The organism is Pedobacter humicola, assembly GCF_056490705.1.
Genome location: NZ_JBWJIG010000023.1, coordinates 1 through 57,671, shown reverse-complemented (window position 1 = coordinate 57,671; position 57,671 = coordinate 1). Strand labels below are relative to the sequence as shown.

Below are 57,671 nucleotides of genomic sequence, written 5' to 3'. Positions count from 1 at the left end.
TGAACGTGGTCCTATTGTCTATGCACTCGAAATTAAAGCAGCAAATAAAATCACCAAAACACATCCGGTTGCTGGTTTTACAGATTACGAAATCCGTCCTGAATCGGCCTGGAATTATGGTTTATCCTTGGGTAAAGGAAATCTAAATAATGTGGTTAAAGTGGTGAAATCGGCAATGCCCGAAAATCCTTACATTGCAGCAAATTCACCCGTTAAATTAAAAATACAAGGCAGGAAAATCCCATCGTGGGGTTTGGGCTACAATAAAGTTTCGGCTTTTGATGTCCCTTTCAGTCCGGTTGCTTCAACAGAAAAAGAAGAGGAGATTACCTTGGTGCCTTATGGGTCAGAAAATATCCGTTTAAGTTTATTCCCGGTAATCGGTCAGCCTAAAAAAGCAAATCAGCATCTGGTAGAAAATTTCGATACAGGAATGGCAGCTAACTGGGTGTTCTATGGCGGAGGCTGGTTCTGGAAAGATGGTCAGGTAAATTCGGCATCAAATGCGGGTTCAGGAGGTTATGGCATCAACGGTTCTAAATATGTGGCTAACGGAACAGATTTTAAAGACTTTACTTATCAGGCAGATGTAAAAATCAATACCGCCGGCGATGCGGGGCTAATGTTCCGGGTTTCCAATCCTGCTATTGGTCCTGATGCGTATGAAGGGTATTACGTAGGATTAAATCAACTTACAGGAACTGTACAATTGGGAAAAGCGAGTGATCAAAAATGGACCGTTTTACGATCGGAAAAATACCCTGTTGAAATGAACCAAATGTATACCTTGAAAATAGTAGCCAAAGGAGATAAATTTGATATTTTTATCAACGGATCAGCGAAAGCTGTTCTCTCGGCAACAGATAGTCAATATCAATCCGGTAGTATAGGATTAAGAGCATACAAGGCTTTGGCCAGCTTCGATTCCGTAAAGATTAACGCTTTTTAACAATAGCCAGGTACGATAGTAAACTTTGCGGCAAGGAATTTGTTAACGTATTAGCAATAAATAAAAATAAGATTATGAAATTATACAAATCAATACCCATAATGCTCTTTGGTCTTGCACTTGCAGCAGGTTGCGTAAGCAATAAAAAATATGCTGAACTTCAGGATACCTATTCAAAACTGAGAGAAAGAAATCAGGAGCTGAGCAATAAATATCAGGATAGCCAACGCGAACTGAGCGGCAGCACCAGCAGGGTAAAAAGTTTAGAAGAGCAAATTGCTTCAGAAAAAGCCAATGTTACCGCTTTACAAGATGCTTTGAACAAATGTTTAAATTCGAGTAATCAGGGCAATGTTAACATTTCAAAATTAGTAGATGAGATCAATAGCTCTAATAAATACATCAAACAATTGGTAAATGCCAAAAATAAAAGTGATTCACTTAATATGGTGTTAACCAATAATTTAACCCGCTCGTTAAGCAGGGAAGAACTCGGTGATGTTGATGTTCAGGTACTTAAAGGTGTGGTTTACATCTCTTTAGCTGATAATATGTTGTACAAATCGGGTAGTTACGAGGTTTCTGATAAAGCTGGAGAAACCTTAAGCAAAATTGCTAAAATCATTAAAGACTACGATACCTACGATGTATTGATAGAAGGTAATACCGATAATGTGCCAATCACACAAACCAATATCCGCAATAACTGGGATTTAAGTGCCTTACGCGCTTCATCAGTAGTACAGGTATTGCAGACCAAATATGCAGTTGATCCTAAACGTTTAACAGCAGGTGGCCGTGGTGAGTTTAACCCGATTGCAGACAATACTACAGTAGGAGGGAAAGCGAAAAACAGACGTACACAGATCATCATTACGCCTAAGTTAGATCAGTTTATGGATCTGATCGGGAAAGCGCCAGAGCAGTCACAAAAATAAAATTAAAATAATAGTCATTTAAAGGGTTGGAATTAATTTCTAACCCTTTTTTGTTTATCAGAGTTTTCCTTTCCCTAATTAACATCTTATTTTTTATAAGGCAGTCGATAAAATTTTATCCCTGATACGATATTTCTATGACGCCTTTAGCCTTTTGTAAATGTATATTTATTATATCGGTAATTCATCCAATTACAATTCTTCTCGCAGATGTACCATTGCGGTATTCTCTAATCTTGAATTTAAGATGGTTATTTCTTATTCCAGTTGCCGTATTGTCTGTGCAATGTGTTTTGATCTTATCAAACTATAGTCGTTTAATAAAATGAGCAGAGATAAAAAAAAGGAGTGAGCGTAAGTAAAAAGGCGCCTTCAGATTATCAATCAGGAAAAGGTAAATCGGCTAAAGAGCAAGATTAAAGTACTGTTGGCTATAAATAAAGCTCATTTATACAAAAAAGTTCCTAACCTTGATTAGAAACTTTTTTGTATGTATTCTTTGCCTTTTTATTCAGCAGCTGCCTCTTGATTGACGAAACTTTCTGCTATCTCTGTCAAAGTAACATCTGTAGCTTTTTCATTTTCTAAAGTTTGTGCCAGTAAGTTAGCCACTTCGGTATGCCCCATATTTTCAGCAAAAACTTTTAGGGTGCCATATGTGGCAATCTCATAATGCTCTACTTTTTGTGCAGCTAAAATTAACCCCGCATCGCGAATCATTGTACCCTTATCTGTTTCTTCAATAATTCCGTTTGCTTCTTCTAATAACCCAGCCATCGCATCGCATTTCTTAGCGGTAGCTTTTTCATCCAATAGTGAAAATATTTGCACTAATGTTTCAATGTGGGTTTCGGTTTCTGCTGTATGTTTGTCGAATGCAGCGGCCAGCTCGCTACTGGTTGCTGCTTTTTTCATTTTAGGCAACGCCTTTGCCAGATGCTGCTCTGCCCAGTAAATGTCTTTTAATTCGTCAACAAAAAACTTATGGAATTCAGAGTCTTCCATTTTGCCTGTTTTGTTTTGAGGTTTTGCCGATGATTTCAAATTTACTGAAGATGATTTTGTACTTGCGCTAGCGGTTTTTTTCGCGGCGGTGCTTGCTTTTGTAGCAGGAGATTTTGTACTTGTTTTTGTTGTAGTTGCCATAGTTGTATTTTTATAGGTGCTGTATGAACAACCATGCCCGCAGTTAAAAGGTTTGGAGAATCTCATATAAATAAAAAAGCATCAGTCAGTGACTAATGCTTTTATAATTGGATTAATTTCTCCAATCATATGGTTTATGCTTTAAAATAATCAAGAGATACGGATTGTTTTTTTTGCTGGTTTAAATAAGCGGTAATCTGATTTAATGTAATGCACCGGGTGGCTCTTACTGCCGATTTCAGTGCTTCAGAAGTAACGCCTAGCCGGTTTGCCCAATAGTTTCTATCTGTTTCCTCAGATAGTAGGATGATTTCTTCTTGAAGGCCTGATGTTTGGTTGAGATTTTTCATGATTGGAGTGATTTAATTAGATAAATAACAATACAAGCTCGTTTTCGTAGTATAAAAGTAGTCTTTTTTATTTTAAATAACAATATGTGAATCAGTTTGTTATGAAAATATGTTTTTGTAAGTGTATTTTTATTTTATAAGTGGTAATTGAGCAAACTTGCTAAATAATGATGCCTGGTAATGTTAAAAATAGGGTAAATGAGTTTTTGTTATAGCAAATTCTTAATAAAATATTTCCGAAAGCATGATTAATAAATAAATCAGATTTAAATTTATCTGTAAAAGATGATAACCAGTAAAAAAAAAGATTAGTATAGCTTTAAGTTGTGCAAATATTTGTGTTTATGTATTTTTAATTATACGTTATTTTGCTATAATTGTATGTTTTTTTAAAGAATATATGAACGACAAAAGGAAGGGAGAAGTTATTCTGATTGATATTGAACAAGGTTATGGAATCATTGTTGATGAAAATGGACAGGATATTCTTTTCCTTTTAAGTCATACATCCCGCCACATGAATATAAATTCAAAAGTAATTTTTGAAATAGTATTAAGCAGTAAAGGTTTAACCGCCGTTGATGTTGAGCTTGAAATAGAGATGGCTCGGGGTTAATTTAATGGTTTTTGTACAAAAGAATATCTGTTTTGGCATCTGCTGCTGGAATTATTCTATCATGGGTAAACTAAAATAAAATGTAGAGCCTTTTCCAAATTTACTTTCCACCCAAATTTTTCCGTTATGCCTTTCCATTACTTCCAGGCAGATATATAAACCAACGCCAAAGCCAGCAATCGTTCGTGTATCCAGACTTTCTACACGGAAAAAGCGATCAAAAAGCTTTGGTATGTTATCCTCCTTAATCCCAATACCTTCGTCTTCCACGCTAACAATTACTTCACCTTTTTTTCTTTCGCATTTTATAGCGATTAAAGATTCTTTTTTAGAATACTTGGCTGCATTGCTGATCAGGTTATTGATTACATTGCCAATTTTCTCACGATCTGCATTCACCCGGATTTCATCTAAACCAATAACCTGTATAAAATGACTTGGCAAAATAACCCGATTTTCATCCGCAATGGTTTTAATCAGTTCAACCAGATCAAAATCAGTTTTATTTAATAAGATTTTGCCAGACTCCAGAAGCGATACATTTAGAAAACCATCGATCATTATCGACATTCTTTTCAGCTGGACATTTATTTTATCAAGTGTTTCAGTGGTAAAGTGGTTATCGGTTTCCTTAAGCTTAAATTGTAAAAGCTGCACATAAGCACTTAATGCCGTTAAAGGTGTTTTAAGCTCGTGACTTACCATGCCTATGAAATCGTTTTTTCTAATCTCATCTTGTTTATGCTCTGTAATGTCTAAAACAGCCCCGGCAATATAAACAGCCTTTCCCTCCTCATTATAATAGGCTTTACCTGCTGTTCGTAACCATTTTGTTTTTGTATTTATGCCATTGAGGTTAATTTGATATTCGATGTTGAAAGCCTGTCGGTTATGCAGCGCTTTTCTGATACTGCTGGTCAGAAAAGCAATATCATCCTGGCTGATCAGCGATTTTGCTTCTTCAATTCCTAAGGTGTTGTTTTCCAGTTCGTAAATCTGCTGTGCCCTTACTGATAAAAGTACCTTTTTGCTTTCAATGTCAATATTCCAGGAACCCATTTCGGAGGCATCCATGGCAATTTTGAGGATGTCTTTAGCTTTAAGTAATTCCTTTTTAAAGTTGACCTGTTCTGTAATATCTTTAATGATCGATAAAATTCGGGTTACTTCGTTTTTGTCATTTTTTAAAGGCTGGTACATCGCAATAAAGTAACCATCGCTTATCGGCGTCGAAATTCTTAATTCATTTAAGACTAAAGGCTCGCCTGTTTTAAAAATCTCTTTAATCCGGTTTATTATGGGTTTTTGCAAACCAAGCTCGGGCCTTGCTTCTTCCTGCGGAATGCCGATCACTTCTTTCCTGGTTTTATCCCATAGTTTTAAAATGTTATCATTTGCATATTCTGTAATCAATTCAACTCCTCGCAGTACACACATGCCCAATGGGGCCTGTTCGAAAAGACCTCTAAACCTTGTTTCACTTTCCGAGAGTTCGAATAAAATGTTTTCCAGGTTATTTTCATTGGCGGCGATCTCTTTCAGTGAACAAATAATGTATTCCACTGAGCGACCGCTCTGCAGTACCGGCGAAAATTCCAATTCCCATTTTACATTTGGGGAATTGGAATAAATAGGGTGAATAATGAGATGGTTTTTCTCTTTACGCTCGCTTACTTTACGAACTGTTTTAATCAACAGCTCTTTTTCATTGTCAGAAAGTAGGTTTGGGATGATATCAATGTCATAAAACTTTGGTTTTCCTCCAATTTGTTCTATTAATGCTAGATAGGCATCGTTATATTCTACAACCACTAAAACTGGTTTTATTTTGAAAATGATTAAAGGAGTTTTAGAATGTCTTAATAGTGCTTTTAGAAATGATGATGCTAAATCTATCATAAGTTTGAGTTAACGCTTTCTCAAATATACTCTTTACGGCTTTAATTGCCAACAGATTTGTGATGATGAAATGATAGTTATACTACAATAATGTATTAATTATAAGTCTATTTAAGCTCATGCTTTTTAAAAGGCTAAAAATCAGCCGTTACGTGTATATATAATTATTGATTCTTTAAACATTTTTTAAGGTATAGCTGTTAGGTAAAAAGGTAGATGATATTCGTTTTGTCCTCTTTGGAGGTTTATTAGCAGTTACACAATAGATAAGAACATGAATCACGAAAGCATTTATTCATCCGATAAGTGGAGATCATTTAATGGATTTTCTCCGTTAATTAAAGTTTACAGATCTTTTCACAATTTAACATCTGACATAGAATTTATTATCAATCAACAAACTTTTCCAATCACCTTTAAAAAGAATAAGTTTATTTCCTCCCCATTACATCGTGATAATTGCTCGTACCTGATTTTTAAGGGGATAGTAAGAGGTTATATGAAAGATGATAATACAGAAATCACGACCTGGCTTGCAAAAGAAAATGAGTTTGTTGGGGGTGTAAGTAATTTTTTGGATGAGCGCGCAACAAATGAAGAGTACATACAGGCCCTTGAAGATGTAATAGCAATTGTCGTTCCACACAGTATGACAAAACTATTGCATCTAAATTACCATATTTTAAATGATGTTGATCGAAAAATGAGCCAGTTATATTATCGGCAAGCTTGTGAAAGGGCGCTTATTTCGAGGCTACATTCTGCAGAAAAAAGATATACCCGCTTTGTGAAATCATACCCGGAATTGGTAAATCGGGTTCCACAAAAACATATTGCTTCATTTCTCTGTATGCGATTGGAAACCTTAAGCCGCATGAGAGCAAAATTAGCTTCACACGCCATCAATACATCTTCACTGTAAAACATTTTTTTAAGTCTATCTGAAATATTTTAGGCAGACTAATTTTAGATCAACTGTTATTTTAATATCAAAAAATTGTAAAGCTAAATGTTCAAAATAAAGTCACAGAATTACAGATGTATTGCCCTACTTAGTAAAAGTGACTGATTTCTAATACATTTTATTTAATAGTGTTATGTAAAATGCCTTGTTTTTATGCCTGAAATTGATTTTTTGATATTTTTTTTGAAAATTATTTATTTGATAATCAGTGTGTTGTATTTTGTTTTCGATTTATATCCGTCATTTGTACGATTTAACATTTCTCACTTACATTTTTTTAAAAATTTATATATATTTGTTCTTACCCTTTCGAGGGTATGTTTTTCATAGGTAGATGTAGGGTCAGAACATTGTTCTGGCCCTTTTTTATTTTAGTATCTTTTGAGAAAACCTATTTTTGTATGATGATAAAAAAGAAAGTGATTGTTGCGGTTACTGGTGCGAGCGGCTCTATATATGCGAAGGTTTTATTTGATCAGTTATTGAAATTGAAAGAACAGATTGATGCCGTTGGTATAGTAATGAGCGATAATGCAAAGGAGGTTTGGCAGTTCGAACTGGGTAACCAGGAATATAATCAATTTAAAGATTTTACCTTTTACAGCAAAAACGATTTTAATGCTCCTTTTGCCTCAGGATCTGCAAAATACGACACCATGATCATTGTGCCCTGCTCAATGGGGACCTTAGGACGGATCGCGCACGGAATATCCAACGATTTAATTTCAAGAGCTGCTGATGTTGTATTGAAAGAGCGCAGAAAATTAATTGCCGTAGTAAGAGATACTCCTTTTAGTTTAATCCACATTAACAACATGAAAACCGTTACCGAAGCTGGCGGAATTATTTGTCCGGCAAATCCATCTTTTTATAGTTTACCTAAAAGTATAGAAGAAGTTGCAGGAACAGTAATTAGCAGGGTATTGGATTTAGCTGGTTTTGAACAGGAGAGCTACCGTTGGCAGGAAGACTAGTTTGCAGTTTTCAATTAACAGTTTGTGATCAACTGAAAACCGGAAATCGTAAACTGTATTGTTAATACACTGTAATTTGTACGTTAACACCGCTTCAGGCACCTAACTCCGAACAAATTTCTTATCTTTGCAAGCTCAATGAAAAAGGTCGCATTTTATACATTAGGTTGTAAACTCAATTTCTCTGAAACCTCAACCATCGGTCGTTTATTTACCGATGCCGGTTATGCTGTGGTAGAATTTCAGGATCAGGCCGATGTTTATGTGATCAATACCTGCTCTGTTACGGAGCATGCTGATAAAAAATGCCGTAAAGTTGTTAAAGAAGCTTTAAAATATTCGCCAAATGCCTTTGTAACCATTGTTGGTTGTTATGCACAATTAAAACCACAGGAAATTGCCGAAATAGAAGGTGTTGACATGGTTTTAGGTGCTGCAGAAAAATTCAGGATTGTAGAATACATCACCGATTTAACCAAACAGCCAAAAGCGGTTGTTCATCAGCAAAACATAGAGAAAGTAAACCATCATTTTATTGCTTCCTATTCTATTGGTGACAGAACACGTACTTTTTTGAAAGTACAGGATGGTTGCGATTATCCTTGTACCTATTGTACTATTCCTTTAGCACGTGGCGCAAGCCGTAGCGATACCATCGAAAATGTGGTGAACCGTGCAAAAATGATTGCCGCAAGCGGTGTAAAAGAAATTGTATTAACAGGGGTAAACCTTGGCGACTTTGGGATCCGTAACGGCCAGCGCGAAGATAAATTTTTTGATTTGGTTAAGGCTTTGGATGAGGTAGAGGGAATCGAAAGGATCCGTATTTCGTCAATCGAACCGAATCTTTTGAGCAATGAGATTATTCAGTTTGTTTCCACTTCAAAAAGATTTGTTCCACATTTTCATATTCCTTTACAATCGGGTTCTGATAAGATTTTAGGTTTAATGCGCCGTCGTTACCGCACTGATTTATATGTAGAGCGTGTGGCTAAAATTAAGGAAGTAATGCCGCACTGCTGTATCGGCGTAGATGTAATTGTTGGTTTTCCGGGCGAAACAAAAGAAGATTTCTTAGATACTTATCAGTTTTTAAACCAACTTGATATTTCATACCTACACGTATTTACCTATTCTGAGCGCGAATTAACTGCTGCAGCCGAAATGAAAGGTGTGGTAGCTGGAAGCGAACGTAACGAGCGCAGTAAAATGCTTCATATTTTATCGGATAAAAAACGCAGGGCCTTTTACGAATCGCAGATTGGTACTGAAGGTGAAGTGCTTTTCGAAGCTGATCAAAAATCAGGTTATATGCATGGTTTTACCAAGAATTATGTAAAGGTTCGCGCCAAATATGATCCTGTGATGGTTAATGAATTAAAGGCCGTTAAACTCTTGGAAATTACTGCCGATGGTGAAGTTGAGGTGGCCGAATTGGAAACGGCTTATGCACATCATTAGTTTAGTCTTTAGTCAGATGTTCTCAGTCTGAAGTCTTCAGTCAAAATTTTTACTCTTTCAGCCCGTCGATTTGTCCTTCTTGAGGGTTAACTTATTTTATAAATCAATACAATTGGTATTGGTGTTGTGAATTGATTTTTTAGCTTTTTTTAACAAAACGTCAAGTCGAAGGATTTTAATAATGGAAGATGTGATGATGGAATTGATATTCAGATAATCCATGAATTGTTTTTACTTGTCTCAAGAACTTTTGAAGGCAGTTAATTAAACATGATCGAAGTGGGCACGAAGCCGATTTTTTCTATCAGGCGAGTAAAGCGGAGCGCAGGACTGTACCAACCGATGAAATACTGAACCTTTTTTTTCCTAATAGAGAAGATAGATTTTTATCTGTATCTTCTTATTTAACCGCTGGTTTTTAGCCTTTCAGCTTAGGACTTTGGTCTTTCTGCTTAAATCTTTCAGCTTTGGTCTTTCTTTCCTATCTTCGCAACAAATAATTTGTATGTTTCCTACCGTTTCACATTTCTTGCAATACTTATTTGGCATTAATTTGCCACTTCCATTTAATACATTCGGTGTTTTTGTAGCACTTGCTTTTGTTGCTGGTTATTGGGCTTTTACCAAGGAATTAAAGCGTAAAGAAGCACTTGGTATACTCCATCCATTTAAAAAAACAGTAATAATCGGAAAACCTGCCACTACCTCTGAGCTGATTATGAACGGGCTTTTTGGCTTTGTTATTGGTTATAAACTGGTTTACGCATTATTAAACTATAGTCTCTTTGTGAGCGATGCACAGGGCATATTGATGTCCACAAAAGGAAATATCATTGGCGGCTTATTTTTTGCAGGTTTGTTTGCCTATTGGGATTATACCGAAAAGAATAAACATAAACTCGATAAACCAAAAGAAACGCAGGTTACCGTACATCCATACCAAACCATGAGCAATTTGATTGTTTGGGCTGCTATCTGGGGTTTCTTAGGTGCAAAATTTTTTGATAATTTAGAATATTGGGATGATTTTGTTCAGCATCCTATAGAAAGGTTGTTGTCTTTTAGTGGTTTAACCTTTTATGGAGGCCTAATATGCGGTGGTGCAGCGGTACTGATTATTGCAAAAAGAAACGGTATTAAACCTTTGCACATGCTCGATGTAGGTGGGCCAGGAATGATGCTGGCTTATGCAGTAGGCCGTATCGGTTGCCATCTGGCTGGAGATGGCGATTGGGGTATCGTAAATAATAATCCTAAACCATTTTCGGGGTTGCCAGATTGGTTATGGTCTTACAAATACCCAAATAACGTGGTAGGAGAAGGCATTCCGATCCCGGGCTGTAGCGGTAAATTCTGCAACGAACTGGCACAGGGTGTGTATCCAACGCCGATTTATGAAGTGATTATCTGTTTGATCCTTTTTGCCTTCCTATGGCAGATTAGAGATAAAATAAAAGCACCAGGGCTGATGTTTGGTATTTATATGATCTTAAATGGTGTCGAACGTTTCTGCATCGAATTGATCCGTGTAAATTCAAAATACCATGTTTTTGGCTTACACTTTACTCAGGCCGAAATGATTTCTACTTTCCTTGTAGTTGGCGGTATCGCATTAAGTGCCTATGCTTTAAGGAACAAGAATAAACTGGCTTAAAAATCCTAATTAGTTCATTTTAAAATCCAACAACAAGACTATTTTGTTGTTAAATAGCTATGAATTACGAATTATTATGCACTAAGGTTATCTCTATTGTAAAGCTTACCGGAAACTTTATCCGTAAAGAAGCAATGCAATTTGATGCCCAAAAAATCGAATACAAGGGCTTGAACGATATGGTTTCGTACGTTGATAAAACAGCAGAACAGAAGCTGGTTCAAAACCTCGAAAAACTTATTCCTGACGCCGGTTTTATTACTGAAGAAAAGACCATTAATCGAACAGGCAAAACGTATACCTGGATAATCGATCCTTTAGATGGTACAACCAATTTTATCCATGGTATTCCGACATACGGCATTAGCGTAGCGCTTTATGAAGAAGGATTACCTGTTATTGGGGTGGTTTACGAATTAAATCGGGGAGAGATGTTTTATTCGTATAATGGCGGGCCTGCCTTTATGAATAAGAAAGAAATCAGGGTTTCTATCAATCCTGATCTGGGTTCAAGTTTATTGGCTACTGGTTTCCCTTATTACCAGTTTGATAAGCAACCTCAGTATTTGAAGTTATTGACTGAGATGATGCAGAAAAGTCATGGGGTGCGTAGAATTGGGGCAGCAGCAATAGATCTGGTATACACCGCCTGTGGACGTTTCGACGCCTTTTTTGAATACAATCTACAACAATGGGATTTTGCCGCTGGCTGTTTTATTGTTCAACAGGCAGGAGGAGAGGTTTACGATTTCTCTGGTGGTAACGATTATTTTGAGAAAAGGGAGATCTTAGCTACCAATGGAAAACTTACTGCTGAAATGTTGCAGGCGATTAAAAGATATTTTTAATTCTTATTGTAACCCTGAATTTATTTCAGGGGCTTTTTATTGAAGATGCTGAAATGAAATCAGCATGACGAGTTTATTCACAAAAAAGGTCCCGATTCTCATCGGGACCTTTTCACTATATGTACTATGAAAAATGCACAGTTTTAAAGCGCTTCAGAAACAACTTCTGTAACTTCTGGTACCATTCGCTGTAATAAGTTTTGGATGCCAGATTTAAGCGTAATGGTGGAAGATGGACAACCACTGCAAGAACCACGTAGTTCAACAGTAACCACACCTTCGTCGAATGATTTATAGGTAATTGCACCACCATCCTGCTCTACAGCCGGACGAACGTAATCGTGCAGAATCTGCTGGATCTTAATTTCAGTTTCCGAACCTTCAAAAGCTGGAGCCTCTTCGGCTGTTGCTTCTTTAATTTTTAATTCAGATTCTACCGCACCTTTAACAAATTCTTTTAAAATGGCTTCGATATCAGCCCATTCAGCATCCTCAGTTTTGGTAATGGTAACGAAGTTACTGGCGAAAAAAACACCAGAAACAAAGTTGAACTTGAATAACTCTTTGGCAAATGGAGAATGTTCTGCACTTTCTTTAGTCGCAAAGTCTTCACTGCCATTAATTAACAGCTTGTTCACCATGAATTTCATGGTGGCTGGATTCGGAGTCTGTTCTGTATATACGTTAATCGTCATGTCTTGATCAATTTGAATAAACAAAATTAACAATTACTCACTAATAAAACCCTGTAATGCTGTCTGCTTAACGTCAATTTAATTTGACTAGAAAACGCCAGTGTAATTAAATGGTGTAATGGTTCTCAATTGTACTTTTACAGCTTCTGAAACATCCAAACCTTCAATAAATTCTGCAATACTTGTTGCATTGATTTTTGAGTTGGTCCGGGTCAGTTCTTTCAAGGCTTCGTATGGATTCGGATAATTTTCCCTTCTCAATACCGTTTGGATGGCTTCAGCAACAACTGCCCAGTTATCATCTAAATCGGCATGTAGTGCAGCTTCATTTAGTAAAATTTTATTCAATCCACGTAAAGTAGAATTAATGGCAATCAAAGTATGACCAAATGGAACACCCACATTTCTTAAAACAGTAGAATCAGTCAAATCCCTTTGTAAGCGTGAAATCGGCAATTTGGCGGCGAAAAATTCGAATAGCGCATTGGCAATTCCTGCATTTCCTTCTGCGTTTTCAAAATCGATCGGGTTAACCTTATGGGGCATCGCCGATGAACCGATCTCACCAGCCTTGATTTTCTGCTTAAAATAATTTTTGGAAATATACGTCCAGATGTCTCTGTCTAAATCGATAATAATATTGTTGATGCGTTTTAAAGCATCACATTGGGATGCAAACTGGTCGTAGTGTTCAATCTGAGTAGTGTGCTGCGCTCGGGTTAAACCCAAAGTTTCGTTTACAAACTGATTAGAAAAATCAACCCAGTTTACTTCGGGATAAGCAATGTGGTGTGCATTGAAGTTTCCGGTTGCGCCACCAAATTTTGCACTGTTAGGAATCGTTTTTAAACTTTCCAACTGAATGCTTAAGCGTTCGGCGAAAACCAGAAACTCCTTACCTAATTTAGTGGGAGAGGCAGGTTGGCCGTGCGTATGTGCCAACATTGGGATATCTTTCCACTCTGTGGCCAGGGCGTTTATTTTTTCAATCAGCGTATTAATTGCCGGATAATAACTTTCGTTTAAGGCCAGTTTAATTGAATAAGGGATGGCAGTATTATTAATGTCCTGCGAGGTTAAACCAAAATGAATAAATTCTTTATAATTTTGAAGGGATAAAGCATCGAACTTGCTTTTGATAAAATATTCAACCGCTTTCACATCATGGTTGGTTACTTTTTCAGTTTCCTTAATTTCTAAAGCATCTGCCTCTGAGAAATTTTCGTGGATTTCGCGCAATTTGGCATAAAGATCTCTATCAAAATTTTCCAAGCCAGGCAAGTTGATTTCGCAAAGTGCGATAAAATATTCGATTTCTACAAAAACACGGTATTTGATTAAAGCTTCTTCAGAAAAGTAAGCGGCTAAACTTTCGGTTGTTTTTCTATAACGGCCATCAACAGGTGAAATAGCTTGTAGTGATGTTAAATTCATTATGCGGATTATATTTTTGCCGCAAATTTACTACAATTGATGGATTTTAAGGCCTTGATCTTTAGAAATTAGTATAAATAAAAAAGGCCTTGGAAATTCCAAGGCCCTTTGCAGTAATCGCTAAAACTATTTTTTAGTCGTATCTAATACTGTAGTGTCTTTAACGGTTGTATCTTTTACAGTAGTATCTTTAACTGTAGTATCTACAACTGTAGTGTCAACTTTAGATGAATCTGTTGTACCATCTTTTTTTTCTGATTTACATGCAATAACAGATAGAGATAAAGCAAGAGCTAAAAAGCCCAATTTAAATGCATTTTTCATTGTTTTTTTAATTTGTTTGGTTCTAAAAATTAATTACTTACTAATTTATACAAAAAACTTAAAAAAGTAACCCGATTTGATGAAATAAAAAAGGTCACAATGTTAAATTGTGACCTTTCTTTCTGAAATATTATAAAAAACTAGTGTTTTACTTCAGTTTTTTCAGTAGTAGCTTTAACGGAAGTATCTTTTACGGTAGAATCTTTAACTACAGTATCAACTTTAGTTGTATCCGTAACAATTGTTGAAGAATCTGTAACTGTAGTATCAGCGCCATCAGCTTTTTTAGTAGAATCACAAGCAACAACAGTTAAAGATAAAGAAAGGGCTAAAAAGCCTAATTTGAATGCATTTTTCATTTTGATATATGTTTTAGGGTTAATATATAACATTAATACTCAAAATGTGAAAAGGTAACCCGTTTTTAGGTTAAAATGAAAAAGCCTCCCGATTTTATATCGGGAGGCTTTTCTATAAGTTAGTTAGACTAGTGTTTAACTTCAGTTTTTTCTGTAGTAGTTTTTACAGTAGTATCTTTTACTGTAGAATCTTTAACTGTAGTATCTTTTGCAGTAGTGTCAGTTACGATAGCTGAAGAATCAGTTAAAGTAGTATCAGCACCTTCTGCTTTTTTTTCTGAATTACAAGCAACAACTGATAAAGATAGAGCTAAAGCTAAAAAGCCTAATTTGAATGCATTTTTCATGTTTGAGTATTTTTTAAGTAATTAATTAATTTACCTCTTAATACCTGTTGTTAAAAAAGGTAACCCAAAAAAATAAAAAAAAAGCAAAAAAAATAAAAAAGGCCCAGAATTTGAATTCAGGGCCTTTTTTATATGGTAAGTTAGACTAGTGTTTAACTTCTTCTGTAGTAGTTGTAGTAGCTTTTACAGTAGTATCTTTTACTGTAGAATCTTTAACTGTAGTATCTTTTGCAGTAGTATCAGTAACGATAGTAGAAGAATCAGTTAAAGTAGTATCAGCACCTTCAGCTTTTTTTTCTGAGTTACAAGCAACAACTGATAAAGATAAAGCTAAAGCTAAAAAGCCTAATTTGAATGCATTTTTCATTTTTGAATTTTTTTAAGTAATTAATTTCTTGTTAATGCCGCAAAGGTAAAAAGGTAACCCGATAATTTGAAAAAAAGTTAAAATATTTTTTTATGTCCGTTGGGTTACCGTTCAGGTTAAGTTTGTATTAAGCAATTATAGCTGCTATAAATATTTTTTTGTCTAATATTGGGTTACTATTTATCGAAAAATGTATTAACTAGTGAATAACAGTTTAAAGAGTTCAGTTCCAACAGATAGAGAGGTTATTTTAGGTATCCTAAATAACTCCGAAGATGCACTTAACAAGTTATACAAGGCTTATTATGCAATGGTTTTGCAATTTATCCTCAATAATAATGGTGATGAAGATGATGCAAAAGACGTTTATCAGGAAGCCATTATTATTTTATATAACAAAATTAAGGAAGGTAATTTTGAGCTCAGCAGCAAACTGAAAACCTATATTTATTCGGTTTGCCGGCGGATCTGGTTAAAGAAACTTAACCAAAACAGTAAAAAGGCTGGCAACATTACCGATTATGAAGATGTATTTGCTGTTGAAGAGGACGTAGAGGAACATGAGGAAAAAGATGCTGCTTTTGTAAAAATGCAGTCGGCACTCGATCATCTGGGCGAACCTTGCAAAACTATTATTCAGGATTTTTATATCCACAATTTATCCATGCAGGATATCTGCGAAAAGTTTGGTTACACCAATACCGATAACGCAAAAACACAGAAATACAAATGCCTGCAGCGGTTAAAGAAAATATTTTTTCAACCCTAATAATTGAAATGAGAAACGATTTGGAGTTAGATGCAATTATTGAAGATTATCTTTTAGGTAAACTTAATGCACAGGAAACTGAAGCCTTTGAACAGTTACGTCGTAATGATGCCACGGTAGATCATAAGGTAGTTTCGCATAAGTTCTTTTTAGAGTCTATGGGCACATTTGCCGGACAATTACGCTTAAAGGAGCAATTGAAACAAATTCATTCAGAAATTGATGTGGAGGCTTTGGCTTCAACTTTAAGGCCGCATCCATCACGTGTGGTTCAATTATGGCGTAAGCATAAATCTGCAATTGCAGTTGCGGCCTCTTTTTTAGTGTTGTCGTTGGTTTCTGTATATTCTATTCAGCATAATACCAGGCAAAAAGAGCAACTTGTGTTACTCAGTAGCCAGGTAAATAAAGCGATAAAAACGCAAAATAGCCTAATTAGAAAAATAAACAGTACATCGGCTGTTGTTGGAAAGCCTGCTGTTCAAAATAGTGTTGGCGGTACTGGTTTTGCCATTTCTTCTAATGGATATATCTTAACCAATCTTCATGTCATTAATGGGGCGGATTCACTTTACGTTCAAAATAGTAAAGGAGAGTCTTTTAAAGTTAAGTCGGTATATACCGATCCTCAGAATGATATTGCTATTTTAAAAATAAGCGATAAAAATTTCGCCAATCTATCGTCATTACCTTATACCATAAAAAGAAGTACTAGCAGCATTGGCGAAATGGTTTATACTTTAGGTTATCCAAAAGATGATGCCGTTTTAGGTGAAGGTTATGTGAGTTCTAAAAATGGGTTTGTAGGTGATACCACTCAATACCAGGTTGCCATTGCTGTAAACCCTGGCAATAGTGGTGGCCCGGTTTTAGATAATAATGGTAATTTGGTTGGAATTATTAGCAGTAAGCCAGATCAAACTGAAGGGGCGGCTTTTGCTGTTAAATCTAAATATATCTTAGAAGCGATGAGGGCTATCCCACAAGATTCTTTAGGGAAAAACAAACTTTCTGCCAATAAGAAAAGTACCCTATCAGGCTTGAAGCGTACAAAACAAATTGAAAAACTACAGGATTATGTATTCATGATCAAAGCCTATAATTAAACACCCCAAACAAATTAATATTCTTAAGCCCTGTAGATTAGATTCTTCAGGGTTTTTTATTTGAATTGTAATTTGGAGGTCTTAAAATAATATTATGTCTATGTATTTACTATACTATTGTTTAAATTTGTTTGAATCAACTTAAAATTAAGAATATTATGAGCATAAGATTAGGCGATACCGCACCGAATTTCAAAGCCAACACATCCATCGGCGAAATAGATTTTTACGATTATTTAGGCGATAGCTGGGGGGTACTGTTTTCTCATCCTGCCGATTATACCCCTGTTTGTACCACAGAACTGGGTAGAACTGCAGCATTAAAAGGTGAGTTTGAAAAAAGAAATGTTAAGGTTTTAGCTTTAAGCGTAGATACGGCAGAGTCGCATAAAGGCTGGATCAATGATATTAACGAAACGCAGCATACTTCTGTTGAATTTCCGATTATTGCCGACCCGGATAAAACGGTTGCCAATCTTTATGATATGATCCATCCAAATGCTTCAGAAACATTAACGGTTAGATCGCTGTTCGTGATCAGTCCTGATAAAAAGGTGAAGTTGACCATTACCTATCCGGCATCAACAGGAAGAAATTTTAACGAAGTATTGCGTGTAATCGATTCTCTACAGCTTACCGCAAATTATAGTGTGGCTACTCCGGCCGATTGGAAAGATGGCGAAGATGTAATTGTTGTAAACAGCATCAAAACGGAAGATATTCCGGCAAAATTTCCTAAAGGACATAAAGTAATCAAACCTTATTTACGTACTACGCCACAACCAAATAAATAATTAACCGTAATTCCCTTTATGTATACGCAACATTCTTGTTGAATGCTTAAAAAGGAGTGGTATTACATCTGTAAATTATTATATTTGATAGTTTTGTTTCAATATTAACGCTTAAACTGGTTGTTTTATTTATTTTGATGATCAATTAGTTGGATGAAATGCTGATCAAAGCTTAAAAGGTTTATTATTTTATATATTTTTTTTATTTTTTTATGGCAACCGGAAAAGTTAAGTGGTTTAATACTCAAAAAGGCTTTGGATTTATTGTACAAGAAGACAATAAAGACTTATTTGTGCATTTTAAAGATGTTTTAGGTGGAATCGAAAGCTTGAAAGAAAACGACACAGTAGAATTTGAAGTAGCTGAAGGCAGAAAAGGTTTACAGGCCGTAAACGTTAAAAAAGTTTAAGCGATAATATACTTATTTCCTATTCCCTTAAAAAAGCCTTTCAACAGAAAGGCTTTTTAACGTTTATGCCGTTGTCATTACTCAAAGTAACAATTAATAATACTGGATGATTGACGCTCTAATGATAATATTCTCTCCATTAGCGATTTTAGTAAAAATCAAAAACTGATTTTGATCTGCTTTAATTTTATATTTTTTGACCAGGTCTTCGGGTTTTGCAGGGTAATTCCGAACAATTACATTGCCTTTTAAATTCCCTAGTTTTTTGAGATCGCCGGTTGTTAATATCGCTTCAATTTTAAATATCCTACCAGGAAAATCCTTATTTACCGCATCTGAAATAAATAACTGCGTTTGCGTGTGCAATTTTAAAAGATTGTATGTTGAGCCGATTAAATTGAAAGCTCCTGACTTTAACAAAGCTGCATCTGGTTCGTATAAATAATCGCCAATAGATAAGTCAGCTGCAAAATGTACCGGTGAATCAGCCGATGATCTGTAGAAGGTGAAATTTTTCTCGATTCCGTTATTTAAAGTTACGGCAATAATCTTAGTATCCTGATCAAAGCCTTTATCAATTACCCATAAAAGTTCTTTACACTCATTTTTCAGGCTTACAATATGGATTTCGCTAACATGTTTCAGTTCTGATAAGCCGGCTGAAATATCGAGTAAAGGTGCTGTTTTGACGATTATCCTGTCTGATTTCCCCAGCAATGTATCTAAATTGCCCACGATATCAGGCGTACAATCTTTCAGCATAAAAACCTTACCTTTTTCGGCCCTTCGGGCAGGATCTACATAAATGGTGTGAAAACGTTCACTGGCAGTACTAAGGTAAGCAATGCCATCTTCGGCGCTAAATTCAATATTATTTGCCTGCAATGCCTGGGCATTATATTTGGCTATTGCTGAAAGTTCGGGATTAATTTCGCAATGGGTAACCGCTTTTATCTTTTCGGAGAAGTAGTAGCTATCAACTCCAAATCCACCGGTGATATCAATTAAGGCATCGCCTTTGGCCAATTTCGATTTATATTGTGCCGTAATTTCGGAGGAAGTTTGTTCTATGGATAATACGGGAGGATAATAAATGTTTTCGGATTTAAACCAGGTTGGTAATTTCTTTTCCGATTTCTTTTTCGCGGTAATCTGGGTAGCTAATTCTGCAGAAGTAATACCTTCAAATGGACTTTTAGCTAAAGCAATCTGATTTACATCGGCATTTAAGTTTGCGTTAATGTAATCTTGGACTGATTTCGCTAAAAGTTTATTGTTCATTTCTTAGTGTCGGGTATCAAGTTGCGGGTATTAGGTATAGGGTATCAAGTAGCAGGTATCAATGGTAAGATGGACTCATTTCTTTCAACTCGGGCTTCCGCATCCAGCTATTTATTTTTCATTACCATTTGGCAGGTATGGCGACTTTTCACTTCCAGTAAAATATCTTTTTCGACCGTTACGCGATCAATGGTTTGTTGATTGTAATAACGGATGGTTACCAATTCCAATCCCTTGTTGTACTTTACGGTAAACTCACCAGATAGATCATTGATTAATTTTTCAATCTGAATAGGATGGTCATCAATACTTACCGAAAAGCTGATCGCGGAATTGAGCATTGTATTGATTTTGATCTTATGTTTATGAAAAAGCTCGAAAATATTGCTCAGGTTTTCCTCAATAATAAAAGAATAATCTTTCGGGAAAATAGAAATCAACGCCTGGTTAACCTTAAATATAAAAGAGGGGATAGGCAATGGATTATTATCTTTTGTAATGGCTGTTCCCGAACCTTCCGGCTGGATAAATGAGCGTACAAATAGCGGAATGCCTTTATTTTGTAGCGGCTTTATGGTTTTTGGATGGATTACGGTTGCGCCATAATACGTAAGCTCTATGGCATCATGGTAAGAGAGTTGGGCAATTTTTTCTGTCTCATCGAACCACTTCGGATCTGCGTTTAACACTCCCGGAACATCTTTCCAGATGGTTAAAGCTGCTGCATCCAAACATGATGCAAATATGGCAGCTGAATAATCAGAACCTTCACGGCCCAAAGTTGTAGTATAATTTTCACTTGTTCCACCGATAAATCCCTGTGTTACTATGATGTTGTCGGTTAAGAGTGGCAACAAATCTTTTTGAATGCTCTGATTGGTTTTGATCCAGTCTACCTTTCCTTCGCGATAAGTATTATCGGTTTGGATATAATTTCGTGCATCTGCCCAAAGCGCTTTATTACCGGTTTCATTTAGCCAGGCGGCAACAATTTTGGTGGAAACCACTTCACCTATGGATACAATCTGATCGTAAATATAATCGGGATTGTTGTCAGGTTCATCCTCAATCAGCCAGTCAATTTCTACAAAGGTATTGGCCACATCATCGTATACAGGATGGTGTTTGCCTTGAAACAGTTGATCTATAATATTAAAATGGAAATGTTTAACTTCCTCAAAAATGGTATGTGCTTCATCATTTTGAGCTAAAAAAGCATGCGTGAGCTTTTCCAATTTATCGGTGATTTTGCCCATTGCTGAAATCACGATCAGTAAGTTTCCTTTTTTATAATCGCGGACAATATTCGCCAGATTTTTTACCCCATCTGCATCTTTTACCGAGGCACCACCAAACTTAAAAATATCCATATTAAAATGCCTTGATTTGTTCTTTAGAGAAAGCTGCGTTTAGCCATCCACTTTCTAAATGAGCTTTATATTTATTGTAGAAGTTAATTGCAGGTTCATTCCAGTCTAATACCTGCCAAACCATGCCGCTATAATTGCCGTTTTTGGCCTCTTCAATTACTTTTTCGAACAATACTTTGCCAACCCCTTTTCCTCTAAATTCTTCAGTTACAATAAAGTCCTCAAGGTATAACCTGCAGCCTTTCCAGGTAGAGTAGCGGGTATAATACAGGGCAAACCCTACAATTGTATTGTTTACCTCTGCAACGTAGGCTTTCCAAACCGGGTTTTTACCAAAGCCAGCATCGATAAAATGATCTAAACTAACCGTTACTTCTTCTGGAGCGCGCTCATAAACGGCCAGCTCATTAATCAGTTCCAATATTCTTGCACAATCTTCTGCAGTTGCAAATCTGATGTTAAAATCCATATTAGTTCGCCGAAATATCGTTTTTAAAATGTTTAATTACCCTTTTTCCAAAAATACTACTGCCAATGCGCACCATTGTACTTCCTTCTTCAATCGCAATTTTATAATCGGCACTCATTCCGGTCGATATTTCCTTAAAAGTATCATCTTTGCGGAAAAAGCTCACTTTTATGCCATCAAAGAATACTTTCAGCTCATGAAATTCAATAGTAATCTGCTTTTCGTTTTTGGTATTAGTGGCAATGCCCATTAAACCTACAATACGGATATTTTTTAACTCTGCATATGCTTCGTCGCGAAGCAGTTCAATCACTTCGTCAAAGCCAAGCCCGAATTTAGTATCTTCATCAGCAATGTAAACCTGTAATAAACAGTCGATTATCCGTTTGTTTTTTGCTGCCTGTTTGTTGATTTCCTGAAGTAACTTCAGGCTGTCTACTCCGTGAATAAGTTTAACAAAAGGGGCAATATATTTTACCTTATTGCTTTGTAAATGACCAATTAAATGCCATTCGATATCATTTGGAAGTTGTGCTTGTTTATCAACCATTTCCTGCACATGGTTTTCACCAAAAATGCGTTGTCCGGCGTTGTATGCTTCTAAAATTGATTCTATTGGTTGTGTTTTTGAAACTGCGATTAGTTTAACCCCGTCTGATTCAACTTCGTTTTTATATTGTTTAAGATTATCAGCTATGCTCATTTATAACTATTTTTGGTAAAATTAATAACCTTGCCGCAATTTGGGCAAAAAATAATATTTTAATTGAGCATGAAGAGATTAATATGGGTTATAATGACAGCTATATTATGGTTTGGTTGCAAACCGGGTATACCTGATGGCATTATTAAACCTGATAAAATGGAGAAGATTTTATATGATATGCACCTGGTTGACGGTTACATTTCTACCATCTACGTGGTCGATTCGGCAAAGAAGGTAGCAGCAGCTTATTATAAGGGTATTTATAAAAAATTCGGAACAGATTCTGCCGAATACAATAAAAGTTTGATCTGGTACAATACCAACCCAAAAGAGTTGGAAACGATGTATAAGAACATACAAAAATCTTTGACCCAGCAGAAAAAAGCAATTGGGATAGCCGACAAAATGATCCAGAAAAAGAAATTCAAGGCGGATTCATTGGTGATCGCAAAGAAATTCAAGGCCGATTCTCTTGCAATCAGAAAAAAAATGAAACCAGATTCCTTGTCGAAGGTAAAGGCCGCGGCGGCAATTGCCAAAAAGAAAAAAGAGGCCGATTCACTCATCAATATAAAAAAAACTGGAGCACTTGAACTTGTTTCAACTCCGTCGCTCGTACAATAATATGTTATATCCCGAAAATTGTTTAGAACGTTTAGGTTTTATCGAAATCAGGCAGCTTATCAGTAAACATTGTTTGAGTCCGATGGGGCAAACTATGGTAGAAAAGATGCAGGTGATGAACCGTTTTGATCAAATTGATAAATTTTTACGCCAAACAAACGAATTCAAGAGTATCCTGCAAAATCAGGAGCCTTTACAAATCAATACCTTTTTTGATATTAAATCACTGGTTGAAAAAATCAGGGTTGAGGGCACTTATCTGTTGGAAGATGAGTGGTTTCAGGTATACACTTCCTTACATACTGTTTTTTCGGTGCTCCGTTTTTTTGAGGAACGAGCAGAAGTTTATCCTACACTGGAAGCTTTATTTGAGCATTTGCCGATCGAAAAAAGCATCCTTCGTAAAATAGAAACCGTAATAGATCCCAAAGGAAAGATCAAACCAAACGCATCAAAAGAACTGCAGGAGATCACTTCTGCGATTTCGAAAGCCGAGCAGGATGTGCGTAAACGCATGGATTCTATTTATAAACAGGCTATTGCCAACAATTGGGTTGCCGACGGGAGTTTAACCATCCGTGATGGCAGGATGTGTATTCCGGTTTTAGCAGAAAATAAGCGAAAACTTAAAGGTTTTGTGCATGATGAATCTGCTACCGGACAAACCGTTTATATCGAACCTGAGGAGGTTTTTACCCTAAATAACAAGCTGCGTGATTTAGAATTTGATAAACGTAGAGAAATCATTAAGATTTTGATTGCTTTGACAGACGATCTGCGGCCGTACTCGCCATTATTGCTTTCTTACCACGGTTTCCTGACCAAACTGGATTTTGTTCGTGCGAAGGCTTTGTTTGCATTAGATATCGAGGCAGAAATGCCAGGTTTGTTAAAAGAGCCTAAAACCAAATTAATTAACGCAAGGCACCCACTTTTATCGATCTCCTTTGCGGCTGAAAAGAAAAGTGTTACCCCATTAAACATCCACATCGATGCCGAAACACGTGTGGTATTGGTGTCTGGACCAAATGCTGGTGGTAAATCGGTTTGTATGAAAACCGTAGGTTTATTACAGCTAATGTTGCAAACAGGCTTGCTGATCCCGGTTGATGCCAATAGTGAAGTTGGAATTTTTGAAAATATATTCGCCGATATAGGTGATGATCAATCGATAGAAAGTGATTTGAGTACTTATAGTGCACACCTGAAAAAGATGCGCTATTTTGTAGAACATGCCTCGCCAAAAACGATGGTGCTGATTGATGAATTTGGTACCGGCACCGATCCGCAATTTGGCGGACCAATGGCGGAGGCTGTTTTAGAAGTATTGAATAATAAAAAAGTTAGGGGGGTAATTACTACCCACTATTCTAATCTGAAGCTTTTTGCTGGCAATACGGCAGGACTCGAAAATGCATCGATGCTTTTTGATAACGCGAAGATGAAACCGCTTTACATCCTGGAAATGGGTAAACCTGGTAGTTCTTATGCATTTGAAATCGCCCAGAATATTGGTCTTCCAAAAGAGGTGATCCAGTTGGCCAGAGAAAAAACAGGCTCGAACCAAAATCGGGTGGATACGATGTTGGTTGATCTGGAACGGGAGAAGAAAAACGTGTACGATGCCAAGGTGAGTTTAGCCAATCAACAGAATAAAGCAAAGAACCTGGTTGCCGAAAACGAAAAGTTAAAAAGCTTTTTAGAGGAGAACAGGAAGGTCCTCATTAAGGAGGCAAAGCAAGAAGCGCAGAATATCATTAAAAATGCCAATAAACTGGTCGAAAATACCATTGCCGAAATTAAAGAAAAGCAGGCCAATAAAGAGGTAACCAAAGAGCTCCGCCAAAATTTGCAAAAGGAGCTGGTTAAAAATACCATACCAAAAGAACGCCCGAAGCCTGTGCAAATAGTGATTGGAGGTGAAATTGAGATTGGTGATCTGGTTAAATTTACCGATAGTGAAACCATTGGTCAGGTTTTAGAAATGAACCGCAATGAACTGGTTTTGGCGATTGGCGATTTAAGATCAACGGTGAAAAAAAACCGCGTTCAAAAAGTAAGCAATAAGGAAGCGAAAAAAGTGATCCAAAGTAGTGCAAATTCTTTTGCCGGGCGGATGAATGATGCCGTTTCGGGCTTTAGAGCCGAACTGGATCTCCGTGGTAAACGCACAGAAGATGCGCTGTTCGAAGTGGAAAAATACCTGGATAAGGCCATTATGCTGGGGTTTCCATCCATTAAGCTCATTCATGGTAAAGGTGATGGTATTTTGAGAAAAATGATCCGGGAATATTTACGAAAGTATAGTCAGGTAAATAGGATGGAAGATGAACACGCTGATCGAGGTGGTGATGGGATTACATATGTATATTTGAATTGAGGCGAGATGTGAGATGTGAGATGTGAGATGTGAGATGTGAGATGTGAGATGTGAGATGTGAGATGTGAGATGTGAGATGTGAGAATGGAAAATCGATTTACTGTTCAGGGTAGATTCGTCGTTACTCCTTGCGAAGATGATCTATCTTTAAACTGTCAGGTGTTACCGTCTGACAGGACTTTAAAATAAAACTTTTATATCCGTAACTGTGTTATTTAGAAAACGTTACGGTTATGAGGAAAATATTACTCTGCCTTTTTGTGGTAATAGTTGCTACAACTTGCAAGAAGAATAATGATAGTAATGAAGATCCAGATACCTTGCCTGATGTAGAACTAAAATCAAAAGTTGTTGCTTCAGGATTAAGTTTACCATGGGAAATGGTGTATGGGCCGGACAACTTTATCTGGTTTACCGAAAAGGCAGGCAAAATCAGCCGTTTAAATCCATCTACTGGGCAAATTACGCCATTATTAACCATTACCGAAGTGCGTACGAATGGCGAAGGTGGCCTATTAGGGATGTCTTTACATCCTGATTTCACCACCAACCCCTATGTTTATGTGGTGTATGGTTATGGAAGCACTTATAAAGCTAAGGTTGTACGTTATACCTATGCTGGAGGGAAGTTAACGGGTCCATTGGTTTTATTAGACCAGATTCCTGCAGCTTCTATTCATAATGGATCACGTCTGTTAATCAGTGGGGGTAAACTTTTTATCAGTACTGGCGATGCCTCTGATACGGCAAACCCACAAAATATAAACTCTTTAGCGGGTAAGATTTTAAGAATAAATTTAGATGGCTCTATTCCAGCTGATAACCCTTATCCCAATAACCCGGTTTGGTCTTTAGGGCATCGGAATGCTCAGGGCCTGGTTCAGGTGGGCAGTAAAATTTTCTCATCTGAACACGGACCCGATTCTGATGATGAAATTAATATCATTGAAAAAGGAAAAAACTACGGATGGCCGAACATCAAAGGCTTTTGTAACGAAAGTAGTGAGCAATCGTTCTGCAGTTTGAACAATGTAGTAGAACCTTTGATCAATTGGACACCAACTATTGCCCCAAGCGGTTTAGCCTATTACCATTCAGATTATATTCCACAGTTTAAAAACTCGTTGTTGTTGGCTGTATTAAAAGGCACCAAATTGATGCAGCTAAAATTAGATAATGCACAAACCAAAATTACTGCGACAAAAGATTTTTACATAAATACTTATGGTAGAATACGGGCCGTTTGCCAATCGCCGGAAGGGAAAATTTATATCTGTACCAGTAATGGGACTGACGATAAAATTGTAGAGATTACGAAATAAGTTACTTCTTCTTATTACCGGGGCATTTTTTACAACGTTTACCCTTTTTAAATTTCTCACAACATTTTTTGTGCTCAGCCGTACAGCTGAAAATAAAACCCATTCCTTTTTGAAACTCAGGATCGGTAGGTAATATGAATAGACTTTCTTCTCTCTCGTAAATCATTGTTATACAAAGGTAAGGGTTATTTAGATTAATTCCAATCAATTAATATTCCTAAGAGATTTAAAAATTATAAATGCCACATATTTGATGGCAATTTGTAATTTAGCAAACTAACCAAAAATTCATAAAATGATAAATAAAGTGGTATCTGGAGCTGAAGAAGCGATCAGGGATATATCAGATGGTGCTACCCTGATGCTGGGTGGTTTCGGGCTTTGTGGGATTCCGGAAAATTGTATCAATGCTTTGGTAAGCAAACAGGTAAAAAAATTAACCTGCATTTCGAATAACGCTGGCGTGGATGATTTTGGCATTGGTTTAATGCTGAAACAGCATCAGGTTAAGAAAATGATATCTTCATACGTAGGCGAAAATGCAGAATTTGAAAGGCAGTTGCTTAGTGGTGAACTTGAAGTAGATCTTATTCCACAGGGAACTTTAGCTACGCGATGTCTTGCCGCAGGATATGGCATGCCGGCAATTTTTACACCTGCAGGTGTTGGTACCGAAGTGGCAGAGGGCAAAGAAGTACGAAATTTTGATGGTAAAGATTATTTGATGGAATATGCATTTGATGCTGATTTTGCAATTGTTAAGGCCTGGAAGGGCGACACGGCGGGAAATTTAATCTTCAGATCAACCAGCCGGAACTTTAATCCGGTAATGGCTATGGCAGGTAAAATTACCATTGCCGAGGTAGAAGAATTGGTAGAAGCTGGCGAACTGGATCCTGATTATATCCATACACCTGGTATTTATGTACACCGGATTTTTCAGGGTAAGGATTATGAGAAAAGAATTGAGCAAAGAACGGTTAGAAAAAGTTTGGAGTTGTGAGTTTGGAATGTTGAGTCATTCAGATAGCTACTATTAAAAATTCAATTATTCAAATTCATTTATTCAAAGTTTATGTTTTCAAAAGAAGAGATCGCACAGCGTATCGCTAAAGAAATAAAAGACGGCTACTATGTTAATTTAGGGATCGGTATTCCAACATTGGTGGCCAATTATATTCCAAAGGGAATTAATGTAGTGTTACAATCAGAAAACGGCTTATTGGGCATGGGGCCATTCCCTTTTGAAGGAGAGGAAGATGCCGATTTAATAAACGCAGGAAAACAGACCATTACCACATTACCCGGATCATCAATTTTTGATTCGGCAATGAGTTTTGGGATGATCAGGGCGCAAAAAGTAGACCTGACCATTTTGGGTGCCATGGAAGTATCGGAAAATGGAGATATTGCCAACTGGAAAATCCCTGGTAAAATGGTAAAAGGAATGGGCGGGGCAATGGATCTGGTAGCATCAGCCAAAAATATTATTGTAGCCATGCAGCACATCAATAAAGCTGGCGAAAGTAAATTGTTGCCGAAATGTACACTGCCTTTAACTGGGGTAAAATGCATCAAAAAAATTGTAACTGAACTGGCTGTTTTAGATATTTTGCCTGAAGGTGGTTTTAAACTTTTGGAACGCGCTCCAGGGGTAAGTATTGAGTTTATACAACAATCTACAGCGGGGAGATTGGTTGTAGAGGGGGAGATCCCAGAGATGAGGTTGGATTAAATGGTGGTTTGTGGTGACACAAACCACAGCGATCAAAAAGGGAGGGACGACAGCCTGTCCCGACTTTTCGGTAAAGCAATCACTCATATTATAATGATTGCTTCACCAAATAAAAAAACTGGCTCGAAATGACGATTTATGATGGACTATTCTATATCCACCAAAATACTATTCCTCAAATCGTTCGAAATATCTTCTGTAATGGCAATAATTTCATCCGGTTCGTTAGTATTGTTCATCACTACCTTATTGCATTGTCCGCGGTAGGGTAGCAAATATTCTTTATAGGCAGGCACCACATGGTTGTGCCATTTGTATAACACGTCATCTTCCGGGTAACCCCGTTCCAGACCATCGCGTTTGATACGGCGGTCTAAGGCCACCTGTTCATCCGCGTCAACAAAAATGGTATGATCCAGCAGTGCAGCAATTTCCTTAAAGTGAAGGATGAAAAGTCCTTCTACAATAATGATCGGAGCAGATTTAATCTCCAGAATTTTCACCACAGCCAAGGGATTATTAAAGTTGTATTCCTTTTTATAAACCACTTCACCACTCATCAACTGTTTAATGTCTCTCAAAAACTGTTCACTATCAATGGTGGATGGTAAATCGAAATTGTATAATTTATTTTCTTCCTGAGTCATGTCGCCGGCCGGGATGTAATAATCATCCTGCGATACAAGTGTTACTTCATCTTGTTTGAAATGATGAAGAAAACAGTTTAAGAAAAATGTTTTACCCGATCCGCTGCCCCCGGCAATGCCGATTATGAAAGGTTTTTTGTTCGAACTCATTGAGCACTATAAGTTAAATTGCAGAAAAAACGTTTGTCTAAAGCACCCAACGAATCAGCTACAGCTTTAGTCATTACAATGATAACATCTTTTGTAGAATCGTTCTCTGTAAATTTACCAACAACTTTGGCGAAAGTAGTGCGGTTGGTCATTGGGTTGGTAATTTTGATTACCCTGCCCACAGGGGCCGTGCGGTGTAAAACCAACATTTTTGTGCCGTCCAGATCCTGATCTGCAATCCAAATTGCGGTACCTTTTTCTTCGATCTGGCTTAAACCATAAACGCTTGGATCGCGACGGAGTTTAGGGTCTTTCACCATAGTACTATCCGGTTCACTTTCCTGATCTTCTTTCGAAGCGTCATTAACCGATTTTGGTTGTGGCGGTTTAGGGATAATCAGTTTTTGATCTACCTTAATATTATTGTCATCCAGTTTATTCGCCGTTCTGATCTGATAAGCCGTTAAATTATATTTTTTGGCAATTGAAAAAATGTTTTCACCGGTAGCTACCGTATGGATAAAACTTTCTTCTTTTACTACTGGCGTATCTTTAACTTTTGCTTCTGCCTGTTTTTCTTTTGGCACCTGCACATCAGCGATTATTCCCCCAGGAACTTTTAAAACCTGACCGATGGTAATTGCATTATCGGGTAGGTCATTCAGTTTCCTGATCTGATAAGCGGTAATGCCATATTGTTTGGCAATGGTAAAAATGGTTTCGTTCCGTAAAACAGTATGTGTTCCTGCTGCATCTGTAGACTTATTTTCCTGAACTGTTTTTTCTTCAACTGCTGCCGCTACAACCTTATTCTCGTCGATATTTTTCGTTGCCGGGATTTTAAGTTTCTGCCCAATGCGCAGGTTGTTTCCCGAAAGGTTATTGGCTTTTTTTACTTCTTCAACGGTAGTACCATACTTCTCGGCTATTTTACCTAAAAACTCTTTTGGCGCAACAGTATGTTCGATCATGGTTTGATCTGCAGATGGATTATCCGTTGGGGCCGTTTCGGTATTGTTTTTAGCAGGTGGAGGTGTTACCTGAACCGGTGCAGCAGCTTGTTCGGCATTTTTAGCCGGTATTTTTAAAACCTGACCGATACTTAAATTATTTCCGGTTAAGTTGTTTAATGTTTTAATTTCATTTATCGTAGTGCCGTATTTTTCGGCCAGCATGTTTAAGTTTTCTTTTGGCTTGATGGTATGCTCGATCACCGTAGCCGTTGAAGCACCTTGCGTTGGTGCAGGGTTAGCTGATCCCGTTGCCGCAAAAGGAACATTGGTAGGTACCTTAATAATTACGCCAACCTGAAGGAATTTATTGTCGTTAAAGGCCATAATATCCTTAGGCGCAACATTATACCTTCTGCCGATCGAATAATAAGTGTCTTTTGCTACGGTTTGGTGAACGATCAGTTTTTTGCCTTTATTATTTTCTACACCGATAGAGTCTCTTGCTGTGTTGGCTTTGGCATTTGCAATGTTTAAAGCAAATAACACAACAGCAGATAAATATATTTTATGCATTTATTTATATGTAAATTTTTAAGTCAAAGGGAGCAATTATACGAATAATATTGTTAACCATCTTAAGTTGTGCTGTTCGTTTTTAAGTAAAAATAAGATGACGCTAACTTTGTAAATTCGGTATGCTATTCATTAACAAATGTTTATAATATGGTTGTTTCGTTTAATGTTGAATATTAAACGGTTTAATAAATAACGTATTGTTCAAAAGACAAAATTGGAGAAAACTTTTATAAATTTGGGTTGTTACGTTGACATTAAAATACATCATAAATAATAAACAAATGGACGCTAAAGAAATAAGCTTAAACGAAAAAGAAGTAAAACCAGTTGTAGATCTCTTAAACGATTACCTGGCTAATTACCACATCCATTATCAAAAATTAAGGGGTTGCCACTGGAATATCAAAGGGCAGAACTTTTTTACCCTTCATGTGAAATTTGAAGAATTATATACGAATGCACAATTAACCATCGATGAAATTGCAGAGCGTGTATTAACATTGGGTAAACCACCACACAGCCGTTTTGCCGATTACATCAAAGAATCTAAAATAAAAGAAATTGATACCATTGGTTTGAAAGACCTTGATATGGTAGACGCGATTTTAGATGATATGGCTGCCTTGATCGAATTAGAAAGAGAACTATTAGAAGCTTCTGATGCCGCTGGCGATGATGGAACAAACGATATGGTAAACCGCTTTATGCAGTTTAAAGAAAAAAACACCTGGATGTTACGTTCTTTCGCTGGAAAGAAATAATATTATTTAGATCGGTTAATGGCCTCATATAAGTAGCTTTTGTGTAAAATCTGCTTATATGGGGCTTTTTTTTTTATAGAAAGTCTATTTATTTATCTTTGGGGATGGCATACAAAAGTTTAGCAGAATGTGTATCAGATCTTGAAAAACACGGTCATTTAATCAGAATAAAAGAAGAAGTAGATCCTTATCTAGAAATGGCAGCCATCCATTTAAGGGTTTATGAAAATAAAGGACCGGCCATTTTATTCGAAAAAGTTAAGGGAAGCCCTTTTCCTGCGGTTTCTAATTTATTTGGAACCTTAGAGAGATCGAAATTTATTTTCAGGGATACCTTGCCAAAAGTACAGCAATTGGTGTCGTTAAGGAACGATCCGGTGAAGGCTTTGAAAAATCCCTTTAAATATGCAGGTTCGGCAATGTCGGCTTTATCAGCTTTGCCATTAAAAACACCTTCTGCAAAAAGCAGATTCTTAAAAACCAGTATCAGTCAGTTGCCGCAGATCGTAAACTGGCCAATGGATGGTGGGCCTTTCGTAACCATGCCGCAGGTGTATACCGAAGATGTAGATAAACCGGGCGTTTTAAACGCAAACCTGGGGATGTACCGCATCCAGTTGGGTGGAAACGATTATATACAGGATAAAGAGATTGGATTGCACTACCAGATCCATAGGGGCATTGGCGTGCATCAATCGAAAGCCAATGCTTTAGGTGAGCCCTTAAAAGTAAGCATTTTTGTTGGCGGCCCACCCTCACATCCATTAGCGGCGGTGATGCCGCTGCCCGAAGGTTTGTCGGAAATGACTTTTGCTGGTGCACTGGGCGATAGAAGATTCCGCTATTTTTATGATGATGAAGGTTTTTGCATCTCTGCAGATGCTGATTTTATTATTACAGGTACGGTTTATCCAAACGAAAATAAGCCTGAAGGACCCTTTGGTGATCACCTAGGCTATTATAGCCTGACCCATCCATTTCCTTTAATGAAAGTACACCATGTGTACCATAAAAAAGATGCCATCTGGTCGTTTACTGTTGTGGGGCGCCCTCCGCAGGAGGATACCAGCTTTGGTGCGCTAATCCATGAAATTACGGGCTCGGCTATTCCTCAAGAGATCCATGGTTTAAAAGAAGTGCATGCTGTTGATGCAGCTGGTGTTCACCCTTTGCTTTTTGCCATTGGCAGCGAACGCTATACACCATACTTAAAAGAACGGAGACCACAGGAAATTTTAACCATTGCCAACCATATCCTGGGTAAAAACCAGTTGAGTTTGGCCAAATATCTGTTTATTGCGGCTAAAGAAGATGATCAGCATTTAAGCACCCACCATATTGAAGATTTTATCAAACATATATTGGAGCGGGTTGATTTATCCAGGGATGTTCATTTTTATACCAACACCACAATTGATACGCTTGATTATAGCGGAGATGGACTGAACAGTGGCTCAAAGGTGGTCATTGCGGCGGCTGGAGATCAAAAACGTGTGTTGTGGAATGAAATCCCTGAAGGGATAAAATTAAGCGATAGTTTTTATCAGCCAAAAATTGCAATGCCCGGTGTATTGGTTTTAGAAAGCAATAAATATCTGAATCCGGAGAAAACGGCTGCAGAAATCGCATTGTTGAATATCGCATTAATCGACCAGGATTTATCTGGTTTGCCCTTAATTATATTGGCAGACGATTCAGCATTTACTGCTGAAACGATTGATAACCTGGTATGGGTAGCTTTTACAAGGAGTAACCCGGCAGCAGATATCTATGGTATTAATGATTTTACAATCAACAAGCACTGGGGATGTAAAGGTTCGTTGATTATTGATGCAAGGAAAAAGCCCCACCACGCACCAGAATTGATTAAAGATCCAGAAATTGAAAAAAAACTGGATGTTTTGGCACAAAAGGGTGGAAGCCTGCATGGAATAATTTAATTGAAAATCTGAATTAAATTTTTGATTTTTAGGCATATCATTCCAAATATGCTTTCAAAATTCCATCTCATCCTGCTGTGTACTTTACTTTTTTGGGTTAATGTAAAAGCGCAGGATACGAAATTAGATAGCATCGCATTAAATCTTGATCGTTATGCTTTAAAAAATACAGCATCGGGTTTATTTGTTCACTTTGATAAGACTGTATACACCAATAATGATCAGGTTTGGTTTACCGGCTATTTACTGAAGAGCATCACCAGTTTAGATCAATACCATACCCTCTTCATCACCCTGATTAATAATCAGGATAGCAGCGTTGTGCTGCAGGATAAATTTTTGATGGAGAAGGGTTTTGCCTTTGGGGCTTTAACACTTCCCGATTCTATACCAAGTGGCTCTTACCGTTTGGTGGCCAATACCAATATCAAAAAAAATAGTAAACCTGATGGCGAATTTATTCAACCCATCACCATTAAATCTACTACTGTAAATCCGTTAACAGCCAGCATTTCTATTTTTAAAACATTCGATGAACAAACCAAAAATGGAACAGCTTTATTAAAAGTTTTATCAAGCGATAACCGCTTTGTTGAGGGGGCTGAGATCAAATACCAGATTGGTAAGGATAAACAATTTTTGCAAACCGGTAACGCCAAAAGTAGTGTAATCGGCGAATTGATGATTCATTATCCCGCTCAGAAAATCACAGCAGACAACAATCTTCTCAGGGTTTCGGTAAAGAAAGGCAAAGATATCAGGTATCTGAAGTTTGAGCTACCGGTGAGCAACCGTTCGAGCTACCAGATTCAATTTTATCCCGAAGGTGGCTATCTGGTCGAAAATCTATCATCTAAAGTTGGATTTGAAATAAAAGATGATCAAGGTACTTCAATAAAAGCAAGAGCTGTTTTGTACGAAAATGATCTGGCCATCGATACCATTCAAACAGGTTCTATCGGGATAGGTTCATTTATAATTTGTCCAAAAGTATCAAAGAATTATGTTGTAAAGCTTTTGACTGATGCGCAGGCTAGCGTATCATATAGGTTACCCGCAATATTAAAAACCGGAACGGTTTTAAGCACGGGATCGGCAATGGCCAGCAATGATTTTAGGATCCATCTCGAAGCCAACCATAATACAAAAGTTCATGTTTTAGTCCACAATTTTTCGAATATTTTACTTCGTACTTCGTTAAGTTTAGATGCGAATAAAATTCAAAACGTCAGGTTTAGATTAGACTCTGTACCCATCGGATTGCATACTATAACGGTTTTAGGTGATGATTACAAACCGATTGCCGAAAGGATTTTCTTTGCACATTACGATCAGCTTAATCGTGCTGAACTTGTTACAGATAAAAATGAATACAGTACGAGAGACCAGGTTAATTTAAAGATCAATATTATCAATAAAGAAAAAACACCACTCCCGGCAGTAGTTTCTATTGCCGCTGTGCAGTCTAATCGGATATCAGTTAACAATAATCAAAACATTGTCGATTATTTTTACTTAGGGCAGTACCTGAACAAACTTCCAAATCAACCAATGGGTTTAAAATATGTTGATCAGGATTATTTAAACGATGTGCTATTGGTTAAAACCTGGAGCAGATATAAGTGGCCCGAAACTGAAATAGCCGATCAAAATGAAATGCTTTCAAGTTTCGATTATAAAGGGATTATCACCAGAAAAAAGAAGTTACTTGTGGCTCCCATGGAATTAACCACCATCGCTGGCGAAAACCTTAAATTTCTCGCTACCGATAGTACCGGGCAATTTACCATTCCTTCTGTTAATCTGGTCATCAAAGAACCAAAATTCCGTGTTTGGTTGAGTATGGCCACGGCTAAATATGATCAGTACGACCTTAAAATCAATGACCCGCAGGATGAATTAAAAAAATACCTGGTGTTACAGGATTTCGAACCCATAAATACAAAAGCAACTGTTTTAAATGAAAGTACACAAAGCATCACCACTCTTGCTGGCATCAGGTTGAAAGAAGTGGTGATCAATAAAACCAAAGATGACAGGACTGATTTTGCGAAAAACGCTTTTGCCAATAGCTGCGGTGATTATGTCTGCCGGTACAATATTTTAAACTGCCCGAATCATGGGGGAGATCATGGAAACACCATCCCGGTTAAGGGCAAAAGTTATGCTAATGGAAGAGGTGGTGGCTCAATTGTTTATCAGGGATGTACAGATCAGGAACCCAAACCCAATATCACTGTCTTAAAGGGTATCAATCTGCCAAAAGAATTTTATGTATCGGATATTACCAATAAAAATGAACCCATCAATTTTGCTACGGTATATTGGAACTACCAGGTTTTGGTTAATGGCGAAACCCCGATCAGTTTTAATACTGGTGATTTAATAGGTCAGTTTAAGATTATCGTGCAGGGTGTAACCGATGGGGGAGTGGTTTATGGGGAGAAAGAAATTACGGTGAAGAATAAATAACAAAGGTCCCAACTGTTGATCGGGACCTTTGTTATTATCTAAAAAAAAGTTAAAATCTTACCCCAAAAGTTAAAAATACATTGTTTCTGTTGCTCTTAACATCCGCAACAGGTTCGCTGTAATCGTCTAACAGGTAAGGGCTAGAGCTAAAGTTTGTTTTGTAGTTCTGATAAGCTACATCAAAATAATAGTTGTCGATGCGATAGCCAAGTCCACCAGTATAATACTGACCTTGGTAAAATTTATTATCGCCACCTTTAACACCATTTCCGTTTACCCCATAGCCAGCACGCAAGCTAAATTCGTTGGTTACTTTTATTTCGGCACCAACTCTATAGTTAACCGCTTCCTTATATGATTCTTTAATAAAAGCATTGTTACTATTGATGGTTGAAAGATCAGAACCATTAGAATCAGAAAAACGCATTGATGAATAATCGATATAGTCCACATCAGCTGATATCAATGCTGTACCGGCAATTACATAACTAATACCTGCTGAAGCTTTTAGAGGTGTACGCAGGTTATAAGTAAAGGAATAATATTGAGTAGGATTATTTGATTTAGTTGGCGGAGTATTAGCATTTCCAGCAGTAGTAGCCTGTAAGGTTTCGCTGGTATTGTCTTCGATATTCATCCAGGTCGGCGTCTGGAAATTCAAACCAATTCTCAATTCGTTTACTGGTCTGAAAATAGCACCCAATTTTAAATTGAAACCACCACCTTTAGTTTCCTGGTTTCTGAAATGAGTAAGGTTATAATTTTCGTTTCCGTTGTAGGTAGGAATGGCATCGCCATCATTATATGAGTTAACAATGCCGGACTCGGTAAAAGTAGCATCGCTGGTGTATTTCACATTAACAAAACTGGCTGTTGCCCCTATATACACTTTGTTTCCAAAATTTAGTGCACCCGCTACGTTAAATTCAGAAGTGGAACCTAATCTTGCTTCATCCCAATTTTGTTTGAAATTAGCATTATTATATGGTTCTGCCGAATATTGATTAGGAAACGTCGGTGTGTTTTTATTGATCAGATAACTGTTATATGCATCACCGGCTATTGAATTATCAATCCCATAATTGTTAGCCTGATCAACATATGAATCTCTAATCGAACTATTGTTATTCGTTCCATTATAACTGATGTTATTCAGGAAGTCGTTATTCCGGGTATAGCTCAAACCAAATACCGTACTTACCAAACCTTTATCTACATCAGATCCTTTCATCTTAGCGGCAGGACTGTAGAATACCACGCCAATATTATTCAGGTTAATTTGATTTTTATCGGCTTTAATATTATTTCCTAAGTATGAACTATTGTTCGATACAGAATTAAATTCTGGAGTTAAGCTAAATTCAGATTTGGTAAATAAACCCAATCCTGCAGGATTGGCATTGATTGAACCGATATCGCCACCAACACCGATCTGTGCACCGCCCATTCCTTTAAATCTGGAGGAGCTGCCATAATTGGTTTGAGAAAAGCGGAACGCATCGGGTGCATAACTTTGGGCATATGTTGTTCCCATAGCAGCTACTGTAGCTACTAGAGAAGCCAGGATGATTTTTTTCATTTGTGTGTTTAGATTTTATAATTAACCTCTTCCAGCTCTTGATGGTCTTGAACCACCACCGCCGCCTCCGCCAGTAGAACCACCGCCTCCGCCATTTGATGGTGGAGGTGAGTAACTAGGTCTGCTTTCTGTTCTTGCAGGTTGTTGTGGGGTATAGTTTTCGTTTCTTGTAGGTCTGCTGCTTTGGGTGCCTTGAGGTGAATAACCGTCGTTTCTGGTAGGTCTGCCACTTTGATTATTTTGACCCTGTGCATAACCTCCGGTTTGCGTTCTTACAGGTCGGCCAGCGTTGTTATTCGGTTGGTAAGATATACCGCCATTTTGATTGGCTACACCAGATCTGCTTGGTCTGCCTACATTGCCGCCATTACCATTGCCATATCTTGGTGTACCTCTGTCATCACTTCCAGGTCTTGGTCTGTAACTACCTCTGTTGGTATATACTCCACCACCACCATAATATCCACCGCCGATACCCCAGCCACCGCCGTAATATCCACCGCCCCAACCGTAACGGTCGTAATAAGAGTAAGGCCCCCAGGAGTTCCATCCGTAAGGATTATTCCATCCATAACCGAAGTTGCCATAATAAAACGGATTGCTCCAGATGCTGCCATAACCGAAACCGCCGCCCCAGCCACCTAAGCCATAACCGCTGTTCCAGCCAAGGCCATAACCTAAATAGTTAGAAGGTCCGTAGCTGCTGCCATAGTAATAATTATCAAAATAAGGATCGTAATAACCCTGGAAACTATAGCCATTATAAAAACGGTTTATCCTCGAAGAATAATCCATGTCATAATATGGATTGCTAGTTCCATAATATTCGTCGTATTCCTGCTGTTGGTCTTGGGCCTGATATTGTTGGCCTTGCTGGTTTTGTGAAGGAAGCACCACTTCCACCTCTCTAGCCTTAGCTACAGAATTATATACATCATCAGATGGCTTGGTTTGAGCCAATTTTGATGTAGCGCATGATGCCACCAACCCAGCGGCGGCAATCATTACAATGGGTAAAAATTTAATTGGTTTCATTGTGTTTATATTTAGTTGTGTGTGTTCACCGAATTTAATAAACAAGTTTCAAAAGTAACTAATTATTAACTATTTATTTAGTCAAAAAAACGATACAAATAATTGATTTTATTTGTTAATTGTTTGTAGGCATAAATTTATAAATTTGCCATCGAATTTTACACTTTTTAACGTACAAATTACGTTCCAAATACATAACATGAGCAAAGAAATTACAAGTAGAGAAGCAGATTATTCCCAGTGGTATAATGATATTGTATTAAAAGCAGATTTAGCAGAGCACTCTGCTGTGCGCGGTTGCATGGTGATTAAGCCAAATGGATATGCCATATGGGAAAAAATGCAGGCTGTTTTAGATAAGATGTTTAAGGATACGGGCCACCAAAATGCCTATTTTCCATTATTCATCCCAAAGTCATTTTTCTCTAAGGAAGCTTCTCATGTTGAGGGTTTTGCGACAGAATGTGCCGTTGTAACACATTATCGTTTGAAAAATGACGGTAACGGAAATATTGTAGTGGATGAAACAGCGAAGTTAGAAGAGGAATTAATCGTTCGGCCAACTTCCGAAACCATCATCTGGAATACGTATAGAGGGTGGATTCAATCTTATCGCGACCTGCCTATTTTAATTAACCAATGGGCGAATGTGGTAAGATGGGAAATGCGTACCAGGTTATTTTTGCGTACAGCAGAATTCTTGTGGCAGGAAGGTCATACCGCACACGCTACAGCCCAGGAAGCCATTGAGGAAACAGAACGTATGTTGCATATTTATGCCGATTTTGCTGAAAACTGGCTAGCGGTTCCTGTAATCAGGGGGCGCAAAACGGCCAACGAAAGATTTGCAGGTGCTTTAGATACCTATTGCATTGAAGCATTAATGCAGGATGGTAAAGCTTTACAAGCTGGTACTTCGCACTTTTTGGGTCAGAATTTTGCCAAGGCTTTTGATGTTAAATTTACAGGTAAAGATGGAAAATTAGATCACGTTTGGGCTTCATCATGGGGGGTTTCTACCCGTTTAATGGGGGCGCTAATTATGGCGCACAGTGATGATTCCGGGTTGGTCATTCCACCAAAACTGGCACCGATACAAGTGGTTATTGTTCCGATTTATAAGGGTGATGAAGATTTGGCTAAGATTTCCAGTTATGTAAACGAATTAACAATGCGTTTAAAAGGTTTGGGTGTTTCTGTGAAATTTGATGACAGGGATACACAACGCCCGGGATTTAAGTTTGCCGATTACGAATTAAAAGGTGTGCCCATCCGCATTGCCATTGGTGGCCGTGATCTGGAAAACAAAACCGTTGAAATTGCCCGTAGGGATACTAAATTGAAACAAACTGTTCCTCAGGAAGGCCTAGATATTTACATAGTAAAATTGTTGGAAGATATTCAGCAAAGTATGTTTAATAAAGCGTTGGCTTACCGTGACGAACACATCACTGAAGCCAATAGCTACGAAGAATTTAAACAATTGTTGGATACCAAAGCTGGTTTTATTTCTGCACACTGGGATGGAACACCAGAAACTGAACAAAAAATAAAAGAAGAAACAAAAGCAACCATCCGTTGTATTCCTTTAGATAATAAACTGGAAGATGGCGTTTGTATTTATACTGGAAAACCTTCTATCCAAAGGGTATTGTTCGCAAGAGCGTATTAACTAGATGTGAGACTTGAGATGTGAGATTGGATCTCGTCTTACATCTCAAATCTCAAATCTCACATCTCAAATCTCAGAAAAAATGAAATTCGCAACCAAAGCTATACATGCAGGTCAAGAGCCTGATCCAACAACAGGTGCAGTAATGACACCGATTTATCAAACCTCTACCTATTGGCAGAAATCTCCCGGCGACAATAAGGGATATGAATATTCAAGAGGGACAAACCCAACGCGTAAAGCCCTGGAAGATTGTTTGGCTGCATTGGAAAATGCCAAATATGGTCTGGCTTTTTCGAGCGGGATGGGCGCAACAGATGCCGTATTAAAATTATTGCAACCTGGCGATGAGGTCATCACCGGAAATGATCTTTATGGAGGATCTTATCGAATTTTCACTAAAATATATGCCAAATACGGAATTAAATTTCATTTTCTGGATCTTTCTAAGCCTGAAAATATGTTGCCGTACATCAATGATAAAACCAAATTGGTTTGGATAGAAACACCTACCAATCCAACGATGCAGATTATCGACATTGAAGGCGTGGCAAAAATTACAAAAGAGAAGAATTTAATCCTCACTGTCGACAATACCTTTGCTTCACCATATCTGCAAAACCCGATCGATTTAGGTGCTGATATTGTAATGCACTCGGTAACCAAGTACATCGGAGGCCACTCTGACGTAGTGATGGGGGCTTTGGTAACAAATGATGAGCAACTATACAAAGACCTTTGGTTTATTTATAACGCCTGTGGTGCGACACCAGGTCCGCAGGATGCTTTTTTGGTGTTAAGGGGGATTAAAACACTTCATTTAAGAATGAAGGCTCATTGCGAAAACGGCGAGCGTATTGCGCATTATTTAAAAACGCATCCAAAGGTGGATAAAATCTATTGGCCTGGTTTTGAAGATCATCCTAACCATGATGTTGCAAAAAAACAGATGCGTGGTTTTGGAGGTATGATTTCGATCACCTTAAAGGGTGCCGATCTTCAGGAAACTTTTAGAATCTCCTCTAATTTTAAAGTGTTTACCCTGGCCGAATCTTTAGGCGGGGTCGAGTCTTTAATTAATCACCCTGCTACAATGACCCATGGCTCTATCCCGAAAGAAGAAAGAGAAAAAGTGGGCGTAACCGACAATCTGTTGCGCTTAAGTGTTGGGGTAGAAGATATCGATGATCTTTTGGAAGATCTGGCAAATGCGTTAGCATAATATTTTAACCGGGCAGATCATAAATAGCTGTCCGGTTTTTCTTTTTGTAAAGCAAGGCTGTGCAATTATTAAAGGTAGTCTGGCTTACACTAAATCTTTATGTTGAGGTATCTGCTTTATCAGAAGTAGTAAAAAACAAAAAAGGATGCCGTTTCAATCCGGTTTAAATGGTAATAATTGTGTTGCCATTTATGTCTAAAACAAAATTAACGATGCAATTTCTGGAGTTAAAGAATTTTCTTGATCATAAAGTTGAACAATACAATCAACCGGATTTTATAACAAACGATCCGGTTTGCATTCCACATCTTTTTGGAAAAAAACAGGATATCGAAATTGCAGGTTTTTTTGCTGCGGTTTTAGCCTGGGGGCAACGGAAAACGATCATTAACAAGTGTAGGGAGCTGCTTAACCGGATGGACAATGCGCCTCACGATTTTGTTTTAAACCATACTGATGATGAATTGAAACGATTGCTGAATTTTAAACACCGCACCTTCAATGATACCGATTTACTTTATTTTATTTCTTTCTTTAAGCAGCATTATCAGGATTTTGATAGCCTGGAGCAAGCCTTTATTCCACAAAAAGATGTTTTCAGGCCGGAATATTTAGAAGTTTCAAACCCCACAGAAGAAATAGGATTTGCGTCGGAAGTGTGTTTGTCCGGAACATTAAATTTCTCTATAGAACAGGCATTGAATTATTTCAGGCAGTATTTTTTCTCTTTGGAAGATTTTCCTCACCGCACAAAGAAACACATCTCTTCACCAAAGCAGAAATCTACCTGTAAACGTTTAAATATGTTTTTAAGATGGATGGTGAGAACAGATGGCAAAGGTGTCGATTTTGGGATTTGGAATACGCTTAAACCAAAAGACCTGATCTGTCCCTGTGATGTACATGTTGATCGGGTAGGGCGCTTATTGGGTTTGATTAATAGAAAGCAAACAGATTGGTTGACTGCAGTAGAATTAACCGAAAATTTAAAACAGTTTGATGCGATGGATCCCGTTAAGTATGATTTTGCATTGTTTGGACTAGGGGTAGAGAAGATACTTTAAGAAATTATCAATTAATAAAAATCAAAAAAAAATTTTTTTTTCAATTCTATCTTCTTATACTTACATAGTAATCCTGCCCCAGTTAGCAGGTTTTGTCTGTCCCAATTGTTGTCCCTATGCTCGCAGTCAACTTATCTGATGAAGATAGATGGAAGAAATACAATAATTCTTCTCCTCTGGTTTCGGTTTTTAAGAAATTTCATCCCCTCAATGATGAGATTGAAAAACGCATCAATCAGCATACATTCCCAGTTAGTTACAAGAAAAATAAATATTTAGTTTCGCCAGTAGATCGCAATAAATTCCTTTTTTTAATTGTGAGAGGAGTGGTTAGAGGTTTTATTAAGGATGGTACGAATGAAATCACGACCTGGATTGCCAAAGAAAATGAGGTGGTGGGTACGATACGCAATTTATGGATAGATGGCGATTCGGATGAGTATTTACAGGCATTGGAAGATGTAGACTTGATCGCTATCCCACATGTGCTGTCTGAATATTTGTATGAAAATTTCCCTGAAGCCAATATTGTAGGAAGAAAGATGATGGAATTATATTACCGTTCTGCAGAAGAACGGGCTTATTTGTGCAGAATTTCATCAGCAGAAAAAAGATATAAAAGGTTTTTAATTTCTTTTCCAGATTTAATTCATAGGGTTTCTTTAAAACATATTGCATCATTTTTGGCTATTCGCCTGGAAACGCTTAGCAGAATCAGGGCCAAGATGTAGTATTTGTAATTAATTATACCTTTTTTTGAAAGAAAATGGGGTTAGGGCTTGCCAGGTCTTAACCCTTTTTTGATCATGATATTTTATTCTGAAATTAATGTGTATTATAAAATTTACTTTTTTAAAATAATTGTTGATTTTTATCAATAAAATTTCTTACTATTAGCGTAATATAAAAGAAACATTTTTGCCGTATATCTCCATCATGTTAAAATAGCCTAAAATATTGTATACAAGCGTGTAAACTGAAACGTTTTAAAATGGTTATAGTATTGATGTGTATTGATTTCTTATCAAATTGAACTGTAGTTGTATGATAAGATGATATACAGCGGAGAAAAGCCTAGAAATTATGCCCTGGCATCATATAAGCGTTTTCAATAGTAAATAGAAATTTCTTTATGATATCCTTCATCATGAGTTTATTAAAGGTTATAGCAGAGGATAAATAGGGCTTTAATCCATTGTTTGTTCATTACACAAAACATAAGATTGACATTTTTTAGGAGTTATTAACAAAATTGTAAAGTTGTGTATAATAATATTTACATATTTGGGCGAAAAAATAGCCACAATTGCGTACAAAAAAATAACTTTTTATTAACTTGCACAATATCCTTAAAATAATGAAAACAAAAAATGCCGTAAGTACCTTTAGCGTGCTCATCGCTGATGATCATGAAATCATCCGTCGTGGCTTAAAAGGTTTAATATCAGATTTTTGGCCTGGTGTCGAAATCATCCATGCTTCAACTTTAGAGCAGGCGCTTGTGGAAACAGAAAAGTCGCCTAGTTTAATCATCATTGATGTAAATTTACCTGGAGGGAACAATCTTAAAGTAATTGATCAGCTAAAATTGGTTCAACCTAATGCAAAAATCCTGGTATTTTCTTCTTTGAATGAGAATATTTATGCGGTTCCTTACTTAAAATCGGGTGCATCCGGATATTTAACCAAAAATGCAGAAGAATCGGAGATTGTAACAGCCATTACTACGATTTTGGCCGGCAGCCGTTATTCGAGCAGAAATGTGAAAGAAAATATGTTTAACAGCATATTGGGTAATGATGCGGACAACCCTTTTACCAAACTTTCTGGTAGGGAATTGGAAGTTGCAGAATTACTGACAAAAGGTATTGGTGTATTGGAGATATCTAATCAGCTGAATCTCCAGATGGGTACCGTGAGTACTTATAAATTAAGACTTTTTCAAAAACTAAAAATAAAAAGCATTATAGAGCTTGCTGAAAAAATGAGCATTTATGAAAGATAAAAAGAGTGTTTCACTCTTTTTATCTTTTCCATTAGGCTTTTTTGTTTTTATTAATAGTACCAGGTCCGTTCTCTCCCGATTCGTTCGGGGTTGAGCCTGCTTGCCCAAATTTGGCCGAAGCGCCCTTCCCATTTTGATCAAAGGATGCTTTTCCTTTTGAGCTGCCTTTGGTTTTATCCCCGTTTTCTTTCTCTTTAGTTCCCATATAATCAGTTTTTTAATGATATAACAACTTAAACTGATCAAAGTTTTTTTATACCACAAAGGTTTAGCACAAACAGCTGGGTTCCATCCTCTAAACTTTCTCTTTGAGTTCTCCCCATTTTGTAAACCTGGATGTAATCGAAGGCCTGTTTCATGATTATTAATACCTTTTAACCAAATTATCCAACCACCAGCGGTTTAATGGTTTGATTCATCTTTTGTTTTGTCAGTCCGACGTAGCTAAAGGCTTTTAGTCTGCACACGGATTGTAGCCATGTAAGGATATGTAAGTTTATATGTTCCTTATCCATCTTATATGGTTAAACGATCCTTCGACTCCGTTCAGGAATAAATTTATAAAGCTAATATTGTTAGTATTTTGTTTAAAATTAAGATAGTTTTATTTCTTGTGAAGCTAAAAATATTAGTATTTTTGAATTCAATCATCCCAATTGTACAGAAATGGAAAAAGAGAGGCAGATTATTCATATGGATCAAGATGCATTTTTTGTGTCGGTAGAAATTAGAAAGAATTCCAATTTAATTGGCAAGCCGGTAATTATTGGCGGCGGTGGCGATAGGGGCGTTGTGGCATCCTGCAGTTACGAAGCCCGTAAATATGGGGTGCACTCGGCCATGCCGGGGCGAACAGCCAAACTGCTTTGTCCGCAGGCTGTATTTTTAAAAGGTGATATGGAAGAATATTCCAAAGCATCTCATGAAATCACCGAGATCATTGCCGATAAAGTTCCACTTTTTGAGAAAGCCAGCATTGATGAACATTATATCGATATGACGGGGATGGACCGCTTTTTTGGCTGTATGAAATTCGCGTCGGAACTCCGGCAGACGATTATCAGGGAAATGAGGCTACCTATTTCCTTTGGCCTGTCTATTAATAAAACCGTAGCCAAAATTGCCACCAACGAATCGAAACCTGATGGTGAGCGGCAGGTTACCTTTCCTGAATTACGGCCCTTTCTCGACCCCCTGGCCATTCATAAAATCCCGGGCATTGGTCACGCTACCTATAAAAAACTGAGTGAAATGGGCGTGCGCGAAATCCTTACTCTCACCCAGATCCCGCAACAGTTGATGTTTAAAATACTCGGACAGCATGGCTTAAGTTTATGGCAAAAAGCCAACGGCATCGACCTTTCTCCCGTTGTGCCTTACCGCGAAAGAAAATCGATCGGTACACAAGCTACCTTTGAAAGTGATACCATGGATATGGCCAAACTAAAAGCCATCATTACCGGAATGGTTACCAGCCTCACCTTCCAGTTGCGCAACCAGAAAAAACTAACTGCCTGCATCACCGTTACGGTGCGTTATACCAATTTCGAAACGGTAACCCAGCAGGAGCGGATTCCATATACCTCGCTCGATTCTTTTTTGATCAGCAAAGCACATCACCTGTTCGAGAAGGTGTATGCCAAACGGATGTTGCTGCGACTGGTGGGCGTAAAGCTTTCGCATCTGGTAAGTGGTTACGAGCAGATAGGTTTATACAATATCGCCGAAGAAGAATACAGTCTTTACCAGGCCATGGATAAGGTGCGCAATAACTATGGCGCCGAAGCGGTGGTAAAAGCCTGTATTGTGACGCAGCCGCCCCGTGATGAAAAAGGAAAGGTGATTAAATACAATCCCCGGAAAAAGAAAATCCTGATCGAAAATACTACTGAAGAAGAGTCAAAGGAACAACCAGAAGCAAGAAAACGGTCGAAGATCAGGAGTTTTATGAGCGAAAAAGGCACAGTAGGTACTAAATCTTATGATTAGTTATGTTTTTAAATGTTCATTCTGCTTATAGCCTAAAATATGGTACGCTGAGTATCGATCAGTTGATTGCTGCTGCGCGGAATCTTGGGATTCACCAAATGGTACTGACCGATATTAACAATTCTACTGGAGCGGTAGAGTTTATCCGTGAGTGTTATAAACAGGGCATTCCCAAAGAAGCTGATGAGATCCATAAAGGCAATATTCCGTATCAGATTAAACCGTTAGCTGGGATCGAGTTTCGAATCGATAACCGTTTGTTGTATGTAGGCATTGCCAGGAACAGGGAAGGCATGCGGGAGCTGAATGAGTTTTTGAGCTGTCATAATATCAACCATATTCCGCTGCCTGAAATTCCGCCTGAAATGAAAAATGTCTATATCATTTATCCCTTTCAAAAAACTTTTCAGCAAACACTAAAAGCAAACGAATTTGTAGGTATCCGCGGTAAACAGCTCAACCTTTTGTACGGACATCCAATTTTAAAACAAAAGGAAAAACTGTTGGTGTGGCATCCCGTTACGGTAAGTGATAAAATTACGCATCGCCTGCACCAATATTTTAGGGCGATTGAGCTTAATACGCTTTTAAGTAAAGTGCCCGACTGGCAGAAATGCGATCCTGATGAGTTTCTGGTTCCCGAAGTAACCCTCACACAGCAGTTCGAACGCTATCCTTTTATCGTTCAGAACACACAAAAACTGCTTAACAGTTGCGATTTAAGTGCTTATTTCGAAAATACTGCTGTGCCCTCATCGAAGAATAAGTTTCATTATACCAATGAGGGTTTGGCAGGTGATAAAAAAATGCTCCGTAAGCTGGCCGAAGAAGGGCTTAAGTACCGTTATGGCGAAAATAATGCGGAAGCCCTTAAACGTTTGGAAAAAGAACTACGGATTATCGAGCTCAAAAATTTCTGTGCCTATTTCCTCATCACCTACGATATTGTAAATTATGCCATGAACACCTGTGGTTTCTATCACGTTGGCCGTGGCTCGGGTGCCAACAGCATTGTAGCCTATTGTTTGCGCATTACGGATGTAGACCCGATTGATCTCGATCTGTATTTCGAACGTTTCCTGCACGAAAAAAGAACAAGTCCGCCAGATTTTGATATCGATTTTGCATGGGATGAAAGAGAAACCATACAACAATATATTTTTGAACGCTATCCCAAGTGGCATGTTGCTTTTTTGGGCACGATGAGCACCTTTAAAGACCGGGCAATCATTAGGGAAATCGGCAAGGTTTTGGGACTACCCAAAGGTGAAATTGATGGTTTTACCGATCCCACCAAAGAACGTGAAAATTTACGCAACGCCACGTATCAAAAGTTATTGGCCGTGTACCATTACATGAAAGGGATGCCCAACCAACGTTCTATCCATGCCGGGGGGATTTTGATTTCTGAAGAACCGATTACCTATTATACCGCCTTGGATATGCCACCTAAAGGCTTCCCAACGGTGCAATGGGATATGTACGAAGCCGAGGCCATTGGTTATGAGAAATTCGATATTTTAAGTCAGCGGGGTATAGGGCATATCCGTGAGGCCGTACAGCTCATTAAGAAAAACAAGAGCGTGGATATCGATATCCACGATTTTAAAACTTTTAAAACTGACCAGAAGTTAAACGACATTCTTAAAGAAGGACAGCCTATCGGATGTTTTTACATCGAATCGCCAGCCATGAGGCAATTGCTCAAAAAACTAAAATGCGACAATTACCTTACCCTCGTGGCGGCCAGTTCGATTATCCGCCCGGGTGTAGCCAGTTCGGGTATGATGAAATCATATATCGAACGCTATCATGCGCCCGATAAAGTGGTATACCTCTGCGAGGTGATGAAAGAGCGGCTTAGCGAAACTTATGGTGTAATGGTGTATCAGGAAGATGTGATTAAAGTGTGCCATTATTTTGCGGGACTGGATCTGGCCGATGCCGATATCCTCCGTAAAGCCATGAGCGGTAAATACCGTTCAAAACTTGCCTTCGACGAACTGGTGAACAAGTTTTTTGTTTCGGCCCGAAATGAAGGCCATTTAGAAGAACTGATCGCCGAAGTATGGCGACAGATATCTTCTTTTGCAGGTTATAGTTTTTCTAAAGCGCACTCGGCTTCCTTTGCCGTAGAAAGTTACCAGAGTTTGTATCTCAAAACCTATTATCCAATGGAATTTATGGTTGCCGTATTGAATAATTATGGAGGCTTTTACAGCAGGTGGGTATATGTACACGAGCTGCAAAAAACAGGGGCAAGGGTACATTTGCCCTGTGTTAACCGTAGCGATGAGGTGGTGAATATAACCGGCAAAGATGCTTATCTGGGTTTTATCGGCATTCAAGGTTTGGAAGAGAAAAATATCAGAATTATTGCCCATGAACGTAAGGCAAATGGTTTGTACCGCGATCTCGAAGATTTTGTAAAACGGACCTGCATTTCGCTTGAACAGGCCATTATTTTAATCCGCTTGGGTGCTTTGCGTTTTACCGGAAAAGATCGGAAAACCCTGCTTTGGGATGTACACAATTACCTTGGTTTTAAGCAAAAGAAAGTAAACCATGCCGAGCTTTTTAAGCTGAGCTATAAAACCTATCAGCTTCCCGAACTGGCCGATTCGGAACTGGAAAATGCCTATACCGAATTGGAGCTGTTGGGTTATCCGCTTAATTACGATATGTTCGATTTTTTAAAAACAGCCTACCGCGGCGACACCATGGCCGCCGATATGCACAAACATTTGGGTGAAACGGTAAGGATGGTAGGGAACTATGTATGCGAAAAAACAGTGCATACCATTAAGAATACCAAAATGTGGTTCGGAACTTTTTTAGATGCCAATGGCGACTTTTTTGATACCACCCATTTTCCCAATACCACACCTATGTATCCATTTAAAGGAAAAGGCTGTTATCTGATTTTGGGTAAGGTAGTGGAGGATTTTGGCTTTCAGAGCATCGAGGTATTGAAGTTTGCCAAGCTGGATATCCGGATGAACCCGGTGGCGATTGATTAAATAAAATAAATTGATATGGATTTAAAATTAAAAAAAGAGTGGTATTCAATAGTTGTTTACCCTCAAACTGAAACAATTGATGAGGTTAAAGTTTTGAAAGATCTACTCTGGTCTAAAATTGGCTGGTATGCGAGCAGAAATTCAGCCGCACATATTACGATCATTGAGTTTTTAGCAGATCAATACGAATTGGTTGTTTACAAAAGATGCATAGAGAGGATTTGTCGTTTACAAAGCGCACAAGAAGTAACTTTTGATTCTTTAAGTTTATCAAAATTTAGCCAGGCAATTGTCTTGCTTCCTAGTGATTCGTGCAAATTATACCTGAATGATCTTTTGAAAGCTTTTAGGAAGAGGCTTAGGTCTAAAAATACAATAAACGGCGGTAACGCACATATTTCAATAGGGCGTGAATTGAGTTCGGCTCAAATTGATCAGGCAGAAAATTTGTATGAGAATATCAGCATCACATTTAATTGTGATACGATTGCCATTCGTAAACTTGATGAAGTTAAAAAGCAGTTTGTGGTTATTAATGAGTTTAAATTATTAGGCAATCCCCTAAAAGAAGGGCAATTTTTATTATTTTAATTAGCAGTAATTTAAACTTATGAGCCGATTAATCCTGCTAATCGGCTCATGAAATGGCTTTTTTTTGAGCCGAATAATATTTGGTATAGCTTATTTGTTGAAAAATGTATTTAATCGTGAGTAGTCGTCCTTTCGACCGCAGTGCTCCACAGGAGTTCCTATGAGGAGAAATCTGCGATATCGATTTCTCCATTCCGCATTGCTTCAGCTGATAGCCGTTCTATTAGGGCGCTCATTCTGAGCGAACTCGAAGGTTTTTCCGTAGCGATTTATACTTATATGTTCCTTAAATGCCTTATATGGTTACAAAAAACGTTTGCATCTGCTGCTAATCAATCTTTTTTATTATCAGTAAAACATATTTTTTATATTTAAACCATGATCTACTTCAAAGCAGAGATAGAGCGTTTCGAAACCATGGGTGAAAAAACCGGTTGGAGTTATGTGTTTATTCCGGCAACACTGGCCAACGAAATTAAACCTGGTTGTAAAAAGAGTTTCAGGGTAAAAGGGAAGATAGATCAATTGGAAGTTAGCGGAATGGCAACCATCCCCATGGGGGAGGGCGATTTTATTATTGCCTTAAAAGGCGAAGTCCGTAAAAAGCTCAAGAAAGAAGCCGGAGCCAATGTTGAACTCTTTTTAGAAGAAGATAAAGCCTTTAAAATTGAAATGCCCGAAGATCTCGAAATCTGTCTGTCGGAAGAAGAACATCTGATGCATAATTTTTTAAAACAGCCTAAATCGCATCAGAACTATTATATCAACTGGATTAACCAGGCTAAAACCGAACCCACACGCACCAAAAGAATCGTCATGACGGTTAAAGCGATGGACAAGGGGCAAGACTTTGGGACGATGATCAGGGAAAGTAAGTTGTGAGTTTGGAATTTAGAGTTTTGCAAAGTGTAAATAGCTAAGCACTTAGAGCTCTAAACTTAAGACTTCGGACTCCCGACTTCGGACTCCCGATTATATTTTCTAAACCAACTCCAAACCTTCATCTGGATAACACCTAAAAAAGCTTCCCTAAAAATGCGGGTACTCATTTTTGACGTGCCTTCGGTACGGTCGGTAAAGATGATTGGCACTTCTACTACTTTAAAACCGAATTTAATGGCCGTAAATTTCATTTCAATCTGAAAGGCATACCCCACAAACTTAATTTTATTTAATGGAATGGTTTCCAAGACAATGCGGCGATAACATTTAAAGCCAGCAGTGGCATCCTGAATATTGATACGGGTGATAAAACGCACGTACATTGAAGCAAAGTACGACATCAATACCCTGCCCATCGGCCAGTTTACTACATTTACACCTTTAACATATCGGGAACCTATGGCTACATCTGCACCATTTACACAAGCTTCCCGCAAGCGCGACAAATCTTCAGGATTATGTGAGAAATCGGCATCCATTTCGAAAATATAGGCGTAATCTCTTTGCAAAGCCCAGTTAAAGCCATAGATATAAGCAGTGCCCAAGCCTTGTTTACCAGCGCGTTCTTCGATAAATAAATGCCCTTCGTATTCCGCTTGTAACGATTTTACAATTTCAGCGGTCCCGTCAGGAGAGCCATCATCAATAATTAAAACATGAAAGGGCTGTGTTAAAGAAAAAACCTTTCTGATGATTTTCTCGATATTTTCCTTCTCGTTGTAGGTGGGTATGATGACTAAACTATCTGACACGTTTGTTGTGGTTTTTTTAATAATGTAAGCTTCGCGTGTTATATGATTTGCACAATTGCTTTTAAACTGCGAAAGTAAATATTAAATGTGGAATCATCACGATTTTTCATGAATTCGCCTTATTCCGTTCTTGTTGGTCCGGATTTGCAATCCGGATCCTTGTGCTCCGGACTTGCATCTGGTCTTATTTTTGAAGGATTACAAATTCAAAGTTCTTAAGACAGGATTGCAAATCCCGACTAACCTCCAAGAACCACCGTTCGCTCATTTTCAAATCTTATTGAAACGTAACGCCTTTGTAACACCTGTGGGTCTGAGCCTAGTTGAAGACTCTTGGTTTTAGTTAAATTCAATAAAAGATTCTTCTTTATATCCGATGGCTATCGGATCAGAATGATAATAAAAGGGTTAGCTCACCTCCTGCATCAACCTTTTAACCAGTTGCGAAAAGATGATCAGCGCTAAGCCTGCGATTAATGAATATAGGGCCAATGCTTTGTAACCTTCTGTATAAGCCATCAATTTAGTGGTTAAAGATGCATGATCAATACTGGACATCTCAGCGCCTAATTTTCCGGCAGCCAACTGACCGAAAGCACTCGATAAAAACCAAAGTCCCATCATCATCCCGAACATTTTCTTTGGCGAAAGTTTGGTAATGATCGACATTCCGATCGGTCCCAGACAAAGTTCGCCCAAGGTTAATAGCAGATAGGCGAGGGTAAATACATTTAAAGAACTAATGCCCTGTACGTTGGCGAAGAACCGGGTAGCGTAAAAAACATAAAAACTTAGCGCCAGTAAAAGGAAACCGATCCCAAATTTTACAACGGTATTGGGTTCGATTTTTCGTTTATATAATCCCAGCCATAAAATACCCACAATCGGACTAAAAACAATCACAAAAAATGAGTTAACGCTATTGTTTACCACATTGGGATCGATATTGAAGAATAGGATTCTTTGATCCAGGTTATCTTTTGCAAATAAGGATAGCGAACCACCGCTTTGCTCGGATATAGCCATGAAAATGAAATAACAAAAGATAAAAACGAATGCCGCAAGCAATTTGTACTGTGCTTTTTTATCTTTTATTTTAAACGTTTCGTAAAGGAAATAAATCAACGCAACCACACCAATAGTGTACATGAAATAATCAGTAAAAGCAGTATTTTTTACCATGATGTAAATCAATGGGATACACAGTATGGAGCCTGCGTAAACGGCTATTTCTGACAACTGTTGTTTTGATTTTTTAAGGTGTAATAAGGGAGAGTTTCCGATTGGTCCCAAATGTTTTTTAGTGAAGATGAACGTGCCCAGACCAAACATCATTACCAATGCGGCTGATAGGAAACACAAATGCCAGCTGTAGTACTTACCAAGATAAATACACATTGCACCACCTAATAATCCACCTACGTTAATCCCGGCATAGAAAAGTCCGTAACCTGCGTCCCTTCTGTTGTCTTTTTCGTGGTAAAGTTCGCCCACCATTGATGATACGTTCGGTTTAAAGAAACCTGTTCCGATAATAGATAGGGTAATGCCGACATAAAACAGGTCGTGTGGAGAGAAAGCCAGGATCAGGTTACCGATAATCATCAGCGAGCCTCCCCAGAACAACGATTTTCTGAACCCTAAAATCTTATCAGCAAAAATACCACCTATAAAGGTAAAGGCATACACAAAAGCCTGTATGGCACCATACTGCAGGTTCGATTTTTGATCACTTAGGCCCAACTGCTCAACCATAAAGAAAGCCAATACCCCACGCATGCCATAAAAGCAGAAACGCTCCCACATTTCTACCAGCGATAGATGCCAGAGCTGTTTTGGATATTTACCCTCAAAGTTTTGAATATCTTCTATTGAAACTGTTTTTTCCATGAAATATGATTAAAAATTAAAAGCCCGATCGAGGTCGGGCTTTTTGGTAAAAGTATTTTTAAATTAGTGAACACCGTGCATCCATTTGCGCAAAATCGGGCTGATGGCAAACATAATCAAACCCGCAACAATTGGTATAATGGTGAAAATTAAGAAGAATGTAGAAATGGAATAAGCAGAACTGATTTTGTCGATCAATGATCCGGTAGCACCCGCAAGGTAATTGCCGATAGCGGTACAGGTAAAAAATACACCGAACATCAAGCCCACTAAATTTGAAGGAGCAAGCTTACTTACATAAGATAATCCAACCGGAGAAATACATAATTCACCAACGGTATGGAAGAAATAAGCAAAAATTAACCAGAATAAACTTACTTCTGCCGAGGTAGCACCCTGCGGGATTGAAGATCCACCATAGGCTAAACCAGCAAAACCGATCCCTACGAAAATTAATCCAAAACCGAACTTTACAGGACCGCTTGGATTAAATTTGGTTTCCCATATTTTAGAAACAATAGGCGCTAACGATACAATAAAGAAAGAGTTTAATACACTAAACCATGAAGCTGGCACTTCGGTACTTACCGATCCCATTTCTCTGCTTACTTTCCAGATGGCCAGCACCCAGATAATCACAAAACTTAGTAAAGTAAATAAGATGGTTGCCGGATATTTTTTAAAAATTTTACCTGCTAGCGAAAGCAGCACAAAAGTTACGGCTACCAATGGAAATATGGTCAGAATGGCGTCAACCCATTTAAAAGTTGTGGCTGCTCCGCCTGTTAAATTTCTTAGGGTATAATCTTTAGCAAAAATGGTCATCGAACCACCTGCTTGTTCGAATACCATCCAAAAGAAGATCGTAAAGATAGACAGGATGGCAATTACCCATAAACGCTGACTTCTCACCTTTTTAGGGATTTCTTCTACCGTAGGATCTGCTTTTTCTACCGCTTTGGTTTTATCAACAGCTGAGCCGATTACGCCAAATATTTTTTGGGCGAAATAAAACTGCAACATACCAAAAAGCATAAAAATACCAGCCAGGCCAAAACCATAATGCCAGCCCACTTTTTCGCCAATATAACCGCACATTAGCATGCCGATAAATGCCCCAGAGTTAATGCCCATATAAAAGATGGCGTATGCACTATCTTTTTTATCGCTGATAGGTGGATAAAGTTTACCTACTATGGATGAAATATTTGGTTTGAAAAATCCGTTACCTACAATTAAGAGCAATAAACCAACATAGAAAAAGTTGGTGCTAATGCCTTCCATTGCCATGGCTGCATGGCCCAGGGTCATAATAAAAGCGCCGATGATCACAGCTTTTCTATAACCTGTAAATCTATCTGCAATTAAACCACCAAGTATTGGTGTGAAATATACTAAACCTGTATAAATAGCGTAAAGCTGTAATGCTTCTGGCCGGGGCCAGCCCCAACCGTTTTTGCTTAAATCGCTAATCAGGAATAAAACCAAAATGGCCCGCATGCCATAATAACTGAATCTTTCCCACATCTCGGTAAAAAAGAGTACAAAAAGGCCAACCGGATGGCTAAATAATTTTTCGGGGGAAACACCTTGACTGTTTAAATGGAGATCTAACTCCTTATCATGGTCAATACTAATGGCTTCATTAGATGTTTGCATAAAACATTTGTTGGTTTTAGTTTATGAATTCAGAATTTGTGTGTTGTTTAAGCTAGTTTAGCAGGGCGCAATATAGTCAGCGATTGCCAAACTCACAAATTTTTAAGTAATGTGAAGATAATGCTACATTAAAAATCAGAATTTTCGGACGGGTTTTACATTTTTCTTCGGGTCGGCATAAAGTTCGTCACTCGCATTCGGATCGTTGTTAAGTGTCAGATCTTCCTGAAGTTTTAATTTTCCGCCAATAATTTTGAAGCCATCAAATGTGCCATCTGATCCATGGTATTCAAATGTATCTTTCATTTCTGGATTGAAGGACGCTAAATGGTCGAACACGATCATTCCAGCCTTTACATCCGTTTTTAAAGTCATGGCATTCGACTTAGCGTATTCAAATATCACCCTGTTTTTTCCCTTCAGTTCTTTCCCATCAAAAACAGGTGCCCCAAAACTAGGGCTGTCCTTGTCGAAGGAAAGTATCTCGATTACCTTTTTGGTGGTCACCGGCGTATTTCCTTTCCAGCCCAAAAGTACGTAGTAGGGAAGTCGGCTACCACTGGTTACCGGAACAATTTCGTAGTACCTGGCACCAAACCATTTCTGGTTATTGGTAATGATATTCGGATCGCTCATGTTTTCGGTCTGATCGATCAATGGATAAAGCTTTAGTGGGCCGCTTCTGGTATTCATCTGTATGGCTCCATAATAGCGGTAAGATCCATCTTCTAATGGGACGTACCAGCTCAAAACCCTAAAAGCCTGATCTGGTGATTTAATTACAGAGATGTTTTTAAGCGAATCGAAGGCGAATGCAAAAGAGTTCGGTGTTTTTAAAGCTTCAACCAAAGTTTTAACAAACCTGCTGTTTGATTCTAATTTTTGAGTATCACTTTGTGCCGTAACAACATTTGCAGAAATTTTGATCAGTGTATCCTGAAAAGCCACTAATTTATTGGGAGTTTGCTGTGCTTTTAAGTTAAAGCCTAACAATCCCATAGCAATAAGGATATTAAATCTAATGTATTTCATATATGATAAACGGCGAAGATTCTACCTGTCCAAAATTATAATTTTTCGATAACTAACGCGCTGGCACCACCACCACCGTTGCAGATTCCTGCAACGCCGATCTTCCCATCGTTTTGCGTCAATACCGAAAGGAGGGTAACTACAATCCTGGCACCTGATGCGCCAAGCGGGTGACCTAAAGAAACCGCACCACCATTAACATTCACCTGATCTTCACTCAAATTCAATAATTGATTATTGGCTAAGGAAACTACAGAAAAGGCTTCGTTGATTTCGAAATAATCAACATCCTTAATATCGATATTGGCTTTATGTAAAGCCAGAGGAATGGCTTTAGATGGAGCAGTGGTAAACCATTCTGGTGCTTGTTGTGCATCAGCATAGCCTAAAATTCTGGCTAAAGGTGTTAAACCTAATTCTTTTGCTTTATCGCCACTCATTAAAACCAATGCAGCGGCGCCGTCATTTAAGGTAGAGGCATTGGCCGCGGTTACGGTCCCATCTTTTTTGAAAACCGGTTTTAACGAAGGTATTTTATCAAATTTAACTGCTGTGGGTTCGTCGTCCGTATCCACCAAAGTAATGTCGCCTTTGCGGTCTTTCACTTCTACTGCAACAATTTCGCCAGCAAATTTGCCTGAGGTTTGTGCGGCCTGTGCTCTTTTGTAAGATGTTATGGCAAAGTTATCTTGTGTCTCTCTGCTGATGTTACATTCAGTTGCACAAAGTTCGGCAGCAGATCCCATGTGGTAGTCGTTGTAAACATCCCAAAGGCCGTCTTTTACCAGTCCGTCTGTAATCTGCCCGTGCCCTAATCTGTAGCCATTTCTTGCTTTATCAAGGTAGTAAGGCACATTGCTCATGCTTTCCATTCCGCCGGCAACAATAATATCGTTATCGCCATTGGCAATGCTTTGTGCAGCAAGCATAATCGCCTTTGTTCCTGATGCACATACTTTATTTATAGTGGTTGCTGGTAAATCTTGTAAACCGGCAAATTTTGCGGCCTGCGTGGCAGGTGCTTGTCCAAGGTTTGCCGACAGCACATTGCCCATATAAACTTCCTGGATCTGTTCTGGTTTTAAACCAGCTTTTTCAATGGCTGCCTTAATGGCGAAGCCACCAAGCTGAGTAGCAGAAAATTGAGCCAATGAGCCTCCAAAGCTGCCAATAGGGGTTCTTACAGCTGAAATAATTACAACTTCTTTCATGTGAACTAAATTTATGAATTTTTGGTTAGGCCGCTAAGTTAGTCAAACCGCCCAGGTTTCCAAAACCTGAGCCATCTAAAAATAACGTATAAAAGATGATTTTAGCGCGTTAAAATAATAAGCTTTTAACTGTTTTTTGAAAAGGTACTGTTGTAGTGCTTGGGCTATTTCAGTCCTGCTGTTTGCTTTAGCCCTCATGCTTCGGGGCTACCGCTTCC

General features: G+C 38.0%; 52 protein-coding genes (1 of these 52 running past the window's edge). 29 read left to right on the top strand and 23 right to left on the bottom strand.

Going from position 1 to position 57,671, the window contains the following annotated elements:
• Together AC04Q1_RS24505 and AC04Q1_RS24500 are read left to right on the top strand one after the other, a co-directional pair.
• Positions 1–949 carry the end of a beta-L-arabinofuranosidase domain-containing protein gene (locus tag AC04Q1_RS24505; RefSeq protein WP_478367180.1) on the top strand. Its footprint begins 1,565 nt before the window's first position, so the window shows 949 of its 2,514 coding nt (coding positions 1,566–2,514); the start codon falls outside the window, past its left edge; it ends in the stop codon at positions 947–949.
• Positions 950–1,023: 74 nt separating this feature from the next.
• On the top strand, positions 1,024–1,887 hold the full coding sequence (locus AC04Q1_RS24500) for an OmpA/MotB family protein (protein ID WP_478367179.1): 864 nt from the start codon (positions 1,024–1,026) through the stop codon (positions 1,885–1,887).
• A 507-nt stretch (positions 1,888–2,394) separates the two neighbouring features.
• Here AC04Q1_RS24500 and AC04Q1_RS24495 read toward each other — a convergent pair.
• Positions 2,395–3,033: a YciE/YciF ferroxidase family protein gene (locus AC04Q1_RS24495; protein WP_478367178.1), complete on the bottom strand. Its 639-nt coding sequence runs from the start codon at positions 3,031–3,033 to the stop codon at positions 2,395–2,397.
• 134 nt (positions 3,034–3,167) lie between these two features.
• Complete coding sequence (locus AC04Q1_RS24490; protein WP_478367177.1) at positions 3,168–3,383, bottom strand: DUF3606 domain-containing protein; 216 nt, start codon at positions 3,381–3,383, stop codon at positions 3,168–3,170.
• Between the two features lie 400 nt (positions 3,384–3,783).
• Here AC04Q1_RS24490 and AC04Q1_RS24485 point away from each other — a divergent pair, with 400 nt between their 5' ends.
• Positions 3,784–3,999, top strand: a complete 216-nt coding sequence (locus tag AC04Q1_RS24485) for a cold-shock protein (protein WP_478367176.1) — start codon at positions 3,784–3,786, stop codon at positions 3,997–3,999.
• A gap of 51 nt (positions 4,000–4,050) precedes the next feature.
• On the opposite strand, the gene AC04Q1_RS24480 is transcribed toward AC04Q1_RS24485, so the two are convergent.
• On the bottom strand, positions 4,051–5,898 hold the full coding sequence (locus AC04Q1_RS24480; RefSeq protein WP_478367175.1) for a PAS domain-containing sensor histidine kinase: 1,848 nt from the start codon (positions 5,896–5,898) through the stop codon (positions 4,051–4,053).
• Positions 5,899–6,172: 274 nt separating this feature from the next.
• Between AC04Q1_RS24480 and AC04Q1_RS24475 the strand changes: the two genes are divergently transcribed.
• The 5 genes from AC04Q1_RS24475 to AC04Q1_RS24455 all read left to right on the top strand — a co-directional run bounded on the left by AC04Q1_RS24475 (position 6,173) and on the right by AC04Q1_RS24455 (position 11,799).
• The gene (locus AC04Q1_RS24475) at positions 6,173–6,820 is read left to right on the top strand and encodes a Crp/Fnr family transcriptional regulator (RefSeq protein ID WP_478367174.1); all 648 of its coding nucleotides are present in this window, start codon (positions 6,173–6,175) and stop codon (positions 6,818–6,820) included.
• 446 nt (positions 6,821–7,266) lie between these two features.
• The gene (locus tag AC04Q1_RS24470) at positions 7,267–7,836 is read left to right on the top strand and encodes a UbiX family flavin prenyltransferase (protein WP_478367191.1); all 570 of its coding nucleotides are present in this window, start codon (positions 7,267–7,269) and stop codon (positions 7,834–7,836) included.
• A 138-nt stretch (positions 7,837–7,974) separates the two neighbouring features.
• Positions 7,975–9,297, top strand: coding sequence for a tRNA (N(6)-L-threonylcarbamoyladenosine(37)-C(2))-methylthiotransferase MtaB (gene mtaB / locus AC04Q1_RS24465; RefSeq protein WP_478367173.1), 1,323 nt, complete (start codon positions 7,975–7,977; stop codon positions 9,295–9,297).
• Positions 9,298–9,802: 505 nt separating this feature from the next.
• Positions 9,803–10,951: a prolipoprotein diacylglyceryl transferase gene (locus AC04Q1_RS24460; RefSeq protein ID WP_478367172.1), complete on the top strand. Its 1,149-nt coding sequence runs from the start codon at positions 9,803–9,805 to the stop codon at positions 10,949–10,951.
• Positions 10,952–11,010: 59 nt separating this feature from the next.
• The gene (locus tag AC04Q1_RS24455) at positions 11,011–11,799 is read left to right on the top strand and encodes an inositol monophosphatase family protein (RefSeq protein ID WP_478367171.1); all 789 of its coding nucleotides are present in this window, start codon (positions 11,011–11,013) and stop codon (positions 11,797–11,799) included.
• 143 nt (positions 11,800–11,942) lie between these two features.
• Here AC04Q1_RS24455 and AC04Q1_RS24450 read toward each other — a convergent pair whose 3' ends face one another.
• The 6 genes from AC04Q1_RS24450 to AC04Q1_RS24425 all read right to left on the bottom strand — a co-directional run bounded on the left by AC04Q1_RS24450 (position 11,943) and on the right by AC04Q1_RS24425 (position 15,325).
• Positions 11,943–12,494 carry a NifU family protein gene (locus AC04Q1_RS24450; protein ID WP_055911586.1) on the bottom strand — a complete coding sequence of 184 codons (552 nt, stop codon included), beginning with the start codon at positions 12,492–12,494 and terminating at the stop codon, positions 11,943–11,945.
• Between the two features lie 87 nt (positions 12,495–12,581).
• The gene (purB, locus tag AC04Q1_RS24445; RefSeq protein ID WP_478367170.1) at positions 12,582–13,928 is read right to left on the bottom strand and encodes an adenylosuccinate lyase; all 1,347 of its coding nucleotides are present in this window, start codon (positions 13,926–13,928) and stop codon (positions 12,582–12,584) included.
• A 126-nt stretch (positions 13,929–14,054) separates the two neighbouring features.
• A complete protein-coding gene (locus tag AC04Q1_RS24440; RefSeq protein WP_478367169.1) occupies positions 14,055–14,252 on the bottom strand; it encodes a hypothetical protein in 198 nt (65 codons plus the stop codon).
• 140 nt (positions 14,253–14,392) lie between these two features.
• Entirely contained in the window at positions 14,393–14,611 is a 219-nt protein-coding gene (locus AC04Q1_RS24435; RefSeq protein WP_478367168.1) for a hypothetical protein, read from the bottom strand.
• 128 nt (positions 14,612–14,739) lie between these two features.
• A complete protein-coding gene (locus AC04Q1_RS24430; protein ID WP_055911574.1) occupies positions 14,740–14,958 on the bottom strand; it encodes a hypothetical protein in 219 nt (72 codons plus the stop codon).
• A gap of 145 nt (positions 14,959–15,103) precedes the next feature.
• Positions 15,104–15,325 carry a hypothetical protein gene (locus tag AC04Q1_RS24425; protein WP_055911571.1) on the bottom strand — a complete coding sequence of 74 codons (222 nt, stop codon included), beginning with the start codon at positions 15,323–15,325 and terminating at the stop codon, positions 15,104–15,106.
• 202 nt (positions 15,326–15,527) lie between these two features.
• Here AC04Q1_RS24425 and AC04Q1_RS24420 point away from each other — a divergent pair, with 202 nt between their 5' ends.
• The 4 genes from AC04Q1_RS24420 (at position 15,528) to AC04Q1_RS24405 (ending at position 18,404) form a co-directional block, all read left to right on the top strand.
• Positions 15,528–16,094, top strand: coding sequence for an RNA polymerase sigma factor (locus tag AC04Q1_RS24420; RefSeq protein WP_478367167.1), 567 nt, complete (start codon positions 15,528–15,530; stop codon positions 16,092–16,094).
• Between the two features lie 8 nt (positions 16,095–16,102).
• Positions 16,103–17,200: a trypsin-like peptidase domain-containing protein gene (locus AC04Q1_RS24415; protein WP_478367166.1), complete on the top strand. Its 1,098-nt coding sequence runs from the start codon at positions 16,103–16,105 to the stop codon at positions 17,198–17,200.
• 158 nt (positions 17,201–17,358) lie between these two features.
• On the top strand, positions 17,359–17,994 hold the full coding sequence (locus AC04Q1_RS24410) for a peroxiredoxin (RefSeq protein WP_478367165.1): 636 nt from the start codon (positions 17,359–17,361) through the stop codon (positions 17,992–17,994).
• 212 nt (positions 17,995–18,206) lie between these two features.
• Positions 18,207–18,404 (top strand): cold-shock protein, encoded by a 198-nt coding sequence (locus AC04Q1_RS24405; RefSeq protein WP_029276380.1) that lies wholly within the window; start codon positions 18,207–18,209, stop codon positions 18,402–18,404.
• Between the two features lie 93 nt (positions 18,405–18,497).
• Here the strand turns inward: AC04Q1_RS24405 and AC04Q1_RS24400 are convergent, their stop codons facing one another.
• The 4 genes from AC04Q1_RS24400 to AC04Q1_RS24385 form a co-directional block, all read right to left on the bottom strand.
• Complete coding sequence (locus AC04Q1_RS24400; protein ID WP_478367164.1) at positions 18,498–19,685, bottom strand: class I SAM-dependent methyltransferase; 1,188 nt, start codon at positions 19,683–19,685, stop codon at positions 18,498–18,500.
• Positions 19,686–19,792: 107 nt separating this feature from the next.
• A complete protein-coding gene (locus tag AC04Q1_RS24395; RefSeq protein WP_478367163.1) occupies positions 19,793–21,055 on the bottom strand; it encodes an aspartate kinase in 1,263 nt (420 codons plus the stop codon).
• Position 21,056: 1 nt separating this feature from the next.
• Positions 21,057–21,524 carry an N-acetyltransferase family protein gene (locus tag AC04Q1_RS24390; RefSeq protein WP_478367162.1) on the bottom strand — a complete coding sequence of 156 codons (468 nt, stop codon included), beginning with the start codon at positions 21,522–21,524 and terminating at the stop codon, positions 21,057–21,059.
• A gap of 1 nt (position 21,525) precedes the next feature.
• Entirely contained in the window at positions 21,526–22,227 is a 702-nt protein-coding gene (locus AC04Q1_RS24385; RefSeq protein WP_478367161.1) for a YggS family pyridoxal phosphate-dependent enzyme, read from the bottom strand.
• 93 nt (positions 22,228–22,320) lie between these two features.
• Between AC04Q1_RS24385 and AC04Q1_RS24380 the strand changes: the two genes are divergently transcribed.
• The 5 genes from AC04Q1_RS24380 (at position 22,321) to AC04Q1_RS24360 (ending at position 28,291) form a co-directional block, all read left to right on the top strand.
• On the top strand, positions 22,321–22,854 hold the full coding sequence (locus AC04Q1_RS24380) for a DUF4296 domain-containing protein (RefSeq protein ID WP_478367160.1): 534 nt from the start codon (positions 22,321–22,323) through the stop codon (positions 22,852–22,854).
• A gap of 1 nt (position 22,855) precedes the next feature.
• On the top strand, positions 22,856–25,234 hold the full coding sequence (locus AC04Q1_RS24375) for an endonuclease MutS2 (RefSeq protein ID WP_478367159.1): 2,379 nt from the start codon (positions 22,856–22,858) through the stop codon (positions 25,232–25,234).
• Positions 25,235–25,467: 233 nt separating this feature from the next.
• On the top strand, positions 25,468–26,556 hold the full coding sequence (locus AC04Q1_RS24370; protein WP_478367158.1) for a PQQ-dependent sugar dehydrogenase: 1,089 nt from the start codon (positions 25,468–25,470) through the stop codon (positions 26,554–26,556).
• A gap of 295 nt (positions 26,557–26,851) precedes the next feature.
• Positions 26,852–27,559 (top strand): CoA transferase subunit A, encoded by a 708-nt coding sequence (locus AC04Q1_RS24365; protein WP_478367157.1) that lies wholly within the window; start codon positions 26,852–26,854, stop codon positions 27,557–27,559.
• Between the two features lie 72 nt (positions 27,560–27,631).
• On the top strand, positions 27,632–28,291 hold the full coding sequence (locus tag AC04Q1_RS24360; RefSeq protein WP_057934284.1) for a CoA transferase subunit B: 660 nt from the start codon (positions 27,632–27,634) through the stop codon (positions 28,289–28,291).
• Positions 28,292–28,437: 146 nt separating this feature from the next.
• Here AC04Q1_RS24360 and AC04Q1_RS24355 read toward each other — a convergent pair whose 3' ends face one another.
• Positions 28,438–29,088: a uridine kinase family protein gene (locus tag AC04Q1_RS24355; RefSeq protein ID WP_478367156.1), complete on the bottom strand. Its 651-nt coding sequence runs from the start codon at positions 29,086–29,088 to the stop codon at positions 28,438–28,440.
• Positions 29,085–30,614 (bottom strand): muramidase family protein, encoded by a 1,530-nt coding sequence (locus AC04Q1_RS24350; protein ID WP_478367155.1) that lies wholly within the window; start codon positions 30,612–30,614, stop codon positions 29,085–29,087. The genes AC04Q1_RS24355 and AC04Q1_RS24350 overlap by 4 nt, the downstream gene beginning before the upstream one ends.
• A 284-nt stretch (positions 30,615–30,898) precedes the next feature.
• Here AC04Q1_RS24350 and AC04Q1_RS24345 point away from each other — a divergent pair, with 284 nt between their 5' ends.
• The 3 genes from AC04Q1_RS24345 (at position 30,899) to AC04Q1_RS24335 (ending at position 35,790) form a co-directional block, all read left to right on the top strand.
• Complete coding sequence (locus AC04Q1_RS24345) at positions 30,899–31,378, top strand: Dps family protein (protein WP_316844926.1); 480 nt, start codon at positions 30,899–30,901, stop codon at positions 31,376–31,378.
• 104 nt (positions 31,379–31,482) lie between these two features.
• Positions 31,483–33,318, top strand: a complete 1,836-nt coding sequence (locus AC04Q1_RS24340; protein WP_478367154.1) for a UbiD family decarboxylase — start codon at positions 31,483–31,485, stop codon at positions 33,316–33,318.
• 48 nt (positions 33,319–33,366) lie between these two features.
• On the top strand, positions 33,367–35,790 hold the full coding sequence (locus AC04Q1_RS24335) for a hypothetical protein (protein WP_478367153.1): 2,424 nt from the start codon (positions 33,367–33,369) through the stop codon (positions 35,788–35,790).
• A 49-nt stretch (positions 35,791–35,839) separates the two neighbouring features.
• On the opposite strand, the gene AC04Q1_RS24330 is transcribed toward AC04Q1_RS24335, so the two are convergent.
• Together AC04Q1_RS24330 and AC04Q1_RS24325 are read right to left on the bottom strand one after the other, a co-directional pair.
• Positions 35,840–37,369 (bottom strand): OmpP1/FadL family transporter, encoded by a 1,530-nt coding sequence (locus tag AC04Q1_RS24330; RefSeq protein ID WP_478367152.1) that lies wholly within the window; start codon positions 37,367–37,369, stop codon positions 35,840–35,842.
• A gap of 21 nt (positions 37,370–37,390) precedes the next feature.
• On the bottom strand, positions 37,391–38,404 hold the full coding sequence (locus AC04Q1_RS24325) for a hypothetical protein (protein ID WP_478367151.1): 1,014 nt from the start codon (positions 38,402–38,404) through the stop codon (positions 37,391–37,393).
• Positions 38,405–38,603: 199 nt separating this feature from the next.
• On the opposite strand from AC04Q1_RS24325, the gene proS reads away from it, so the two are divergent.
• The 5 genes from proS (at position 38,604) to AC04Q1_RS24300 (ending at position 44,367) form a co-directional block, all read left to right on the top strand.
• Complete coding sequence (gene proS, locus AC04Q1_RS24320) at positions 38,604–40,076, top strand: proline--tRNA ligase (RefSeq protein WP_478367150.1); 1,473 nt, start codon at positions 38,604–38,606, stop codon at positions 40,074–40,076.
• Between the two features lie 70 nt (positions 40,077–40,146).
• Positions 40,147–41,298 carry a cystathionine gamma-synthase gene (locus AC04Q1_RS24315; RefSeq protein WP_478367190.1) on the top strand — a complete coding sequence of 384 codons (1,152 nt, stop codon included), beginning with the start codon at positions 40,147–40,149 and terminating at the stop codon, positions 41,296–41,298.
• Positions 41,299–41,489: 191 nt separating this feature from the next.
• Positions 41,490–42,362 carry a TIGR02757 family protein gene (locus AC04Q1_RS24310; RefSeq protein WP_478367149.1) on the top strand — a complete coding sequence of 291 codons (873 nt, stop codon included), beginning with the start codon at positions 41,490–41,492 and terminating at the stop codon, positions 42,360–42,362.
• 116 nt (positions 42,363–42,478) lie between these two features.
• A complete protein-coding gene (locus tag AC04Q1_RS24305; RefSeq protein WP_478367148.1) occupies positions 42,479–43,093 on the top strand; it encodes a Crp/Fnr family transcriptional regulator in 615 nt (204 codons plus the stop codon).
• Between the two features lie 626 nt (positions 43,094–43,719).
• Entirely contained in the window at positions 43,720–44,367 is a 648-nt protein-coding gene (locus AC04Q1_RS24300) for a response regulator (RefSeq protein WP_478367147.1), read from the top strand.
• A gap of 31 nt (positions 44,368–44,398) precedes the next feature.
• On the opposite strand, the gene AC04Q1_RS24295 is transcribed toward AC04Q1_RS24300, so the two are convergent.
• Positions 44,399–44,572 (bottom strand): hypothetical protein, encoded by a 174-nt coding sequence (locus AC04Q1_RS24295; RefSeq protein WP_478367146.1) that lies wholly within the window; start codon positions 44,570–44,572, stop codon positions 44,399–44,401.
• Positions 44,573–45,033: 461 nt separating this feature from the next.
• Here AC04Q1_RS24295 and dinB point away from each other — a divergent pair, with 461 nt between their 5' ends.
• The 4 genes from dinB (at position 45,034) to AC04Q1_RS24275 (ending at position 50,849) form a co-directional block, all read left to right on the top strand.
• Positions 45,034–46,356, top strand: coding sequence for a DNA polymerase IV (gene dinB / locus AC04Q1_RS24290; protein WP_478367145.1), 1,323 nt, complete (start codon positions 45,034–45,036; stop codon positions 46,354–46,356).
• A gap of 2 nt (positions 46,357–46,358) precedes the next feature.
• Complete coding sequence (gene dnaE / locus AC04Q1_RS24285) at positions 46,359–49,376, top strand: DNA polymerase III subunit alpha (protein ID WP_478367144.1); 3,018 nt, start codon at positions 46,359–46,361, stop codon at positions 49,374–49,376.
• A gap of 15 nt (positions 49,377–49,391) precedes the next feature.
• Positions 49,392–49,967: a 2'-5' RNA ligase family protein gene (locus AC04Q1_RS24280; RefSeq protein WP_478367143.1), complete on the top strand. Its 576-nt coding sequence runs from the start codon at positions 49,392–49,394 to the stop codon at positions 49,965–49,967.
• 378 nt (positions 49,968–50,345) lie between these two features.
• On the top strand, positions 50,346–50,849 hold the full coding sequence (locus AC04Q1_RS24275; RefSeq protein ID WP_478367142.1) for a YdeI/OmpD-associated family protein: 504 nt from the start codon (positions 50,346–50,348) through the stop codon (positions 50,847–50,849).
• A gap of 56 nt (positions 50,850–50,905) precedes the next feature.
• Here the strand turns inward: AC04Q1_RS24275 and AC04Q1_RS24270 are convergent, their stop codons facing one another.
• The 5 genes from AC04Q1_RS24270 to AC04Q1_RS24250 form a co-directional block, all read right to left on the bottom strand.
• Positions 50,906–51,661 (bottom strand): polyprenol monophosphomannose synthase, encoded by a 756-nt coding sequence (locus AC04Q1_RS24270; RefSeq protein WP_478367141.1) that lies wholly within the window; start codon positions 51,659–51,661, stop codon positions 50,906–50,908.
• 408 nt (positions 51,662–52,069) lie between these two features.
• A complete protein-coding gene (locus AC04Q1_RS24265) occupies positions 52,070–53,551 on the bottom strand; it encodes a peptide MFS transporter (protein WP_478367140.1) in 1,482 nt (493 codons plus the stop codon).
• 63 nt (positions 53,552–53,614) lie between these two features.
• Positions 53,615–55,210 carry a peptide MFS transporter gene (locus tag AC04Q1_RS24260; RefSeq protein WP_478367139.1) on the bottom strand — a complete coding sequence of 532 codons (1,596 nt, stop codon included), beginning with the start codon at positions 55,208–55,210 and terminating at the stop codon, positions 53,615–53,617.
• 135 nt (positions 55,211–55,345) lie between these two features.
• On the bottom strand, positions 55,346–56,242 hold the full coding sequence (locus AC04Q1_RS24255; RefSeq protein WP_478367138.1) for a hypothetical protein: 897 nt from the start codon (positions 56,240–56,242) through the stop codon (positions 55,346–55,348).
• Positions 56,243–56,277: 35 nt separating this feature from the next.
• Positions 56,278–57,453, bottom strand: a complete 1,176-nt coding sequence (locus tag AC04Q1_RS24250) for an acetyl-CoA C-acyltransferase (protein ID WP_478367137.1) — start codon at positions 57,451–57,453, stop codon at positions 56,278–56,280.
• Between the last annotated feature and the right edge of the window lie 218 nt (positions 57,454–57,671).

Coding starts and splice junctions, on each gene's coding strand:
- AC04Q1_RS24470 (WP_478367191.1), top strand. CDS start 7,267: ATGATAAAAAAGAAAGTGATTGTTGCGGTTACTGGTGCGAGCGGCTCT.
- AC04Q1_RS24380 (WP_478367160.1), top strand. CDS start 22,321: ATGACAGCTATATTATGGTTTGGTTGCAAACCGGGTATACCTGATGGC.
- AC04Q1_RS24455 (WP_478367171.1), top strand. CDS start 11,011: ATGAATTACGAATTATTATGCACTAAGGTTATCTCTATTGTAAAGCTT.
- AC04Q1_RS24265 (WP_478367140.1), bottom strand. CDS start 53,551: ATGGAAAAAACAGTTTCAATAGAAGATATTCAAAACTTTGAGGGTAAA.
- AC04Q1_RS24275 (WP_478367142.1), top strand. CDS start 50,346: ATGATCTACTTCAAAGCAGAGATAGAGCGTTTCGAAACCATGGGTGAA.
- AC04Q1_RS24415 (WP_478367166.1), top strand. CDS start 16,103: ATGAGAAACGATTTGGAGTTAGATGCAATTATTGAAGATTATCTTTTA.
- AC04Q1_RS24255 (WP_478367138.1), bottom strand. CDS start 56,242: ATGAAATACATTAGATTTAATATCCTTATTGCTATGGGATTGTTAGGC.
- AC04Q1_RS24430 (WP_055911574.1), bottom strand. CDS start 14,958: ATGAAAAATGCATTCAAATTAGGCTTTTTAGCTTTAGCTCTATCTTTA.
- AC04Q1_RS24345 (WP_316844926.1), top strand. CDS start 30,899: ATGGACGCTAAAGAAATAAGCTTAAACGAAAAAGAAGTAAAACCAGTT.
- AC04Q1_RS24500 (WP_478367179.1), top strand. CDS start 1,024: ATGAAATTATACAAATCAATACCCATAATGCTCTTTGGTCTTGCACTT.
- AC04Q1_RS24360 (WP_057934284.1), top strand. CDS start 27,632: ATGTTTTCAAAAGAAGAGATCGCACAGCGTATCGCTAAAGAAATAAAA.
- dnaE (WP_478367144.1), top strand. CDS start 46,359: ATGTTTTTAAATGTTCATTCTGCTTATAGCCTAAAATATGGTACGCTG.
- AC04Q1_RS24440 (WP_478367169.1), bottom strand. CDS start 14,252: ATGAAAAATGCATTTAAATTGGGCTTTTTAGCTCTTGCTTTATCTCTA.
- AC04Q1_RS24325 (WP_478367151.1), bottom strand. CDS start 38,404: ATGAAACCAATTAAATTTTTACCCATTGTAATGATTGCCGCCGCTGGG.
- AC04Q1_RS24405 (WP_029276380.1), top strand. CDS start 18,207: ATGGCAACCGGAAAAGTTAAGTGGTTTAATACTCAAAAAGGCTTTGGA.
- AC04Q1_RS24295 (WP_478367146.1), bottom strand. CDS start 44,572: ATGGGAACTAAAGAGAAAGAAAACGGGGATAAAACCAAAGGCAGCTCA.
- AC04Q1_RS24370 (WP_478367158.1), top strand. CDS start 25,468: ATGAGGAAAATATTACTCTGCCTTTTTGTGGTAATAGTTGCTACAACT.
- AC04Q1_RS24310 (WP_478367149.1), top strand. CDS start 41,490: ATGTCTAAAACAAAATTAACGATGCAATTTCTGGAGTTAAAGAATTTT.
- proS (WP_478367150.1), top strand. CDS start 38,604: ATGAGCAAAGAAATTACAAGTAGAGAAGCAGATTATTCCCAGTGGTAT.
- AC04Q1_RS24400 (WP_478367164.1), bottom strand. CDS start 19,685: ATGAACAATAAACTTTTAGCGAAATCAGTCCAAGATTACATTAACGCA.
- dinB (WP_478367145.1), top strand. CDS start 45,034: ATGGAAAAAGAGAGGCAGATTATTCATATGGATCAAGATGCATTTTTT.
- AC04Q1_RS24435 (WP_478367168.1), bottom strand. CDS start 14,611: ATGAAAAATGCATTCAAATTAGGCTTTTTAGCCCTTTCTTTATCTTTA.
- AC04Q1_RS24375 (WP_478367159.1), top strand. CDS start 22,856: ATGTTATATCCCGAAAATTGTTTAGAACGTTTAGGTTTTATCGAAATC.
- AC04Q1_RS24495 (WP_478367178.1), bottom strand. CDS start 3,033: ATGGCAACTACAACAAAAACAAGTACAAAATCTCCTGCTACAAAAGCA.
- AC04Q1_RS24475 (WP_478367174.1), top strand. CDS start 6,173: ATGAATCACGAAAGCATTTATTCATCCGATAAGTGGAGATCATTTAAT.
- AC04Q1_RS24490 (WP_478367177.1), bottom strand. CDS start 3,383: ATGAAAAATCTCAACCAAACATCAGGCCTTCAAGAAGAAATCATCCTA.
- AC04Q1_RS24305 (WP_478367148.1), top strand. CDS start 42,479: ATGCTCGCAGTCAACTTATCTGATGAAGATAGATGGAAGAAATACAAT.
- AC04Q1_RS24425 (WP_055911571.1), bottom strand. CDS start 15,325: ATGAAAAATGCATTCAAATTAGGCTTTTTAGCTTTAGCTTTATCTTTA.
- AC04Q1_RS24250 (WP_478367137.1), bottom strand. CDS start 57,453: ATGAAAGAAGTTGTAATTATTTCAGCTGTAAGAACCCCTATTGGCAGC.
- AC04Q1_RS24385 (WP_478367161.1), bottom strand. CDS start 22,227: ATGAGCATAGCTGATAATCTTAAACAATATAAAAACGAAGTTGAATCA.
- AC04Q1_RS24340 (WP_478367154.1), top strand. CDS start 31,483: ATGGCATACAAAAGTTTAGCAGAATGTGTATCAGATCTTGAAAAACAC.
- AC04Q1_RS24350 (WP_478367155.1), bottom strand. CDS start 30,614: ATGCATAAAATATATTTATCTGCTGTTGTGTTATTTGCTTTAAACATT.
- AC04Q1_RS24280 (WP_478367143.1), top strand. CDS start 49,392: ATGGATTTAAAATTAAAAAAAGAGTGGTATTCAATAGTTGTTTACCCT.
- AC04Q1_RS24485 (WP_478367176.1), top strand. CDS start 3,784: ATGAACGACAAAAGGAAGGGAGAAGTTATTCTGATTGATATTGAACAA.
- AC04Q1_RS24410 (WP_478367165.1), top strand. CDS start 17,359: ATGAGCATAAGATTAGGCGATACCGCACCGAATTTCAAAGCCAACACA.
- AC04Q1_RS24480 (WP_478367175.1), bottom strand. CDS start 5,898: ATGATAGATTTAGCATCATCATTTCTAAAAGCACTATTAAGACATTCT.
- AC04Q1_RS24450 (WP_055911586.1), bottom strand. CDS start 12,494: ATGACGATTAACGTATATACAGAACAGACTCCGAATCCAGCCACCATG.
- AC04Q1_RS24355 (WP_478367156.1), bottom strand. CDS start 29,088: ATGAGTTCGAACAAAAAACCTTTCATAATCGGCATTGCCGGGGGCAGC.
- AC04Q1_RS24260 (WP_478367139.1), bottom strand. CDS start 55,210: ATGCAAACATCTAATGAAGCCATTAGTATTGACCATGATAAGGAGTTA.
- AC04Q1_RS24300 (WP_478367147.1), top strand. CDS start 43,720: ATGAAAACAAAAAATGCCGTAAGTACCTTTAGCGTGCTCATCGCTGAT.
- AC04Q1_RS24330 (WP_478367152.1), bottom strand. CDS start 37,369: ATGAAAAAAATCATCCTGGCTTCTCTAGTAGCTACAGTAGCTGCTATG.
- AC04Q1_RS24390 (WP_478367162.1), bottom strand. CDS start 21,524: ATGGATTTTAACATCAGATTTGCAACTGCAGAAGATTGTGCAAGAATA.
- AC04Q1_RS24335 (WP_478367153.1), top strand. CDS start 33,367: ATGCTTTCAAAATTCCATCTCATCCTGCTGTGTACTTTACTTTTTTGG.
- AC04Q1_RS24365 (WP_478367157.1), top strand. CDS start 26,852: ATGATAAATAAAGTGGTATCTGGAGCTGAAGAAGCGATCAGGGATATA.
- AC04Q1_RS24460 (WP_478367172.1), top strand. CDS start 9,803: ATGTTTCCTACCGTTTCACATTTCTTGCAATACTTATTTGGCATTAAT.
- AC04Q1_RS24395 (WP_478367163.1), bottom strand. CDS start 21,055: ATGGATATTTTTAAGTTTGGTGGTGCCTCGGTAAAAGATGCAGATGGG.
- mtaB (WP_478367173.1), top strand. CDS start 7,975: ATGAAAAAGGTCGCATTTTATACATTAGGTTGTAAACTCAATTTCTCT.
- purB (WP_478367170.1), bottom strand. CDS start 13,928: ATGAATTTAACATCACTACAAGCTATTTCACCTGTTGATGGCCGTTAT.